Origin of the sequence: Lysinibacillus phoenicis (genome assembly GCF_047238325.1) — a bacterium.
GTDB classification, from domain to species: Bacteria; Bacillota; Bacilli; order Bacillales_A; family Planococcaceae; genus Lysinibacillus; species Lysinibacillus irui.
This window is the reverse complement of record NZ_JBDFMP010000002.1, coordinates 1,092,853-1,150,523: the sequence shown is the minus strand read 5'-3', so window position 1 is coordinate 1,150,523 and position 57,671 is coordinate 1,092,853. Positions and strand designations below refer to the sequence as shown.

58 protein-coding genes and 1 riboswitch (2 of these 59 only partly in view) are annotated in these 57,671 nt (G+C 37.8%); of the genes, 38 read left to right on the top strand and 20 right to left on the bottom strand.

The features are described 5' to 3' along the window. The 5 genes from ABC382_RS07295 to ABC382_RS07275 form a co-directional block, all read left to right on the top strand. On the top strand, positions 1 to 20 hold the final stretch of the coding sequence (locus ABC382_RS07295) for a hypothetical protein (protein ID WP_322610490.1). The gene continues 865 nt to the left of window position 1, outside the view; only the last 20 of its 885 coding nucleotides appear in the window; the start codon falls outside the window, past its left edge; the stop codon is at positions 18 to 20. Next, positions 4 to 564 carry a hypothetical protein gene (locus tag ABC382_RS07290; RefSeq protein WP_322610491.1) on the top strand — a complete coding sequence of 187 codons (561 nt, stop codon included), beginning with the start codon at positions 4 to 6 and terminating at the stop codon, positions 562 to 564. The genes ABC382_RS07295 and ABC382_RS07290 overlap by 17 nt, the downstream gene beginning before the upstream one ends. Positions 565 to 609: 45 nt before the next feature. Next, the gene (locus tag ABC382_RS07285) at positions 610 to 1,440 is read left to right on the top strand and encodes an MBL fold metallo-hydrolase (protein ID WP_322610492.1); all 831 of its coding nucleotides are present in this window, start codon (positions 610 to 612) and stop codon (positions 1,438 to 1,440) included. A gap of 398 nt (positions 1,441 to 1,838) precedes the next feature. Beyond that, positions 1,839 to 3,041 carry an NAD(P)-dependent malic enzyme gene (locus ABC382_RS07280; protein WP_274796520.1) on the top strand — a complete coding sequence of 401 codons (1,203 nt, stop codon included), beginning with the start codon at positions 1,839 to 1,841 and terminating at the stop codon, positions 3,039 to 3,041. Between the two features lie 237 nt (positions 3,042 to 3,278). Then, positions 3,279 to 5,027 carry a methyl-accepting chemotaxis protein gene (locus ABC382_RS07275; RefSeq protein ID WP_312507122.1) on the top strand — a complete coding sequence of 583 codons (1,749 nt, stop codon included), beginning with the start codon at positions 3,279 to 3,281 and terminating at the stop codon, positions 5,025 to 5,027. A 40-nt stretch (positions 5,028 to 5,067) separates the two neighbouring features. On the opposite strand, the gene ABC382_RS07270 is transcribed toward ABC382_RS07275, so the two are convergent. The 3 genes from ABC382_RS07270 to gdhA form a co-directional block, all read right to left on the bottom strand. Beyond that, positions 5,068 to 5,721 carry a Yip1 family protein gene (locus tag ABC382_RS07270; protein WP_274796522.1) on the bottom strand — a complete coding sequence of 218 codons (654 nt, stop codon included), beginning with the start codon at positions 5,719 to 5,721 and terminating at the stop codon, positions 5,068 to 5,070. 143 nt (positions 5,722 to 5,864) lie between these two features. Next, complete coding sequence (locus ABC382_RS07265; protein WP_274796523.1) at positions 5,865 to 6,551, bottom strand: phosphoribosylaminoimidazolesuccinocarboxamide synthase; 687 nt, start codon at positions 6,549 to 6,551, stop codon at positions 5,865 to 5,867. A gap of 216 nt (positions 6,552 to 6,767) precedes the next feature. After that, positions 6,768 to 8,141: an NADP-specific glutamate dehydrogenase gene (gene gdhA / locus ABC382_RS07260; RefSeq protein ID WP_274796524.1), complete on the bottom strand. Its 1,374-nt coding sequence runs from the start codon at positions 8,139 to 8,141 to the stop codon at positions 6,768 to 6,770. 175 nt (positions 8,142 to 8,316) lie between these two features. Between gdhA and ABC382_RS07255 the strand changes: the two genes are divergently transcribed. Further along, positions 8,317 to 8,790: a YaiI/YqxD family protein gene (locus ABC382_RS07255; RefSeq protein ID WP_274796525.1), complete on the top strand. Its 474-nt coding sequence runs from the start codon at positions 8,317 to 8,319 to the stop codon at positions 8,788 to 8,790. Further along, positions 8,780 to 10,102 (top strand): D-serine ammonia-lyase, encoded by a 1,323-nt coding sequence (gene dsdA / locus ABC382_RS07250; protein ID WP_322610493.1) that lies wholly within the window; start codon positions 8,780 to 8,782, stop codon positions 10,100 to 10,102. Before ABC382_RS07255 ends, dsdA begins: the two co-directional genes overlap by 11 nt. A gap of 292 nt (positions 10,103 to 10,394) precedes the next feature. On the opposite strand, the gene ABC382_RS07245 is transcribed toward dsdA, so the two are convergent. Next, positions 10,395 to 11,564, bottom strand: coding sequence for a pyridoxal-phosphate-dependent aminotransferase family protein (locus tag ABC382_RS07245; protein ID WP_322610494.1), 1,170 nt, complete (start codon positions 11,562 to 11,564; stop codon positions 10,395 to 10,397). Between the two features lie 140 nt (positions 11,565 to 11,704). On the opposite strand from ABC382_RS07245, the gene ABC382_RS07240 reads away from it, so the two are divergent. Further along, positions 11,705 to 12,766: a DUF1835 domain-containing protein gene (locus ABC382_RS07240; protein WP_322606290.1), complete on the top strand. Its 1,062-nt coding sequence runs from the start codon at positions 11,705 to 11,707 to the stop codon at positions 12,764 to 12,766. A gap of 27 nt (positions 12,767 to 12,793) precedes the next feature. On the opposite strand, the gene ABC382_RS07235 is transcribed toward ABC382_RS07240, so the two are convergent. Beyond that, the gene (locus tag ABC382_RS07235; RefSeq protein ID WP_322606289.1) at positions 12,794 to 13,285 is read right to left on the bottom strand and encodes a hypothetical protein; all 492 of its coding nucleotides are present in this window, start codon (positions 13,283 to 13,285) and stop codon (positions 12,794 to 12,796) included. 340 nt (positions 13,286 to 13,625) lie between these two features. After that, positions 13,626 to 14,252, bottom strand: coding sequence for a nitroreductase family protein (locus tag ABC382_RS07230; RefSeq protein ID WP_322606288.1), 627 nt, complete (start codon positions 14,250 to 14,252; stop codon positions 13,626 to 13,628). A 245-nt stretch (positions 14,253 to 14,497) separates the two neighbouring features. Between ABC382_RS07230 and ABC382_RS07225 the strand changes: the two genes are divergently transcribed. Then, positions 14,498 to 14,986, top strand: coding sequence for a metal-dependent hydrolase (locus ABC382_RS07225; protein WP_322610495.1), 489 nt, complete (start codon positions 14,498 to 14,500; stop codon positions 14,984 to 14,986). Positions 14,987 to 15,028: 42 nt separating this feature from the next. On the opposite strand, the gene ABC382_RS07220 is transcribed toward ABC382_RS07225, so the two are convergent. Further along, positions 15,029 to 15,850: a squalene/phytoene synthase family protein gene (locus tag ABC382_RS07220; RefSeq protein WP_322606286.1), complete on the bottom strand. Its 822-nt coding sequence runs from the start codon at positions 15,848 to 15,850 to the stop codon at positions 15,029 to 15,031. A gap of 225 nt (positions 15,851 to 16,075) precedes the next feature. Between ABC382_RS07220 and ABC382_RS07215 the strand changes: the two genes are divergently transcribed. The 5 genes from ABC382_RS07215 to ABC382_RS07195 all read left to right on the top strand — a co-directional run bounded on the left by ABC382_RS07215 (position 16,076) and on the right by ABC382_RS07195 (position 18,952). Next, positions 16,076 to 16,810 (top strand): SDR family NAD(P)-dependent oxidoreductase, encoded by a 735-nt coding sequence (locus tag ABC382_RS07215; protein ID WP_274796537.1) that lies wholly within the window; start codon positions 16,076 to 16,078, stop codon positions 16,808 to 16,810. A 405-nt stretch (positions 16,811 to 17,215) separates the two neighbouring features. Continuing rightward, on the top strand, positions 17,216 to 18,052 hold the full coding sequence (coaW, locus tag ABC382_RS07210) for a type II pantothenate kinase (protein WP_274796538.1): 837 nt from the start codon (positions 17,216 to 17,218) through the stop codon (positions 18,050 to 18,052). Between the two features lie 126 nt (positions 18,053 to 18,178). Beyond that, positions 18,179 to 18,403: a hypothetical protein gene (locus ABC382_RS07205; protein WP_274796539.1), complete on the top strand. Its 225-nt coding sequence runs from the start codon at positions 18,179 to 18,181 to the stop codon at positions 18,401 to 18,403. A 14-nt stretch (positions 18,404 to 18,417) separates the two neighbouring features. Continuing rightward, entirely contained in the window at positions 18,418 to 18,549 is a 132-nt protein-coding gene (locus ABC382_RS07200) for a hypothetical protein (RefSeq protein ID WP_274796540.1), read from the top strand. 76 nt (positions 18,550 to 18,625) lie between these two features. After that, on the top strand, positions 18,626 to 18,952 hold the full coding sequence (locus ABC382_RS07195; protein ID WP_312507114.1) for a DUF3889 domain-containing protein: 327 nt from the start codon (positions 18,626 to 18,628) through the stop codon (positions 18,950 to 18,952). Between the two features lie 34 nt (positions 18,953 to 18,986). On the opposite strand, the gene ABC382_RS07190 is transcribed toward ABC382_RS07195, so the two are convergent. Beyond that, complete coding sequence (locus ABC382_RS07190) at positions 18,987 to 19,541, bottom strand: DJ-1/PfpI family protein (protein WP_322605699.1); 555 nt, start codon at positions 19,539 to 19,541, stop codon at positions 18,987 to 18,989. 155 nt (positions 19,542 to 19,696) lie between these two features. Here ABC382_RS07190 and ABC382_RS07185 point away from each other — a divergent pair, with 155 nt between their 5' ends. Both ABC382_RS07185 and ABC382_RS07180 read left to right on the top strand, forming a co-directional pair. Continuing rightward, a complete protein-coding gene (locus tag ABC382_RS07185) occupies positions 19,697 to 20,095 on the top strand; it encodes a MarR family winged helix-turn-helix transcriptional regulator (protein WP_274796544.1) in 399 nt (132 codons plus the stop codon). A gap of 5 nt (positions 20,096 to 20,100) precedes the next feature. Beyond that, positions 20,101 to 21,291, top strand: a complete 1,191-nt coding sequence (locus tag ABC382_RS07180; protein WP_274796545.1) for an MFS transporter — start codon at positions 20,101 to 20,103, stop codon at positions 21,289 to 21,291. Between the two features lie 304 nt (positions 21,292 to 21,595). On the opposite strand, the gene ABC382_RS07175 is transcribed toward ABC382_RS07180, so the two are convergent. The 6 genes from ABC382_RS07175 to ABC382_RS07150 form a co-directional block, all read right to left on the bottom strand. After that, positions 21,596 to 22,213: a C40 family peptidase gene (locus tag ABC382_RS07175; RefSeq protein ID WP_274796546.1), complete on the bottom strand. Its 618-nt coding sequence runs from the start codon at positions 22,211 to 22,213 to the stop codon at positions 21,596 to 21,598. 306 nt (positions 22,214 to 22,519) lie between these two features. Further along, positions 22,520 to 22,708, bottom strand: a complete 189-nt coding sequence (locus ABC382_RS24785; protein ID WP_274796548.1) for a hypothetical protein — start codon at positions 22,706 to 22,708, stop codon at positions 22,520 to 22,522. A gap of 251 nt (positions 22,709 to 22,959) precedes the next feature. Further along, positions 22,960 to 23,706 (bottom strand): amino acid ABC transporter ATP-binding protein, encoded by a 747-nt coding sequence (locus ABC382_RS07165; protein WP_274796550.1) that lies wholly within the window; start codon positions 23,704 to 23,706, stop codon positions 22,960 to 22,962. An 11-nt stretch (positions 23,707 to 23,717) separates the two neighbouring features. Next, positions 23,718 to 24,374 carry an amino acid ABC transporter permease gene (locus ABC382_RS07160; RefSeq protein WP_274796551.1) on the bottom strand — a complete coding sequence of 219 codons (657 nt, stop codon included), beginning with the start codon at positions 24,372 to 24,374 and terminating at the stop codon, positions 23,718 to 23,720. 67 nt (positions 24,375 to 24,441) lie between these two features. Continuing rightward, positions 24,442 to 25,239 carry an amino acid ABC transporter substrate-binding protein gene (locus ABC382_RS07155; RefSeq protein WP_322605700.1) on the bottom strand — a complete coding sequence of 266 codons (798 nt, stop codon included), beginning with the start codon at positions 25,237 to 25,239 and terminating at the stop codon, positions 24,442 to 24,444. A gap of 243 nt (positions 25,240 to 25,482) precedes the next feature. Continuing rightward, the gene (locus ABC382_RS07150; RefSeq protein ID WP_274796553.1) at positions 25,483 to 25,875 is read right to left on the bottom strand and encodes a ribonuclease HI family protein; all 393 of its coding nucleotides are present in this window, start codon (positions 25,873 to 25,875) and stop codon (positions 25,483 to 25,485) included. Between the two features lie 160 nt (positions 25,876 to 26,035). Between ABC382_RS07150 and ABC382_RS07145 the strand changes: the two genes are divergently transcribed. Then, positions 26,036 to 26,227 carry a zinc-finger domain-containing protein gene (locus ABC382_RS07145; RefSeq protein WP_274796554.1) on the top strand — a complete coding sequence of 64 codons (192 nt, stop codon included), beginning with the start codon at positions 26,036 to 26,038 and terminating at the stop codon, positions 26,225 to 26,227. A 72-nt stretch (positions 26,228 to 26,299) separates the two neighbouring features. Here ABC382_RS07145 and ABC382_RS07140 read toward each other — a convergent pair whose 3' ends face one another. Then, positions 26,300 to 27,283: an SEC-C domain-containing protein gene (locus ABC382_RS07140; protein WP_322605701.1), complete on the bottom strand. Its 984-nt coding sequence runs from the start codon at positions 27,281 to 27,283 to the stop codon at positions 26,300 to 26,302. Between the two features lie 226 nt (positions 27,284 to 27,509). Continuing rightward, positions 27,510 to 29,327, bottom strand: a complete 1,818-nt coding sequence (gene pepF / locus ABC382_RS07135) for an oligoendopeptidase F (RefSeq protein WP_313470644.1) — start codon at positions 29,325 to 29,327, stop codon at positions 27,510 to 27,512. A gap of 219 nt (positions 29,328 to 29,546) precedes the next feature. On the opposite strand from pepF, the gene ABC382_RS07130 reads away from it, so the two are divergent. Both ABC382_RS07130 and ABC382_RS07125 read left to right on the top strand, forming a co-directional pair. Continuing rightward, positions 29,547 to 29,987 carry a Dps family protein gene (locus tag ABC382_RS07130; protein ID WP_274796558.1) on the top strand — a complete coding sequence of 147 codons (441 nt, stop codon included), beginning with the start codon at positions 29,547 to 29,549 and terminating at the stop codon, positions 29,985 to 29,987. A gap of 191 nt (positions 29,988 to 30,178) precedes the next feature. Continuing rightward, positions 30,179 to 30,616 carry a general stress protein gene (locus ABC382_RS07125; protein WP_274796559.1) on the top strand — a complete coding sequence of 146 codons (438 nt, stop codon included), beginning with the start codon at positions 30,179 to 30,181 and terminating at the stop codon, positions 30,614 to 30,616. A gap of 205 nt (positions 30,617 to 30,821) precedes the next feature. Here the strand turns inward: ABC382_RS07125 and ABC382_RS07120 are convergent, their stop codons facing one another. Continuing rightward, on the bottom strand, positions 30,822 to 31,721 hold the full coding sequence (locus ABC382_RS07120; protein ID WP_322605703.1) for a DMT family transporter: 900 nt from the start codon (positions 31,719 to 31,721) through the stop codon (positions 30,822 to 30,824). A gap of 134 nt (positions 31,722 to 31,855) precedes the next feature. Here ABC382_RS07120 and ABC382_RS07115 point away from each other — a divergent pair, with 134 nt between their 5' ends. The 5 genes from ABC382_RS07115 to ABC382_RS07095 all read left to right on the top strand — a co-directional run bounded on the left by ABC382_RS07115 (position 31,856) and on the right by ABC382_RS07095 (position 35,760). Next, on the top strand, positions 31,856 to 32,740 hold the full coding sequence (locus ABC382_RS07115; RefSeq protein WP_274796561.1) for a LysR family transcriptional regulator: 885 nt from the start codon (positions 31,856 to 31,858) through the stop codon (positions 32,738 to 32,740). Between the two features lie 68 nt (positions 32,741 to 32,808). Beyond that, positions 32,809 to 33,483: a phosphopantothenoylcysteine decarboxylase domain-containing protein gene (locus ABC382_RS07110; RefSeq protein ID WP_274796562.1), complete on the top strand. Its 675-nt coding sequence runs from the start codon at positions 32,809 to 32,811 to the stop codon at positions 33,481 to 33,483. Positions 33,484 to 33,587: 104 nt separating this feature from the next. Next, positions 33,588 to 34,181, top strand: coding sequence for a TetR/AcrR family transcriptional regulator (locus ABC382_RS07105; RefSeq protein ID WP_274796563.1), 594 nt, complete (start codon positions 33,588 to 33,590; stop codon positions 34,179 to 34,181). Beyond that, entirely contained in the window at positions 34,174 to 35,268 is a 1,095-nt protein-coding gene (locus ABC382_RS07100) for a DUF418 domain-containing protein (RefSeq protein WP_322605704.1), read from the top strand. The genes ABC382_RS07105 and ABC382_RS07100 overlap by 8 nt, the downstream gene beginning before the upstream one ends. 170 nt (positions 35,269 to 35,438) lie before the next feature. Continuing rightward, positions 35,439 to 35,535, top strand: a riboswitch (SAM riboswitch). A gap of 69 nt (positions 35,536 to 35,604) precedes the next feature. Next, entirely contained in the window at positions 35,605 to 35,760 is a 156-nt protein-coding gene (locus ABC382_RS07095) for a YezD family protein (protein ID WP_004269393.1), read from the top strand. Between the two features lie 90 nt (positions 35,761 to 35,850). Here the strand turns inward: ABC382_RS07095 and ABC382_RS07090 are convergent, their stop codons facing one another. Next, on the bottom strand, positions 35,851 to 36,336 hold the full coding sequence (locus ABC382_RS07090; RefSeq protein WP_274796565.1) for a flavin reductase family protein: 486 nt from the start codon (positions 36,334 to 36,336) through the stop codon (positions 35,851 to 35,853). 157 nt (positions 36,337 to 36,493) lie between these two features. Here ABC382_RS07090 and ABC382_RS07085 point away from each other — a divergent pair, with 157 nt between their 5' ends. Then, a complete protein-coding gene (locus tag ABC382_RS07085; protein WP_322605705.1) occupies positions 36,494 to 37,279 on the top strand; it encodes a VOC family protein in 786 nt (261 codons plus the stop codon). Positions 37,280 to 37,690: 411 nt separating this feature from the next. Here the strand turns inward: ABC382_RS07085 and ABC382_RS07080 are convergent, their stop codons facing one another. Beyond that, positions 37,691 to 37,891, bottom strand: coding sequence for a cold-shock protein (locus ABC382_RS07080; protein ID WP_004269397.1), 201 nt, complete (start codon positions 37,889 to 37,891; stop codon positions 37,691 to 37,693). A 213-nt stretch (positions 37,892 to 38,104) separates the two neighbouring features. Here ABC382_RS07080 and ABC382_RS07075 point away from each other — a divergent pair, with 213 nt between their 5' ends. The 9 genes from ABC382_RS07075 (at position 38,105) to ABC382_RS07035 (ending at position 52,017) form a co-directional block, all read left to right on the top strand. After that, positions 38,105 to 39,784, top strand: coding sequence for a formate--tetrahydrofolate ligase (locus tag ABC382_RS07075; RefSeq protein ID WP_322610496.1), 1,680 nt, complete (start codon positions 38,105 to 38,107; stop codon positions 39,782 to 39,784). A gap of 162 nt (positions 39,785 to 39,946) precedes the next feature. Continuing rightward, on the top strand, positions 39,947 to 41,962 hold the full coding sequence (locus ABC382_RS07070) for an McrB family protein (protein WP_312507106.1): 2,016 nt from the start codon (positions 39,947 to 39,949) through the stop codon (positions 41,960 to 41,962). A 2-nt stretch (positions 41,963 to 41,964) separates the two neighbouring features. Continuing rightward, entirely contained in the window at positions 41,965 to 43,236 is a 1,272-nt protein-coding gene (locus ABC382_RS07065; protein ID WP_312507105.1) for an McrC family protein, read from the top strand. Between the two features lie 342 nt (positions 43,237 to 43,578). Beyond that, positions 43,579 to 45,615 (top strand): hydantoinase/oxoprolinase family protein, encoded by a 2,037-nt coding sequence (locus ABC382_RS07060; RefSeq protein ID WP_312507104.1) that lies wholly within the window; start codon positions 43,579 to 43,581, stop codon positions 45,613 to 45,615. Between the two features lie 3 nt (positions 45,616 to 45,618). Beyond that, on the top strand, positions 45,619 to 47,298 hold the full coding sequence (locus tag ABC382_RS07055; protein ID WP_274796569.1) for a hydantoinase B/oxoprolinase family protein: 1,680 nt from the start codon (positions 45,619 to 45,621) through the stop codon (positions 47,296 to 47,298). A gap of 12 nt (positions 47,299 to 47,310) precedes the next feature. Continuing rightward, the gene (locus tag ABC382_RS07050) at positions 47,311 to 48,063 is read left to right on the top strand and encodes an IclR family transcriptional regulator (protein ID WP_274796570.1); all 753 of its coding nucleotides are present in this window, start codon (positions 47,311 to 47,313) and stop codon (positions 48,061 to 48,063) included. A gap of 22 nt (positions 48,064 to 48,085) precedes the next feature. Next, positions 48,086 to 49,660, top strand: a complete 1,575-nt coding sequence (locus tag ABC382_RS07045) for an OPT/YSL family transporter (RefSeq protein ID WP_274796571.1) — start codon at positions 48,086 to 48,088, stop codon at positions 49,658 to 49,660. A gap of 16 nt (positions 49,661 to 49,676) precedes the next feature. After that, positions 49,677 to 50,720 carry an S-methyl thiohydantoin desulfurase domain-containing protein gene (locus tag ABC382_RS07040; RefSeq protein WP_412926689.1) on the top strand — a complete coding sequence of 348 codons (1,044 nt, stop codon included), beginning with the start codon at positions 49,677 to 49,679 and terminating at the stop codon, positions 50,718 to 50,720. 682 nt (positions 50,721 to 51,402) lie between these two features. After that, positions 51,403 to 52,017, top strand: coding sequence for an HD domain-containing protein (locus ABC382_RS07035; protein ID WP_312507126.1), 615 nt, complete (start codon positions 51,403 to 51,405; stop codon positions 52,015 to 52,017). Positions 52,018 to 52,377: 360 nt separating this feature from the next. Here the strand turns inward: ABC382_RS07035 and ABC382_RS07030 are convergent, their stop codons facing one another. Further along, positions 52,378 to 52,593, bottom strand: a complete 216-nt coding sequence (locus tag ABC382_RS07030) for a hypothetical protein (protein WP_412926688.1) — start codon at positions 52,591 to 52,593, stop codon at positions 52,378 to 52,380. A gap of 337 nt (positions 52,594 to 52,930) precedes the next feature. On the opposite strand from ABC382_RS07030, the gene ABC382_RS07025 reads away from it, so the two are divergent. From ABC382_RS07025 to ABC382_RS07010, 4 genes are all read left to right on the top strand, one after another. Next, positions 52,931 to 54,817 (top strand): ABC-F family ATP-binding cassette domain-containing protein, encoded by a 1,887-nt coding sequence (locus ABC382_RS07025; RefSeq protein WP_274796573.1) that lies wholly within the window; start codon positions 52,931 to 52,933, stop codon positions 54,815 to 54,817. A 12-nt stretch (positions 54,818 to 54,829) separates the two neighbouring features. Further along, a complete protein-coding gene (locus ABC382_RS07020; RefSeq protein ID WP_322610499.1) occupies positions 54,830 to 55,957 on the top strand; it encodes a conserved virulence factor C family protein in 1,128 nt (375 codons plus the stop codon). Positions 55,958 to 56,123: 166 nt separating this feature from the next. Beyond that, positions 56,124 to 56,810, top strand: a complete 687-nt coding sequence (locus ABC382_RS07015) for a hypothetical protein (RefSeq protein WP_322610500.1) — start codon at positions 56,124 to 56,126, stop codon at positions 56,808 to 56,810. 241 nt (positions 56,811 to 57,051) lie between these two features. Beyond that, positions 57,052 to 57,671: the 5' portion of a M20 family metallopeptidase gene (locus ABC382_RS07010; protein WP_274796576.1), read on the top strand. 613 nt of this gene lie beyond the right edge of the window; the window shows 620 of its 1,233 coding nt (coding positions 1-620); its start codon is at positions 57,052 to 57,054; its stop codon lies beyond the right edge, outside the window.

Genomic DNA, 57,671 nt, shown 5'->3' with positions numbered 1-57,671 from the left:
GTTATGATTGTGATGGATGAAAAGTACCGACATTTAGAGTTCTTAAAATGGCTTTCGATTGCCCTTTGCTTGAAACTGGTGCTATTGAATATCGTTCCCTTTGCTTTTTACATTCAACAATTTTTGTTTTATAGTGCGTTATTTAAAAGTTTATCTTATTTTAAAGGAAAAACATTGGCGAAAAATTTGATCTTCTTCGATATCGGATTACTCTTTGTTAATCTCTTGCCAATAAATATCGTTATAAGTACCTGGCAGTTAGTGATAACAGTGATCGTTGAATTATTTATTATTTTAGAGTTTGGTAAGATAGTAGCGGAAATTGAACGACAATATAAAGCACTTCAAACTACATCTCGTATTTTGACGATGTATCAGTGGCTTGTTTTAGGGGTAGCTGCAGGATGGACTTTTATCATGAATGTGGATTACTTCTCCATGATTATATTTGTAAGAATTGGTGCGATCTTGTTATTTATTGCCAATGTACGTTTACTGTTTCATATTCAACGAATCAGAAAATCCATTAAATTTACCATGAAATCTAGAATTCCCTTAAAATGACTCGCCATTCATTTTATGCTACACTCTTGAAAAGGGGGAAAATGGATGTTTACACGTGAGACGAGCATTGAGATTCATCACAATGGTCATGTGCAAAGTGCGCAGGGGAAAGTAGCTATACAAGGGTTCGGGATGAGTGTTTACAGTTTTTTTGTGGATGGATTACTCATTGATACAGGCTCTAATTCATTGGCACAGGAGTTTCAATCTTTTTTTAGTCCTCTATCAATCGAGCAAATCGCATTGACACATTCTCATGAAGATCATGCGGGAAATGTTGCTTGGCTTCAGCAGCAAAAAGATGTACCAATCTATCTTCACCGTGATTCTCTTACTCGTTGTGAAACAGTGGGAGATTATCCTATGTATCGTCAAGCATTATGGGGGGAGCGTCCAGCATTTGTTGCTCAGCCGCTTGTTGCTACATTGCAAACAAAGACAACAGTTTGGGATGTCATTGAAACACCTGGTCACACAACGGATCATGTAGCCTTTTATAATCGTGAAACTGGTGCAATGTTTACGGGTGATTTATATGTTCAAAGCAAAACAAAGGTTGTACTTGACGAGGAAAATATTGTACATACCTTAGCGTCCTTAAAAAAATTATTAAACTATGATTTTAAAGAGGTATTTTGTTGTCATGCAGGGTATCTGCCGAATGGTCGAGAAAAAATAATGGAGAAAATTGCGTATATTGAACAACTAGAAGATAAAGTACGACAACTTTATAAGCAAGGATATTCCGTAGAAGACATGACGAGAAGTATCTTCCCACGAGATTATCCAATTACCAAAGTATCTGGTGAGCAATGGTCGTCCAAGCATATAATCACAGCTTTTATCAATCAATTCATGCATGAGTCCTTACTATAGGGGCTCTTTTTTTGTTGCTTTATATAAAAGAATTGAAGTTATAATAAATAAGATTGTGAAAAAATGTGAATAAATTGTGACAAAACCAATTGTAATGATGGATACGCTTACATAAGTTTGTGAAAAACTTCTCTTTTACACAAGAAAAATACTATGTGAAAAGTTGAACAGGCAAAAAGGCTACAGTTGTACATTCTTCAGCGATTACTCTCTAGCTATTATTATTTAAAAATAATTGATTGTGAAATGTGTAATTTGACATAAAAATGTATTCTAAGTAGATAAAACAGCATTTATTAAAGATGAAATTAAATTGACAGAAAATTCGTTGACTATATTTTCACAAAGTATTATGATACTGAAATACAATAAAAACAAAGGGAAAAGGATGGGATGGAATGGACGTAATGAAAAAGGCATTAGAAATGCATGCACATTATAGTGGGAAATTAGAGGTGACTTCAAAGGTTCCAGTACAAGATTCGTATGATCTGAGTTTGGCCTATTCACCTGGGGTGGCAGCGCCTTGTGTGGAAATTGAGAAAAATCCATCACTCGTGTATGACTATACAATGAAAGGGAATATGGTGGCAGTCGTGTCGGACGGTACGGCAGTTTTAGGGTTGGGGGATATCGGACCAAAAGCGGCATTACCAGTTATGGAAGGGAAGGCGATTTTACTAAAGCGTTTTGCCAATGTTGATGCTTTTCCAATATGTTTAGATACGAAGAATACGGATGAAATCGTCAGCATTGTGAAGGCGCTTGCTCCGACATTTGGTGCCGTGAACTTAGAGGATATCTCGGCTCCAAGATGCTTTGAAATTGAAGATCGCCTACGTCAGGAATGCGATATTCCCGTATTTCATGATGATCAGCATGGAACAGCAATCGTGGTAGGCGCAGCGATGATAAATGCGAATCGCATTGTGCAAAAGGATGTAGAAACGATGAAGGTTGTTATTAATGGAGCGGGTGCAGCAGGAATTGCTATTTTACGTATCCTTGTGCAAATGGGCTATAAAAATATTTATATGTGTGACACAAAAGGTATTATTTATGAGGGACGTACGGAAGGCATGAATCCGATAAAAGAAGCGGTTGCACATTTAACGAATCCAGATAAGCTTCATGGTACATTGGATGATGCGCTAATTGGTGCGGATGTCTTTATTGGTGTCTCTGTTGCGAATCTATTAACAGAGGCACATATTGCGTCCATGAATGCAAATCCAGTTGTTTTTGCCTTAGCTAATCCAAATCCTGAAATTACCTATGAAAATGCCAAAGCATGGGGTGTACGTGTTATGGGAACGGGACGTTCGGATTATCCGAATCAAATTAACAATGTGCTTGCATTCCCAGGTATATTCCGTGGTGCCTTAGATGTGCGAGCAACGGATATTAATGAAGCCATGAAGCTTGCGGCTGTGGAAGCAATCGCATCTCTTGTCAGTGACGAGGAGTTAACAGAGGAATACATTGTACCAAAGTCACTAGATGAACGTGTTGTGGCAATCGTCTCGAGGGCTGTGAGCGGTGCAGCTGTAGAATCTGGCGTTTCGGAGCTATTCCAACAAAGTGCAGCATTATCTGTTTAATAAAATAGAATAGGGAAATAGAGCAGATAGGGAAAAGTGAAGTGCTTTTCTCTATCTGTTTTTTATCAAATATGCTCGAAATTTGTTGTTATTTGGTGTTTTATGTAATAAAATGATTAAGTAAAATGGAATGTTTTACATAGTTGATTGAAGAAGAAGAAATACTTATTGATGACAGATTTAGATTGAAAAATAAGTCTTAAGTCCATTTAAAATTGAAAGAAGTGATGAGGGAAAATGAAATCAATCGTACAATTTCGATCTATTAAAACGAAGCTAATCGCTTTTTCATTGCTACTTTTAATGATTCCGTTACTTATCTTAGGTTTTATAAGCTATCAGCAAAGTAAATCAAACCTAGAGACGGTAGGGAAAGAAAATCTAAAAAATAGTGTGGAAATGACGATAGCCATGATTGAGCAATTCAATCAAGAGGTAGAAGAAGGCAATTTATCATTAGAGGAAGCTCAGGAAAAAGTAAAGATTGCTATTTTAGGAGAAAAGGATAGTGAAGGAAAGCGACCGATTAATAAGGACATTAAACTTGGCGACAATGGTTATATTTTTGTCGTTGACCAAAAAGGGATGTCTGTTGCCCATCCAAATATAGAGGGTACGAATGTCTGGGATGAAGAGGATGATAATGGCGTTAAGTACATACAAGGAATCATTGCCAAAGGGAATGAAGGTGGTGGATTTGTTTCTTATTCGTGGCCATTACCTAATTCAGGTCAGTTAGAGGACAAAGGGGTTTATGCGGAAACGGATCCATATTGGGGTTGGGTCATTGGTGCGAGCACTTATTTAATGGACTTCAATAAACCAGCACAAAGTATTCTTAAAATAACACTTATAGTAATTGGCTTGGCCATTATTGTTGGGATATTGATCATTTGGCAATATGCGAGTAGTATGACGAAGCCTATAAACCAAGCGGCTCAAGCGATGGAGCGTTTTGCAGAGGGAGATTTATCTCAAGAAAGTATGGCTATACGTTCAAAAGATGAAATTGGTAAACTGGCAAGCGCAATGAATCAAATGCAAATAAGGTTGAAAGATATGATTCATAATATTGCTCAAGCATCTGACTTAATTAACACTTCTAGTAAAGAGCTAACGCATTCAGCAAATGAAGTTAATATGGGAGCGGAGCAAGTCGCGATTACGATGCATGAATTAGCATCAGGTGCTGAGGGACAAGCCCACCATTCTAGTGAATTAACTTCATTAATGGAGCGCTTTACAGCAGATTTACAGGAAACGAATCAGCATGGTGCACATATTCATCAATCTTCAGTAGAAGTTTTAGCATTAACGAATGAAGGAAGTCAGCTTATGACATCCTCTAATTCTCAAATGGAAAAGATTGATAGCATCGTGCAAAATGCCGTTGAGAAAGTGAAAAAATTAGATGCTCAAGCACAGGAAATTTCTAAATTGGTCGTGGTCATTAAGGATATCGCAGATCAAACGAACCTGTTAGCTTTAAATGCTGCGATTGAAGCGGCAAGAGCAGGAGAGCATGGCAAAGGATTTGCTGTTGTTGCAGATGAAGTACGTAAGCTTGCAGAACAAGTAGCCTTTTCAGTAAACGATATTACATCCATCGTCACGAATATTCAGCAAGATTTTGATGTGGTCACGAACTCTTTAGAGGATGGTTACCAAGAAGTAAAAGAAGGAACGAATCAAATAAAAGCTACTACTGAAACATTTAACACGATTAGCCACTCCATTAATGATGTAGTGGAGAGTGTCCAATTAATTTCAACGAATTTATCGAAAGTTACAGAAGATGGTCATAAAATGAACAACTCTATTCAAGAAATTGCTGCGGTAGCAGAGGAATCTGCTGCAGGTGTCGAGCAAACAACAGCTACGACAGAAGAGACAAGTAGCTCAATGGAGGATATGGCTGGAAAGTCTGCTCAACTATCGGAATTAGCATTACAATTGAAAGCACTCATTGCTCAATTCAAACTATAAAAAAAATCTCCCACTCTCTGAAATGAGAGGGGAGATTTTTTTACATCATGCCAACACCAATAATACCGATGAGGATGATAAAGAAAAGAACAAAGAACACGATGAATAAAATAACAGCTGGAATAAAGATAGTGAAGAAGGCCATCCAGTTAGAAATTTCATGTGCTTCTGCAACGGCGCCAACAGAAATAACAAAAGACCATACACTAACAACAATAGTTGCTAAAACAGTTGGCCAAAAGATCCATGGCACATCTCCGATAAAGTTCGGATCTAATAATGAATCTGGTGATGTAACTAACCAAATAATATAAAGCGGAATGAGGACAATATAAGGTACTGCTGTTAAACTTAATCCTTTAAATAAGTCAGAGTAAGTACCGGTACCTTTAAATAACTTACCAAATAACCAAGTGACCAATGCAGAAATAGCTGTCCCGATAATACCAGCGATTGGAGCGAAAATGATACATAATAATGCTAAAATCCATGGTGATAAATCGGGAAATAACTCCGAATCAATTAGTCCAGACATAAGAGAGCCGATATAGCCAATAGACAAAATCAAAATTGCAAAGCCAATAGATTTTTCATTAATCATATAACGAGTCGTTTGCTTTGGATGTAGCCAAGCTGATAAAAATGGATTTAGTCTTGGCCTTTCTTCTTGCGATGTCTCATTATAGTTTTCCATCAAACTACCTCCAAAATAATAGTATAATTGCTTATTCCATATGTTAATATACGAGTGAAGTGAAGAAAAGTTTCGTAGAAAATTAAAATAACGCCCTAAATAAAAAAGAGTCGTAATGATCGACTCTTTTTTGCAATGGATTTTTATTCAGCTAACATCAATTTTTCTAGCTCAAGCGGTTCGATGTATTGCTCACCTTTGTAAGCACGCATATTACCACCAGAGATTTCATCGATTAATAAAATCTCATTTGTATTTGCATCGCGGCCAAACTCTAGTTTAATGTCATAAAGTGTTAAACCTTTTTTAGCAAGCTCGGCTGCAACAAATTTAGAAATTTCAATTGTACGTTGTTTTAAAATAGCATATTCTTCGTGAGTTAACAGGTTTAACATAGCTAAAGCATCTTCTGAAATAGGAGGATCTAGTCGATCATCATCTTTAATGGTTACTTCTACGAAGGAGTCTAAATCTTGTCCTTCTTTAACATAGGCACCGTAGCGACGTAGGAATGAACCAACAGCTTTGAAGCGGCAAATAACTTCCAAACCGTTCCCGAAAACTGTTGCAGGTTTTACTGTCATCGTTGCATCTTCAAAGTTTGCGTCTACATAATGCGTAGGAACACCTTGTTCATTTAATTTGGAATAGAAATAGGAAGTTAGGCGTAAACCTGCTAAACCAGCGCCATCAATCGTTAATCCAACAGTATTAGCACCTGGGTCAAAAACACCGTTTTCTCCTGTCACATCGTCTTTAAATTTTAATAAATAATGACCATCTTCTAGTTTGAACACATTTTTTGTTTTCCCTGTATACAATAATTCCACAAAAATACCCTCCAATATTTCATAGTACTCTAAAATTATAACACGAATGTTTTAAATATTTAATAATAAAAATGTTCGTTTTAAATGTTTATTTACATGTTTTGTAACAGAATACCTAATAAAAAATAAGGTGATAACGAATATTCGCTATCACCTTATATGAAATTAAGAATATTTTGAATTTGGATTATAGGAAACTATGACAAAGAAATACTATTAATAAACACCTTCCATAAGCATTCCATCAGCTACTTTGATAAAGCCCGCGATGTTTGCGCCCATTACTAAATTACCTGGGAAGCCATATTTTTCAGCTGCTGCTTTGCTGTCCATATAAATATTTTTCATAATTTGATGAAGTTTCGCATCTACTTCTTCAAATGACCAAAATACGCGGCTTGAATCTTGTGCCATTTCAAGAGCAGATACAGCAACACCGCCAGCATTTGCTGCTTTAGCAGGACCGAATAATACACCTGCATTTAGGAATTCATTGATTGCTTCCAGGTCTGATGGCATATTGGCACCTTCACCGATAGCTTTCACACCATTTGAAATTAATGTACGAGCCGATTCACCATTAATTTCGTTTTGAGTAGCACATGGTAGGGCAATATCACAAGGAATTGTCCAGATACCTGTACAACCTTCTGTAAAAGTAGCATTTGGTCGGTAATTAACGTAAGTTGAAATACGGTCACCTTTTACTTCTTTAATTTCTTTAATAGCTGCTAAATCTAAGCCTTCAGGGTCATAAATATAGCCTGAAGAGTCAGAGCAAGCAACCACTTTTGCACCATATTGTTGTGCTTTTTCAATGGCATAAGTAGAAACGTTACCAGAACCAGAAACAACTACTGTTTTTCCTTCGAATGAATCATTTGCATCTTTTAACATTTCGTTGACAAAATAAACTGTACCGTAGCCAGTTGCCTCTTTACGTGCTAAAGAGCCACCATAACCAGGAGTCTTACCAGTTAGTACACCTGATTCATTTGCCTTTGTTAAACGTTTGTATTGGCCCCATAAATAGCCAACTTCACGAGCACCTACACCAATATCACCAGCAGGAACATCGACATCTGGACCAATATGACGGTATAATTCAGTCATGAATGCTTGGCAGAATCGCATGATTTCTGAGTCTGACTTACCTTTCGGATCGAAGTTCGAACCACCTTTACCACCACCGATTGGTTGCCCAGTCAACGCATTTTTAAAGATTTGCTCAAAGCCTAGGAACTTAATGATGGATTCGTTCACGGAAGGGTGGAAGCGAAGGCCGCCTTTATAAGGCCCCATCACATTGCTGTATTGAACACGATAACCGCGATTTACTTGCACTTGATTGTTATCATCTTGCCAAGCTACACGGAAGGAAATAATACGATCAGGCTCAACGATTCGAGATAAAATATTGGCCTGAATATATTCAGGATGTTGTGCGAATACAGGCACTAATGAGATGAAAATTTCTTCAGCCGCTTGTAAAAATTCCGCTTGATGACAGTTCTGTTGTTTTAGCTGCTCAAATACGCCATCAACGTATTCTTTTGCTAATTGTTCATTGCTAACAGTTGTAATTGTCATAATTAAAACCCCCATTTAGTTGATAGGTGTATCGTATATCTATTTTTCAAACTATTCAATAAAATACTTTGTAAGTTTGTGAAGAAATGAGCAAGAGAGGTCTGAAAAATATTATATTAAAATAATTATGTACTAAGTAATTAATCTAATTTCGAGAAAGGAATGATGCTTTATTGTGAAGGTTCTAATAGACGCTGATGCCTGTCCAGTAGTGGATTTGGCGCTATCTATATCATCTGAATATGAGATAGAAACTATCTTATTTTGCGATACATCTCACCGTGTTGAACGTGATAATGTAATAACAATTACTGTTCCGAAAGGTCCGGATTCGGTTGATTTTACGCTTGTGAACGCGCTTTCAAAACATGATATTGTCATTACACAGGATTACGGGTTAGCAGCAATGGTTTTAGCAAGAGGTGGATATCCGATCGATCAAAATGGACGAGAAATGTCTGATGAAAATATCGAACGTTTGCTCGATATGCGTCATGTTGGTCAAAAAATTAGAAGGGCAGGTGGGCGAACAAAGGGACCTAAAAAAAGAACACAAGAAAACAATATTTCGTTCGAAAGGAAATTTCGACAAATTTGTGAACGAGCAATTTTAGCTCATAAAATGGAGGAATCTACAGGTGAAAAATGAACGTAATCACGAACTATTGGAGCAATATCCACAGCTGAAGGAACTAGCAAAGAAGGATACTGTTTTCTGGGAAAATACAAATCGGATGAAAAAACCAAAGACAATGCACTTTACTATGTCTGAAGTAGAGGATGCGGAAGAAACATTGCAGCGTTTTTCATCATATTTAAAAGTAGTCTTTCCTGAGCTTGTAAAAAGTGATGGTCTGATTGAATCCACTATTGAGGAAATGGCAGAGATGAAAAATGCCCTTGAACAACGGTATGATGTCTCAATACCTGGCCAATTACTGTTAAAATGTGATCATAATTTACCGATTTCTGGATCAATCAAAGCACGTGGAGGAATTTATGAAGTATTAAAACACGCAGAAAGGCTTGCTTTGGCAAGTGGAAAGCTTAAAGTAGAGGATGATTATGTAGTCTTAGCTACAGAGGCATTTCAATCATTTTTCCGACACTATACAATTGCAGTAGGCTCTACAGGAAATTTAGGTTTAAGTATCGGCATTATGGGCAAGAAGCTCGGCTTTAATGTCGTAGTACATATGTCGAGCGACGCCAAGAAATGGAAAAAAGACTTGCTACGAGAAAAGGGAGCGACAGTGATTGAATATGAGGCTGATTACAGTGTGGCGGTAGAACAGGGCCGACAAGAAGCTATACAAGATCCAATGTGCCATTTCATTGATGATGAAAACTCAAAGGATTTATTCGCAGGCTATGCAGTAGCCGCAAAGCGTTTAAAAGGTCAATTAGAAAAGGCTAATATAACAGTCAATTCAGCGCATCCTTTGTTTGTTTATTTACCATGTGGTGTAGGTGGAGGGCCAGGTGGGGTTGCCTATGGACTGCGAGAACTATTCGGCGAGCATGTGCATATTTTCTTTGCAGAACCCGTCGCATCTCCTTGTATGACGCTAGGCTTAATGACAGGTTTACATGATGAAATTAGTGTAGAGGATATTGGCTTAGACAATAAGACGGAAGCAGACGGTCTAGCAGTCGGTCGTGCCTCTAAATTCGTTGGAAAAGTAATGGACACGTATATTAGCGGATGTTATACGGTAAAAGATGAGGAATTATTTACTTCACTAGCATTAGCAATGGAGTCTGAGGAGCTATTTTTAGAGCCATCCGCACATGCAGGAATGTTTGGACCGATCCAGTTAATGAAAAACGGGCAAAAATATTTAGAAAAGCATCATTTAACCGACAAAATGGAGCAAGCTACTCATATTGTATGGGCGACAGGTGGAAGTATGGTGCCGAAGGAAATGCGTGAGGACTATTTAAAACAGACAACATTATAACCATTAACTATTTATAGGCATTAAAAAAGCCTAGAAATTTCTTTCTAGGCTTGATTCTCACTTACTTTAAATGCTCCATGACACACTGCCTCGCTTTCGCATTGTATCTTAAAAATAAGACAACCGTGCTTTAGCTACATTCAGTTTTGTTGGACCTTCAGAGTTTGCAATCCATCCCACTCATCGGGTTAACCCTCCTAGTCATTGGATTTGAAGTGAAATCGTTAATAGTATGGGTCAATACTTATTTTTTATACACATTTTTTTAACTTATGTGTAGAAACCTTAATAATTATCGCTGTAGCTGTTTTCGCTGAGCACTTAAAAATACTTCATGAGCTGCTCGCACACCAGCACCTGGCTCAAAATCATAGGAAAAGTCTTGAAGTGCTGCTTCCATTAATGAAACTGCCTGTAATACATCGCTAGGGAAACAATAGCCCATATGACCAAATCTGAAAATTTTCCCTTGTAAATGACCAAGCCCTCCAGCGAAATCTAAATGATAATGCTGTTTTAAATGTGTTAAGAAATCATTGAGATCAATCCCTTTTGGAGCCATGATCGCTGTAATTGTCGGGGATGCATACTCATCGTCAGTTAAAAGGTCAATGTTCAGTGCTTTCATCGCATTACGGACCATGTTTTTCATTAATTCATGTCGGGCAACAGTTGTATCAAAGCCACCTTCCTGCTCGATTAGCTTACAAACCTCATGAAGTCCATAGATAAGTGTGATAGTAGGCGTATTTGGCGTCATCCCTTTTTCTGCCCAGCTACGATAGCTCAATAAATTTAAATAATAGGATGGGGTTTTATTTTTTTCTATGATTTGCCAAGCTCTTTCACTTACGCTAACAAGAGAAAGCCCTGGTGGCAACATCATCGCCTTTTGAGAACCTGTAACAAGAATATCGACTCCCCAAGCATCCATCTCAGCAGTAGCACCACCAATGCAACTTACACCATCGACGATACATAATGCAGCTGTTTCTTCACGAACGACCTGTGCCAATTCAGCGATCGGGTTTAAAATACCAGTGGAAGTTTCATTGTATGTGATAAAAACAGCCTTAATATCCTTTAATGGCTGTAAGAAATCCCGTAACTCATTAGCCGTGCAAGCTTGACCCCATTCTTTTTCAAGCTTATGTACGTTAAAGCCGTATTTTTCACAAATCGAAACAAAATAGTCACCAAAAGCTCCAACTGTAACAACGACCACATGTTCACCAGCTGAAACCGTATTCACCGCAGCTGCCTCTAGAGCAGCTGTGCCACCTGATGGGAGTAGTAAAATATCTTGCTTTGTCCCAAAAATAGGTTTTACTAATTCGACTGTTTCTCGATATAATTCCACAAATTCAGCGCTTCGATGACTAAAAATATCACGATTCATCGCAAGCTGAACCTTTTTTGGAATAGGTGTTGGCCCAGGATGTCTTAAAATATTATCATACACAAATATCAGTCCCCTTTGAAAGAAATTCTAAATTTTCTAACTATAATCATAACATAATTATTATATCTGCTAGCTATATTTTTGAAAAATGATGGAAGAGATTGTCATTATGATACAATTTCCTAAAAGGAGTCAAAGCTATGGAGACAATGAGGCATTATCCATTTATCTACTTTTTGTACGAAGCAAATCAGGTGTTGGTTTATAAAATTCAAACATTAAATTATATCACGATAGATGATGTGGTGGAGAGAGGGAAATGGGAGGCATATGAACTTCAACCATTTGAATCATTTGCTGCTTTTCGACATGAACGAAGCAGTCCAAAGGAGGGATGGACTTTGATGGTAGAGCAAGATCATCTTAATCTTTTTGTAGACATTATTAATGATACCATTCAACAACAGAAAGTTTTGACAACAACGACAGCCCCAATGGTACATATTGTCTGTTCCGAATCCGTAGCAGGCTCACTACGAGTAGCACTTGCACCGCCGAAATATGTAATAGGGTTTCCAGATGATTTGTCTATAGGTCCGTTATGGAAGCTTGATGAAAAAAGAGGACAGGCATTTCGCCATGAATGGTTAATGGAAAATATAAATGATGGTATGGATGATTTTGTGAATTATCATCATTTCATGAATACGATAAGAGAAATACAGGATATTCCGCGTCATTTACCAATTTACATATGGTATGGAGACAATATAGAAGAACAATGTGGACTTAGATTTTTCCTTTATTTATTACGTGAAAAAACGAATGAAATCTATCTTATCAATACTGGGGAAGAGCGTGTTAGCAATCGGCATTGGAATGTAGAACAGTATGACAAAATAAGCTTGTCTGCTAATGCACATCTATTATTTCAGCAGCAATGGGAACGTTTAGCGAGGACAAAAGAGGTGTTACGCCTCTGGTTGCATCAACAAATTCAGGCGGTTCCAGTGAACGCCTATGATTCATTGATAATAACAAGGCTAGAACAACTTCATCAGCAGCAAGGAACCATCGATTATATTCAAACAGGGGCACTCATTTCAGAGCTTTTAACTAAAATGGAGGCTCCTCCAAATATCTTCTTTCTTGAATATAGAATTCGTTATTTAGTGTACAGTGGTGTATTTGAATTAAAAGGCATCCCTAAATCTATGCACCATTATCAAGTAAAAATGCGCCAAAAACCTCTTCAGCATTAAGGCATGAAGAGGTTTTTGAACGGTTTATTAGGCAACAAATGGTCTGTTCATACGCATTAAACCATAAATAGCAAAGAATAAGCCGCCTGTTATAATCATTAGAATTGTATAAAGCACGGCTTTCCCTGATTCTCCACACCAACGATAAAATAATCGGTAGGAGAAGTATAATGTAAAGCCTGCTGCACCTAAAGAAGCAAGTATGCCAATAATAGGTATAAACGAAACGATGATCAAGCCCGCATAAATGAGCGTATTTTTTAAAGCTGTGGCACGTACTGTTTCTCGGCTATCGCCACTAGCTGTCAGCAGGAAAAGACTGTATACATTAATAATAGGAATCCAAGCGATATAGGCTACATCTGCAAAACCATTTGTTTTAGACGTCATAAAATAAATTAGTGCACTAATAATATAGGCGATTAAACCTAAAGCAAGAGCTGCTAAAATAAATATAATAAATAAACCACCCATGGCTGCATCAAAATCATTGTAATAATACGAATCATTATAGTTCATCAGTAAAACCTCCTTTCATAAAAAAATACCTCCTAATAATAACAATCCTAAAGTGGTAAATCTACAACAATTTTTATAAGATACTTAGTGAAAATCGCACAAATGTACTAGGACATTCGCTTTTTCTAAAATGTTGATGATGATTTTTTGAGTAGTAAATGCAAAAATGCAAAAAATATCCTTTATGGAAAGAGTATGCTAGTTTTGGAGAATTATTTTTAGCGAATTGTGTTTTTCAATGTTTCCCCTATAGAAAACATTACTATCCTATGATGGAGGGGGTTCATAAAATGCAAAAAAAATCACCTTACGTTAAAGTGAGGTGATTTTTTCGACTGAATTAAATAAATTTAGCAATATGCTCTAGCTCGATACGAGAAGAATTGTAAGCAGGAGCGGAAGCCTTGCCAATGGCGATTAAAATAATAGGTACAATATGATCGGCTAATTCAAAGCGTTTTGCGAAGGCTTCTTTATTAAATCCACCCATCGGAACGGTATCATAACCCATATCTTTTGCTAATAGCATGATTTGCATGGAAATCAGACCTGCATCGAATGTCACGATATTTTTTAAAACTTCTTGTGGAAGCTGAGAATACAAGTTTATAGAGTTATTGATCATTAAATCCCTTGTTGCTTCATTGATATAGCCTAGATCAAAATTTTTTGTATAGATAGCCTCTGCATTCTCGTACATTTTTGTATCACCTAAAACGGCAATAATAGCGGAGGAAGTTTCAACCTGTTCTTGATTGTTGGCAATAGCACGTAGCTCTTTTTTTGTTGCCTCGTCTTGAATGACTAAAAAGCGCCAAGGCTGCATGTTACTAGAGGATGGAGCAGACGTTGCTTCTGTAAGCAATTGTTCTAATTGTTCTTGAGGAATTTTATAATTTTCATCGTATTTGCGAACAGATTTACGGTCATGCATAATTTTATTTAGATAACTTTTAGTCACTGTCATAATTCCAATCTCCTTCGTTTGTGTAATGCATTTTTTACTATACGATAAAGGGATTGATTTTCCAAGTGAATTGCTTGAATTTGAGAATCTTGAATTCAATAACTCTGTGATTTCTTCCCATTGCTATAATTAGCGCTAAGGTTTAAAGTTCTCGATCGTATGTTCGGAATATATGTTCCCTTTTACGAGATAATGTGTTACATTAATAAGGAAAAATAGAGAGAGAGAAGGAGTGGAAGTAATTTATGCAAGGGAATACCCATATTGTTGGGGGCATCACTGCAAGTCTTGCCTTTGCACAGTTTTCAAATGATAACCCACTTGTCTTAGTAGGTGCAGGTGTTATCGGAGCATTACTTCCAGATATATGTCATAGAGGTAGTAAAATTGGTCGAACTTTTCCTATCATAGCGAAACTTGTCAATACTGTGTTTGGGCATCGTTCCTTTACACATAGCTTACTTTTTCTATTGTTAGTGATGTTGGTATTACATACGTTGATTCCTTATAGAGCCATTTCTATTGGAGTTATTGTTGGGATGGCAAGTCATATTGTGCTTGATATGTGCACTAAGAAGGGAGTTAAACTATTTTTCCCCGCGTCTGTATCCATTCGTTTTCCACTGACGACGAAAACTGGTAGTAAGGTGGAGGGGATCGTGCTTATGTTATTGTCAATGCTGTCCATCTATTTGAGCTATGAATTGATTGCAAGATTTATTTATTCTATATAAATAAGGAGAGCCCCAGTATAAATTTACTGGGGCTTCATCATATTAGTCAGCTTGAACCTCTTCCACTGTTTGCTCTACCTCGGCACGTGTCATTTTTTCACGACCTTCTTGCATAGCCTTTAAAGTTTTATGAGCTAGGGCAAGTGGTAAACGACAGAACAATAGAATTGTACGTTTATTAATATCTTTCATATATAGATCTGCTTTAGCTAAATTTTCTTCAGCATAGGCAAATAAATCCTCACGTGTCCAACCTTCGGGAACAAAGCTAACCCCACGTTCATCTAAATCCTCATGTTGATTTCGTAAGATGTTGACGGCCTGAAGCCCTCGACCATAGCCAATCGCTAACTCACGATCCGTTTTAACGTCTGCACCCCACGCCCAAAGCTCAGACAACATCGTCCCTACAAGCCCTGCCACGTAGTATGTATAGTCATCTAAATCCTCACGTGTACGTACTTGCCAATTGGCCTTAGCCCATTTCGCCATACCAAAAGCCATTTCACTTGTGGAAGCTTGGACAATTTTGCGTGATTCTTCCGGGCAAAACGTTAGCCAATCTGCTAAACGCAGTGTTACTTCAGGAAGCTGATCAGCATATGGAGCTAATAATGCTTGATAAGCCTCTTCATTAAATGAATCTTTTAATAATTCACTCGTTGTTGTTAGTAAATCAAATTTCACATCATTTGAAAGCTCTTCATGATCTTCAATTTCATCAATGGCACGCATAGCTAAATAGGCAGCAGCTACTGATACTTTTAAATCATTTTTTAAAAAAGTAATCGGTATATAAAACGTGCGGCTTGTATCTTTTAAAACCTGCATCGCTTCTTTGTAAAGTCTTTTTTGATCTTTCACTCGTATTCCTCCGTTCAAATGGTTCCACATCTATAGTATATCGTATCGTAAAAATAGGGAAAGATAAAACAGATTGTTCATTTTTAAAGCGATATTCTTTGAAAACGTTTACTAAAAATGATATAGTTTAATAGTAAACTATTTAAATCTATACCTTTTATGTGGTCAGAAAGTATAGATTTATGTTAGTACAACATACATGTCAAAGAGAGGAAGTTGAAAGAAATGGGACGTTTAAATAATAAAATTGCTATGATTACTGGTGGAGCTTCTGGTATGGGCGCAGCGATGGCTAAATTGTTTGCACAAGAGGGCGCTACAGTAATTGCAGCTGATATTAATGAAGAAAACCTAGCAAAAATTTCTGAGGTAGACAATGTAGAGGGAATGAAATTAGATGTTTCTTCTGACGAAAACTGGGCAGAAGTAACAAAAGCGATTGTCGACAAATATGGTCGTATTGATATTTTAATTAACAATGCTGGTATTTCATCTGAAAAGGGACCCGATCAAATTACACAATCCGATTGGTCACTTATGCATAATATCAACGCTTTTGGTCCATTCCTCGGTATTAAACATGCTTCTAATTATATGAAGGAAGCGGGAAAAGGCTCCATTGTAAATACATCGTCTTACACAGCGATTATAGGCGCAGGATTCAATGCTTACACAGCTTCTAAAGGATCTTTACGTGCTATTGCTCGTGCAGCTGCGTCAGAACTAGGTGCGTTCAATGTTCGTGTCAATACTGTTTTCCCAGGCGTTATTGAGACACCAATGACGGCTAAATTATCAGAAGCAAAAGAAGCGATGGACATGCTAGTAAGAGCGACACCAATGGGTCGTTTAGGTCAACCTGAAGAAGTGGCGAATGCTATCTTATTTTTAGCATCAGATGAGGCTTCTTATATCACAGGTGCGGAGCTTGTTATTGATGGTGGTTATTCAGCTCGTTAATAAAACATGTATGATGAAAGTGGAAATGCCTGCTCAAGCAGTGCATTTTCACTTTTTTTGTTTTTCTAGTAGAATGATGATAAAGCTATAGAAATTCGTCAAAAAACAGCTGTCCATTAGAAATATTTTGATATTTTTCGTGATTTTTTCATGAAAGTTTACGAAGTTATTGCACAATCATTTCAACAGCGTTAAAGTTTAGAAAGGGCGAAAATGTCATAACACGATTTTGGGGGATTGTACTAAGCATTTAGCTTTTGAATGAACGAATGTATTGGTCAGGATTTTGGCACAAAAAACTCCTTGCAAAATCCATGACACCAAAGAGGCATTATGGTCGTAATTGCCTGAATCATCGCGTAAACCGTCATAGGAAGTTACGTAATAAACACAAAGGAGAATTGTATGCCAAAGGCTATAGGTATTGATGCAGGTGGCACATTAACGAAGGTTGCCTATTTAGATCAAAACAATGAACTTGTTTTAACAACCTTTCCGTCTAATGATTTGCAATCTGTGAAATCTTGGATTATTGATCATCCAGATATTGAGGATATTGGTGTTACGGGGGGACGTACAGAACAATTACTTGATGTCATTAAAACAATGAAATCGATTCATTATATAGTGGAATTTGAAGCAACATTAAAGGGTGTCCGATTTTTATTAAATAAAGAAGGGTACTTTTTTGAGCGTAGTATGATTACGAATATTGGAACAGGTACCTCCATTCATTACATGGAAGACAATACCCATATTCGCGTTGGAGGGACAGGCGTTGGTGGTGGGACATTAATAGGTTTGTCAGCGCTTACAACAGGCATTACAGATTATAATGAAATACGAGAAATGGCTGCCAATGGCAATCGTGAAAGTATTGATTTATTGGTGAAGGATATATATCAAGGGATGGATACACCAATTGATGGTCATTTAACTGCTAGTAATTTTGGAAAAGTGGGTATAACTCAGTCAATGAAGCATCCCGCTGAAGATATTATTGCGACCGTACAGGGACTTGTTGGTGAAGTCATCACAACACTCAGTATTCAATATGCAGAAGAGAAAAATGTTCAGCATATTGTTTATATTGGTTCAACACTTAGTAATAATGATCATCTTGCCCGAGTAATTGCCAATTATACACGCACAAAGAAACATACACCTGTCTTTATTAACGATCATGGCTTTTCAGGAGCAGTCGGAGCATTGCTTAATATAACGGAATATACAATTGTCTAGAGACAGATGAGAATGAACATGACTAACGTAGATTAGTCATGTTCATTTTTTTTACAATTAGCGAAGAAACTTACCTACATTAAAACGTCTCTAGCTGAACAAATTACATGTAGGAGGTGAAGTTACGTGGGCAAGCGTAATAATCGAAACAACAGTAAAACAATGAATATGAGAACGCATAATCCATTTGGTACCTACAAAAGCAAAGACCTCGATCGCAGTAATAGCAATAATAACAATCCGAATGACAACTTGAACGAAGAGTTTGCAGCAGAATTTGATGCGAAGGCCAAAAATAAAGATAATAAAACGAATCATGATAAAAACCAACAGTCTAATAAAACAAAATAGCGGGGGTATGGAACATGGCAAAAAAGAGTAAAACAAGCTTTAAAAAGAAAAAGAAGGAAGATACACATAAAAAAAATGATCGTGAGGAATATTCAGCAGAATTTAACCAAGTCATTCATAATAATCCTCAACAGCCAAAACAATAAATCAAGTTGCTCCAAATCATTTGGAGCACTTATTTTTTGCATTATTAGCCTCTTCATACACTAAGGAGAGATGGAAGTGAAAAAATTTATTGTCATGCTTGGACTTCTTTTTGTAAGTCATTCTCTACCGCTTCCTATGTCGACTGCACATGCACAACAAGAAGTGCCTGCCTATGCAAAATGGGGACAACTAGCCATCAAAGAGGTAAAGTCGAAATATCCTACTGCCCAAATTGTAGATTATTTGCATGAAGGCAAAGAAGTACATGGATTGTCAACAATTGAGAAATTTAAGCTTTGGCTCAAGCAACCTGACAAGGAATTTGGTGTCCATGTAAAAATTAGCTATTTAACCGCAACGCAAGAAGTGGAGAAAATTGAATTTCAAGAAAGTTCTTCATAAAAAGAGGATGCCTAATTTTAGGCATCCTTGTACTTTATCCTTCTAGCTTATGAATAAACTCACGCATTAATCCTGGTAAATCTGGCCATGCATGCCCACTTACTAAATTGCCATCTGTATGGAGGTTGGCATCAATATAAGTTGCTCCTGCTACTTGCACCTCTGGCTTGCAGGCAATATAGGCAGTAAGCTCTCGTCCTTTTAACACTTCAGGAATGGTCGCGAAAATTTGTGCTGCGTGACAAACTGCTGCAATCGGTTTGTTCGTTTCAAAGAAGTGGCTCACTAATGCTGGCACATGCTCATTTAAGCGAATATATTCTGGCGCACGCCCACCTGGAAGTATGAGTCCATCAAATTGTGTTGGATCAACATCTGCAAAAGAAGTATGTGCCTCTAAACCATAGGCAGGACGCTCGATGTATGTATCGACGCCTTCGACGAAATCGTGTAATACAGTTTGTAATTTTTTTGCTGAAGGTGCTGCAATTGTGACATCATAGCCTGCTTCTCGACAACGATAATAAGGATAAAAAACCTCTAAAGCCTCTACTGCATCTCCTGCTAATATTAAAACTTTTTTCCCCATCATTCCATCTCCTTTACATAGTGAATCTACTAGCTTTATTCGACACATGCAAAAAATTTCCTGCTAACCTTTCGAAATGACAGACTTTACAAAGAAAAAAAGGAAGCGTATAGTATTTATTTAGCTAGGTAAATAATTTTTTAGGAGGTAGAATCATGAATCCCATATTCCATGCTTTATTCCAAAAAAGCCGGTATTTAACCAACTGCTTAAATGAAGTGTTGAAGCAGCATCAATTATATAGCTCACAATGGACTATTTTATATTGCCTACATAAAAACGGCCCTATGACGTTAACGCAAATTTGGAAATATTTAAATGTAGAAGCGCCAAGTATCACAAGAGCTATTACACGACTTGAGGCGTTAGGCTGGGTCCAACGATTAGATGGAGTGGATAAGCGAGAAAAAATTGTGACCTTAACTGCACAAGCTGTGGAACGTTTACCAGCAATCACAGCAACCATTTTAGCATTTGAGGAAGAAATGGTGGGCTCACTAACTGCCGAGGAACAGCAACAATTTATTAAGTTACTGGAAAAAATGAAAGGTTGATTAACATGCAGCAAGAAGAAAATACACAAATATGGACGAAGCGTTTCATCAGTCTCTTTTTAACAAATATCTCGGTATTTTTTGTTTTTTATGGACTGGTAACGACTTTGCCACTTTATGCCATAGGTGAGCTCCACCAGACAGATAAGGAAGCGGGACTATTATTGTCAGGCTTTTTATTATCAGCCATTATTGTACGTCCGTTTTCAGGGAAACTACTAGATGTATTTGGTAAGAAGAAATTGCTAGTCCTATCGATCGTGGGCTATTTTATTTGTACTGTCTTATATTTATTCGTACATCCATTTGGACTTTTACTAGGTCTTCGCTTTATTCAAGGGATTTTCTTTAGTATTATTACTACAGCTGCAGGGTCATTAGCAGCAGATATTGTTCCCGCTAAACGAAAAGGTGCAGGCTTAGGCTATTTTACAATGTCTACAAATCTAGCTGTCGTAATAGGGCCATTTATTGGCTTACTATTAATACAATACAGCACGTTTAATGTATTATTCATTGTCATGAGTATTTGTATTTTAGCAGGAGGTATTTTAGCATTAACGGTCAATACCGATGATTTACCGAAACCTGCCCATGAAGGGAAATTAACCTTTAAATTTAATGATCTATTTGAACGGAAGGCACTCCCGGTAGCAGCAATTGCTAGCTTAGTGGCATTTTCTTATGCAAGTGTCTTATCTTTTTTATCGGTCTATGCACAGCAAAAGGATTTAATGGCTGTAGCTAGTCTCTTTTATGCTGTGTTTGCGGCAGCCATGCTTATTACACGACCATTTACAGGAAAACTCTATGATACAAAGGGACCGCAATTTGTGATTATTCCAGGTATCATTTCTTTTGCTATCGGACTGGTCATGCTCGCATTTGTAGAAGGTCCCGTGTTATTTTTATGTGCAGCCATTTTTGTAGGCTTTGGCTACGGCTCTGTGACGACAAGCTTGCAGGCATTAGCCGTGCAATCAACAGCTATTCAGCGTAGTGGATACGCAACCGCTACTTACTTTACAATGTTTGACCTTGGTATTGCCCTAGGCTCGTATATTTTAGGAATGGTAGCCGTACAAGCAGGCTATGCATCTGTCTATTTATCAGGCGCATGCTTACTTGGCGTTGTCTTTATTATTTATTTAATCCGTTTAGCTAAAATAAAACCAAAAAAAGTGATCAATCTATAAAAAAACAGTTGGGGGAGTCCCAACTGTTTTTTCATGTTGTTGCAATAAGAAATGTTACTAGCAGTAAAAGAACGTTTAGCGAGGCGAGGGGTTGATTTCCGTTCCGCCAGCGTCCTTTCCAGGGGGCGTCCGATGAGCCGCTTCACTCACTTGCGTTCGCTCCAGGGTCTCATCTGTGACGCTAATCCCCTAGGAGTGGCGCTGGCTCCACTCCAATCAACATGCAGCACAAATGTCAATTATTCTAGAAGAGTGGGCACATTTATTTTAACTGTACAACCTTTGCTAAAATTTTGACTTTTTATTATTTCAAACGTCCATATCCTACGAAATGCTTCTTCCAATACGTGCTATTAATGTTGGCTACACTCACACCACTATTACTCGCATTAATCATTTGATTATTACCAATATAAATGCCTGCGTGTGAGATGCCTGCCTTATATGTATTTGCAAAAAACACGATATCTCCGATTTGAGGGGTACTTACTTTTTTAGCTGTCTGATAAAAACCGGCAGCGGTTTTGCGTGGAGTTGAAATACCAGCCTGATTAAAGACATAGGTAATATAACCAGAACAGTCAAAGCCTGTACTTGGCTTTGCTCCACCGAAAGTATATTTAACACCGAGTTGCTGTTTAGCTACCTGTAGTACCTTGGATGTCGTGTTCGATACTGAGGATAGTTGTTTATTGATTGTCAACTTTTGTCCAACATAAATCGTGGAAGACGATAAATGGTTGGCGTTCATTAATGTTTGATAGGAAATACCGTGTTGCGTGGCAATCTTCCATAAAGAATCGCCGGACTGAACGGTATAGGTTGCAGCTGATGCTGATTCTACTGTTGAAAAAAGTACGGATGAGCTTAATGCCAATGCCGCTAACTTCATGCCCCATCTATACTTTTTATTGCTCTTCATGCTTTAATTCCTCCTATAAAGTTACAATTTGATACGAATTTGATTATAACATTGTAGTATTACAGGTGGATGTCAATTAAATAACAATGTGGAGTCGTTTTTAGAGTGAGGTACTGTTTTTTTCTAATTCTCTAGGGCATTCGTAGGGTAGAATTACCAATTGCATGTATGTTCTATCTTGGCAATTTGAAAAATATGCTATCATCAGATGGAACATTTTTGTTGGTATGAAAAGGGAATTGGTGGTCAAATATGGTATAATAGAGAGGTAACTAGATAGAGGTTTCATGGGCGGTTGGCACAATTTTAACCTATCTCATTCAACTTATTGAAGAGAAAGGAGTTGATGCCAATGACTATTTTTGAAGCAATAATGGTTTCTATAAGTTTCTCAACACTTATAGTTTCGGTCATTGCATTGTCATTTACTTTTACACAAAAAAAGTAAACCGCCCCGGCCTCGCAAGCTGTGAGTAGGTTTACTTCTTTTCTCATTGCAAATCGCCTTTGAAGCGATTCATCTTGTTACAAAGGCCATTTGGTGCTGACACACCGAATGGTCTTATTAAATTTATATACTTCTTCACTAAGAATTATAACATGGGTATATGGTGTTTTTCAAATAGTGTAAAATTTAATTCGTTTGGACTTACATAACAAAATGTATTCTTAGACCAATAACCTAGATAGCGGAATGTTAATAGTGAGAGAAAAGGAGAGCTGCATATACAAGCTCTCCATTCAATTTAATGAAGATTCTTCTGTAAAAACGCTTTTGTGCGGTCGTTTTGTGGGTTGGTAAAGAAGTTGTCTGGGTGACCGGTTTCGATAATGTCTCCACCATCCATAAAGACAACCTTGTTGGCTACTTCTTTGGCAAAGCCCATTTCATGAGTGACGACAATCATTGTCATTTGGTCTTCTGCCAAGCTTTTCATGACTTTTAAGACTTCGCCCGTTAGTTCAGGATCTAAGGCTGAAGTTGGTTCATCAAATAATAGTAATTGAGGATTCAACATCAAGGCACGGGCAATTGCAACACGTTGTTTTTGACCACCGGAAAGATTGGCAGGGTAGGCGTTTGCTTTGTCGGAAAGCCCAATTTTTTTCAGCAAATCTAGACAACGGCTCGTAATGGCTTCAGACGACTCAGTTTTTAATAAGCGCGGGGCCATTTCGAGATTTTGCTGAACTGTTAGATGGGGGAATAGGTTAAAGTGTTGAAAGACCATGCCCATTTTAGCTGTTATCGTTTTAATGTCCTGTGGTTTAGCATATTTTCCATTTCGCACAAGATAATCACCATCAACTAAAATACTCCCTCCCTCAATTTCTTCCAAATAAATTAAGCTCCGAAGCATTGTGCTTTTCCCAGATCCCGATGGACCAATGACAGCAATGACATCGTTTTTCTCAACTGTAAATGTAATTTGTTTTAAAACCTCCACCTGATCGAAGGATTTTTTCAAGTTTGTTACTTCCATCAATGCCATTTGTGTCACCTCTATTCAAATTTAAAGCGTTTTTCTAGCCCTTTAAAGAACATTGTTAAGACAAGAGTCATAACTAAGTAAATAGCGCCAGCGATAAAGAAAGGCATAATTGTGAAATCACGATTCACGGCGGTTTGGGCAAAATGCAGTAATTCTGGAACTGCTACTGCATAGAGCAGGGCTGTATCCTTTATGAGTGTAACTGATTCGTTGGATAAAGCTGGTAAAGCAACGCGGAACATTTGTGGCAAAATGACACGTGTTGTTGTGTGCCATTTAGATAAGCCGAGTACCTGTGCTGCCTCATATTGTCCTTTATCAATAGCTAGAAGACCACCACGGAATATTTCTGCGAAGTAGGCAGCATAATTTAAAATAAAGCCGAGACAAGCGGCTACAAATCGATCGAGCACTAAATATTCACCGATTACTGGTAGCATAGGTAAACCGAAACAAATTAATAATAATTGTAGTAAAAGTGGTGTACCACGCATGATATATATATACGTATGTGCAAGCCATGCGAGTGGTTTAATGCGACTTTTTACCGCAAGAGTTAGTAAAAAGCCTAATGGAATCGATACCACAATAGCGATAATAAACAGTAAAACCGTCATTTTCGCACCTTCTAGCATCGGCCATATCATAGTTTGCCAGTAATCCGCCATAACGATGTCCCTCCAAAAAGAGTAAGAGTTTCACTAAGGAAACTCTTACAGATGTTGTATCATGTCCTTACTTTAATACTTTATCTTCACCAAACCATTTTGTTGAAATGTCAGCTGACGTACCGTCCTCATTCATTTTGTCTAATGCGGCCTGTAGTTTTTCCAACAATGCTTCATTGCCTGGCTTCACACCAATTCCGTATTGTTCAGGTGCCAGTGATTCCTCTAATAATTTGAATGTATCAGGCTCCTGTGTCATGTAATATTCTGCAACGACAGCATCAATGACAACGGCATCAATACGGCCTGTTTTTAAATCGGATAAAGCTAAAACGTTATCTGCAAACTCTGTAATTTGTTTTACTTCTTTGTGAATTGGGTGACCGTTTAATGCATCGGATGCAGAAGAAAGGGATTGAATTCCGACTTCTTGTCCAGCTAGATCACTTAGTTTAGAAATCTTTGAATCTGCTTTTGTCATAACAACTTGAGCGTTTTCGAGATAAGGCTTTGTAAATAATACTTTTTCTTTGCGCTCATCTGTAATGGTATAACCGTTCCAAATTAAATCAATACGTCCACTGAGTAATTCAGCCTCTTTTGTTTTCCAATCGATTGGTTGGAATTCTGCTTCGACACCCATATGATCAGCCGCTGCTCGTGCTAAATCAATATCGAACCCAATGATGTCATTTTTATCATCTCGGAAGCCCATAGGTGCAAATTTATCGTCAATACCAATAATAATCTTTTCTTGATCAGCAGTTGTTTCGTCTTTTCCTGCTTTGTTATCTTTCGATGAACCACATGCTGCTAAAACAATGACTGCTGTTAGCATCATGAATAAAGTTATTATACGTTTCATTCGTGTTTCCCCCTATAATCTATCACTTTCACTTGCTAAACTACTAATGTGTTAAAGGATATCACCGTGTTTAATCAATGTCAATATCGTTTTGGATTAATCAGAAAATTAGCTGCATGTTCTAGCATTTTTTATAAAAAAGTTGACATTCATAAAAAACGTGAATTGGGGGATAGTAATTATTTGAGTAAACAGGAAAAAGAAAAGGGGACTGTTCATGAAGGACAGTCCCCTGAAATGGTGTTAGCTATTTTTGCTTTGGATCGCTTTTCGTGCTAATGCATCAGCTGCTTTGTTTTGTGAATCAGGCACCCATTTGATAAAGAATAAATCAAAGTTTGTGGAGAGTGCTAAAGCTTTTTCTAAATAAGGTTTAAATTCCTCATTTTTGACATATTCTTTTTCCATAGAAGCAACTACAATTTTGGAATCGGAGCGTACGGATACAAGGGAAGAGCCTAGTTTTTGCGCTTCTTCAAGTCCGCGTACTAATGCTGTAAATTCGGCGATATGGTTGTTCGTTTCACCGATATATTCACTAATTTGGATATGATGGCCTTCCCCTTTAATAAAAAGTCCAATACCACTTGGACCAGGATTTCCTGCACTGGCAGCATCGATATAAACTTCTAACATAACATCCCTACTTTGCAATGTGTCTTCCCTCTAATTGTACAACAAGGAGGGGAATCATTGCCCGTAAAAAATGGAACAAACAAAATAGTTGCTTGTTCAAATCGAACGCTTCATAATAGTAGGAAGTGAATTTTGGACGTGGAAGGAGCGAGAGTTCAACATGGATAAAGTGACGGTTATGAAGGATATTGACGAACTGCATGATACGTATTGTGCGGATTGCTTAGTCATCAAGCAATTGCGTAAAGAACGTGGTAAACCAGGGGCTCATCGTTTCTGTATTGAGGCCTGTTCAGTTGGAGAAAAGCTACAGTTTTTAGGAGAAGAGCTTCTGAAAGTTTATAGTAAATAAGATTACATGCACATTAGAAAAAGCTACATGTTTTAGCAATACGCTAAACATGTAGCTTCTTTAATTGTACGTTTATTTCGTTTCAGCATAGCTGCTTAAATCTTGGTAATACTTTGTCAGAGAAGAAGCAGAAATATCAAATGTCGCGGCGATTTCTTTAACTGTCATCGAAAGGGACTCGAACAGCTCCTTTTCCTGACCATAGCGAATGGCACCAGCTGCAATAGCTGCTTCTTTGCGTGCAGTTGGTTGACCTTCAATTAGATAGTCCTCTAATAGCTCAAGTATCGGTGCTGTTTCACGATCATTTTGCTCTAAGAAGTCCTTCACTTGTGTTAGGACATTGCTCTCAAAGTTTGTGAATTCCTCACCTTTATAGCCATTGGATACAAGTAACTCCCAGAAGGCAAGATGCTCTTCTTTTAAGAATGTGCCAACCTTCTTGTCTGATGCTTCAAATTTTTTCTTGAATTCTTCAAATACTTTCGCATGATCTTCAGGGAAGAAAATCAATGTAGACACAGCTAAATAATGTGTCGATTTATTTGTTCCGTCTGGTAAGATAAAGGCAAATACATGCATACCTTCAGGAATTGGTTTGTCATTTTCACGACGAATATATAGCTCTTCATTTGTAAGGGAATGATTAGCTTTGAAATATTTTTCTTCAACAACAGATACTGTACCGATAAATAAAGTCGGCTGAGACCAGTTTTCAAGTACTTTAACTGTAGAAGGTCTTACAGCCTTTTTCTTTGTTTTCTTTAAGTAGCTTTTCCAAATAGATGGCTCTTGATGGAAGAAAAAGTCGTCTAACGCGATAGCTTCAATCAGCTCACGCTGTAAAACGCTCTCTAATTTAGGCTGCCATGTGCCCACATGCTCGATATAAGCACGAACATCTTTACGATCAGGATATTCTAAGTAAAATGTTTGTAGCACACGCTCTAGTTCTTCGATTTGTACTGTTTCCACTGTTACTTGCTGTTTGCCTTCACAACATTTTTTATATTTTTTGCCGCTACCGCATGGGCATGGATCATTACGTTTTACCATAATTAGAACACTTCCTTTAATCATTGTTAATCGTATATTGCTAAATAATTTGCGTACTATTAATAATAACGGTACTTTTGTATGAAGAAAAATGATTGTCTATTTTGAAATATCTAAAAAATGTAGAGGGACGCCCTGATTCTAGTATATGTATGGATTTTTCTACTTAGAACTAAAAAAGAAAACGATCTGCACTTTTAAAGCGCAGTATCGTTTTCTATTGAATCTATTGCTGTTGTACCGCTTCTATTTCTAGTGTGAGGCGTTCAAGCTCATCAATTAAATGACCAATATAGGCAATGGTATCACGAAGCGGTTGGTCCGTTGTGATATCAACACCTGCCATTTGTGCCAACTCTACGGGAGATTTTGTTCCACCGGCCTGTAACACAGCTAGCCATTCTTGGACTGCTGTATCTCCCTCTTTTAAAATACGTTGAGATACTTGTGTAGATATCGTTAAACCAGCACTATATGTGTATGGGTAAAGGCCCATATAATAGTGAGGCTGACGCATCCATGTAAGTTCAGCACCTTCAGTAATATCGACTGTGTCACCCCAGAAGTCTTCTAAAACTGAGCGTTTTAAGTTATTTAAAATGGTTGCATTGACAGCTTCACCAGCATCCACTAATTCATACACTTTACGTTGATATGCGGCTTCTAGTAAATGTGTAACAAAGTTATGATAATACGTTTTTGAAACAATGTTTGAAATCACCCAGCGCTTAAAGCGTAGATCATCATTATGTGTGAGTAAATAATTGGCTAACAGCATTTCATTCATAGTCGACGGTGCTTCAATAAAATAAAGGGAAGGTCGGCTGTTAAGATAAGATTGGTGTTCATACGTATTTGCGAAATGGCCAGCATGCCCTAGCTCATGAACAAGCGTAAAGACTTCGTTCATGCGTTCATTCCATGACATTAAAATATAGGGGTGGCTACCATACGGACTTGAACAGAATGCTCCTGTTGATTTTCCTTTGTTGGGCGCATAGTCAATCCAGCGCTCATTAAAGGCTCTATCCATTAATTGATTATAATCATCACCCATCACTGCTAATGCTTTATCAACATATTCTTTGGCCTCAGCCATTGATAATTTTGGGTCATAATCTGGATCAAGCGCAATTTTTAAATCCGCAAAGGTCATATGGTCGATGCCACTGGCTTTTTGAATTAATGTGGCATAACGACGCATATGCGGAGCAAGCTCTTTCGTAATCAAATCGATTTGACGATTATAAAGTGAACGGTCCACATCTTGGTCAAATAGTAAATAATCAATGACAGAGTCAAAGCCTCGCAGGTCAGCCATTGTTTTTTCTTGTTGAATATGCGTGTTATACACTTGTGCTGTTGTATGCTGGTAATCACGGAGCTTACTTGAAAAGGCCTTAAAGGCAGCACGGCGTAAATCTGTATTGGCTTCAAATTCCCAGTCATTTTCGTATAAGACAAAACTTAGTGGATGTTTTTCGCCATTTGCTTCAAATTCGCCAAAGTTCATATCCACTAATTTTGTCGTATTGTATGTTTCGTATGGAGCATCAAATGTGGCACTAAATGCTGCAAGTGCTTTTTCGACCTCTGGATGAAGCTGGTGAGGTTTATGCTTTAACAGTTCCTCTAGATAACGTTTGTAAAGAGGGCTTGATGCAGCTGCTTCCTGTAAAATTGCTTCATCCAACGCCAGTAATTCTGAGCGTACGAACGATAGGGCACTGCTGACTTTCCCGATAGCAGTACTAAATTTCGCAGCACGCATTTGTGCTACATCATTTGTACGATCTGTTTCGAGGCTTAAGCTTGCATATGTGCCAATCGGAACAAACCTCTTTTGTAGCTCTTCAAAAGCAGATAACACGTCAATTACTTTTTGTGCATCTGTAATGGTACCTTTATACTGCTGCTCAAAGTGAAGTGCATCGTCAACCAGTTGCGCTAAAGTAGGTTCAAAATCAGCATCATTTTTTAGTAAATGTGTTAAATCCCATGTTTCTTCTACTGCAACATCTTTTCTTAATGGTAAAACTTCCATTTATGAACACCCCTTTACATGTAAGTGATTTCATTATAACGAAACTATTTCGGAAAGTGAAATAATTTAATAGAATAGTTGAAATATTCTTGCGGAAGGTCAATTCTTATGAAGAATGTTTGAAATATTGTCGGGCGGGAACAATGTGTGTATAGCCAACATAAGTTGTAACGCATACTAAGGGCTAGAACAATTGACACATTGGAGGAGAAATACATTATGACACAAAACTTAAACAAACAATTAAATAAGCTAGTGGCTACATGGTCTGTCCTTTATACGAAGCTGCACAATTATCATTGGTATGTTAAAGGGCACGCGTTCTTTACACTGCATGCAAAATTTGAAGAATTGTATAATGAAACAACGCTGAATTTAGATGAAATAGCAGAACGTATTCTTTCAAAGGATGGCAAGCCTGTGGCAACATTAAAAGAACATCTAGAGCTATCCTATGTGGAGGAAGCGACAGGAAATGAGACAACAGAGGAAATGGTAGCAACGACAATTTCGGATTTCCAAAAGCTAATGAAAGCATTAAATTCCGCTATGGAGCTAGCAGCTGAAGAAGGGGACGATCGTACAGAGGATTTACTTAATGCGATGTATCAATCCCTTGAAAAGCATACTTGGATGTTAAAAGCCTTCTTAGACAAATAAATAACGTAGTAAGAAAGAGCATGTTGGAGAATTACTCTCCAGCATGCTTTTTTTGTTTTGAGCCACCACATGACAAATAAATAACAGGGTTTAAAGCATCATAACAATTATTACAGTTTGGTAAAACGTGTTTGTTTGTGTTCTGTACGGGTATTTACCTAGTAAGCCATATAAATTAGGAGGAATTGAACATGATGAATGAACAAAACCCAAAAATTGAGGTGGCCCATACGAGAAATGAAATGCTTCACATTTTAGAAAGTATGCGGTTAGAAGGTTACCAACAAGAGGATATCCATATTATTGCGAAAGATCCGCAACAGTTTGAGGACGTAAAATGGGACGCTGATGTCCAAACGCATGAAGCGGGTAATTGGGTAGACCAATTCAAATCTTGGTTTACAGGTGACTCAGCTGTTACAGAGGGCTTAAAACGATTTAATCTATCCGAGGGACAAATCGCTTATTATTCGCATCTTGTTGAGCAAGGGAGTATTGTCTTGTATGCGGAACATGATGATGATCTGGATACACTACAAACACATCCAGAGACAGCTGCTGAACAAGAGGAGCGCTTAAGAAATCAAGAGCGTATGATCGAGGCCGAGCAATATAGAAGATTTTTATAAAGTGAAAAACAGAGTGATTTCAATTGATCACTCTGTTTTTTTGTTGTAGAAAAAAGAACGAAAAGAGGCGTTGATTTCTATTCGCCTGCTTTCTTTCAAGGGAGCTGATGAGCTACTATCCACTTTCCTTACATACTATCGGTTGTGAGCAAAAATAGCTGAATGTTCTCCAAAGAAAAAAGAGTGATCACGGGGACCACTCTTTCTATTGTATAACTTTTTCTTGTGAATCCTTTTTGATATAACGCAATACGTGAAAATGCTCTAATTGGGCAACTAAATTACCGATTAGAATAAAGCTACCACCAATGACTAATTTCATCGTTAGGCCCTCACCAATAAACATCATGGCGAACATGGCTGCAAAAATAGGCTCTAAAGAAAAAATGAGACCTGTATGTGTAGCAGATGTGTACTGTTGTGCAACAGTTTGGCCGACAAAACAGAACGCACTACAAATGATTCCAAGACCTAAAATCGCAATCCAAGATGTCGTTGAATCTGGCAACGTTGGTGTTTCTAATATGAATGTTAAAATTAGTGCATAAAGTCCAGCGAAACCTAGTTGATAAATACCATATGAAATCGATTCGACATTTCGTGTAAAGGAGCTATTTAAAAGTAAATAAATTGAATAACATAATGCTGCAATTGCTACTAATAGGTCACCCTTTTGAAAGGTGAACGAGCCATGTGCTGTTAATACTGTAATACCAATCATCGTGCAAATAACGGCAAAGCTAACCGCTCTCGATGGTAATTTTTTTTCAATGAAACTACTGAAAATCGGCACTAATACAACAGTTAGGCTTAAAATAAAGCCAGCATTTGAAGCGGAGGTGGACTGTAGACCAAATAAACTTAACGCGAACACAATGAATAATAAAAATCCTTGAATAGCCGCATATTTTAATGTTTTACCATTTACTTTGATCATCCGTTTATAAAAAATAAGTCCTGCTACGAAGAATGCGATGATACAACGTAATGCCACCACATTATAAACTGCCAATGTTTCAAGCCCCATGACCATAAAGGTATAAGATAGTCCCCAAAACATTGTGACAATAACCATCAATACATTTGCTTTTCCTTGGATACTCATTATGTTCACCTACCATCTGTGTACTAAAACAGTTTTTATACTAAAAATTACTATATATCTTGTATTGTGATTAGTAAAACGAATGTTTATAATGAATAGGATTAAAAAATTTCATGTACATAGAGGGATGGCGAATGAGCTTAGTAAAATATGAGATTTTAACAAAGGTAGCAGAAGTAGCAAGTTTTACAAAAGCAGCGGATGCACTAGGGTTAACACAGTCTGCAGTGAGTCATGCCGTATCGAGTTTAGAAAAAGAATTTGGCTTTGCCCTTATTCACCGTAGTCGTGTAGGTGTCACACTAACAAGTGAAGGACAGACAATGCTTAGGGCGATGCGACAGGTCTTGGACGCACAGGAGTTATTGCAGCAGGAAGCAGCGCATATTCTCGGCGTTACACGAGGTAAGGTACGTATTGGTGTTATTTCAAGTATTTCTTCGAATTGGATGCCTGAAATTATTCAGATTATGGATCATCAATTTCCTGGGATACAAGTGGAGTTACGTGAAGGGGATTATTACGAAATTGAACAATGGCTTCTAAGTGGTGAAGTCGAGGCAGGATTCCTGAATGGGCAAAAGTCGGAACAGTATCAATTTATGGAATTACAGCAAGACCCTTTATTATGTATTGTTTCTCATAAAAGTCCATTATTTCATAAGACAGAAATTGATATTGTGGACCTAGAGGATATGCCTTTTATCATGACTTCTTACAAAGGGACAAATGATGTAAAAGTGCTGTTAGAACAATATCATGTAAAGCCCAATATACGCTTTGAGCTTTCTGAGGAAGTAGGAATTCTATCTATGATTTCACACCATTTAGGGATTAGTATTTTACCCCAATTGGTCATTCAAAATTTACCGCCAACATTGAAAGCGATTCCATTAAAGCAAGGTGGCTACCGAACGATTGGTATTGCCATGAAACACCATGCTTCACCCGTGACAAAGAAATTTGCTGAAATATTAAGTGCATGGTTAAAAGAGCAAAACAGCTCCCTTCCATCGTAGCTATTGAAGCAAATCGTACCATTACGTTAAAATAGTATTTGTATATATTTTAGAAACTAGGTGAGTGTATGGGGACATTACTAGGCAAAACCGTACTCATTACAAGTGGGGGAACACTTGAAAAATGGGATCGTGTACGAGGGCACACGAATTTATCGAAGGGGACAATGGGCTGTTATTTAGCAGAGGCAGCACTGGCTGCTGGTGCGACTGTCATATACATGCATGGTTACTTTGCCCAGCTCCCAGAAAACGAAGATAAAATGACATTGGTTAAATTTGAAGGCATTGAGGATTTAGGAGAAAAAGTTCGTCATGCTGTCCAACAACAACAAGTCGATATCGTCATTATGGCTGCTGCTGGCTCCGATTGGGTCATAGACAAAGTGTATGATCAATCAGGGAATTTAATGGAGGAAGCGGGCAAAATGCCTTCTGACGAACCACCGATTATTCATTTTAAAAAGGCACCAAAAGTTTTAGGTCAAATCAAAGGCTGGCAACCAAATGTAACGTTAGTAGGCTTTAAGCTGGAAGCGACGAATGATGAGGAATTTTTGCTTGCTCGTGCAAAACTACGCATGGAAACAGCCAATGCACAATTTATGGTAGCTAACAGCTCACAATCTTTATATGGTGGGGACGAGCCTCATTGGATTGTGCCTGCTGAAGGGCAGCCGATCAAGGTGATGGGTAAGCAACAGACAGCTCAAGCTCTAATGGACTGTTTACAGGGGGATTAAAAGGAGAACTGTGGAGAGGGTTTACTTCTGCACAGTTTTTTTGTTGTGAAAAATTGGATCTTCGTATATTATTTACTTAACGGTCGGTAAAAAAGGAGGCCCTTATGGGAAATAGAGAACAAACCTTTCAAAAAATTTTAGAAGTTGCCTATGTGATGTTTGCAGAAAAAGGATTTGAGAAAACGAGCTTAGCTATGATTGCAGCAGAGGTCGGCATATCAAAACCAGCTATTTATTACTATTTTCAATCAAAGGATCAATTAATTTCTTTTTTGTTTGAGGAACTTTATAAAGAAATTCAATATGATATCGTTGTTGATTACAAGGAGCTATCTCCAAGCAATTTCATTGAGAAATTACTGAAGATTGGCTATAAGTCAATTGATGAACAGGACAAAGATCCTTATTTTAATAAAATATTTAGTCAGTATTTGTTATTAGCCGCTCGCGACGACCACTACATGCAACAGTTATTAGAGCTTCAATCAGATTATTTAGCAAGATTTTATGATATTTTTCAATACGCAGTGCAACTAGAGGTGTTAGATGAAAATGCCAACATAGAAGCGAAAGCCCACATGTTAGCCATGCTCTATGATAATATTGGCAATTTTATGTTAACTGGTAGTCAATTGAACTATAAGGCTATTTGGAGGGAGGCAGTACATAGCGTCATTCAAGGGGGAAAAGATGAATAAGCAACTTGGTCATCGTCGTATTGAGGGCTTAGATTTTGCAAGAGCATTAGCAATGTTAGGTATGTTTATTGTAAACTTTGGCGTTATTTCAGGTTCAACTGCCAATGGTTCACAATGGCTCATTCAATTGCAAAGTCTTTTTGAGGGGCGCGCCTCTGCACTATTTGTCATTCTAGCAGGAATAGGGACTGCGCTGATGACGCGGAAAGCAAGGGAAGCAAAGGACCCAATTCTTATTCGCCAAAGTAAGTTAACTTTATGGAAGCGAGCTCTTTTTTTGTTTGTTGTTGGGATGGTTTTATATGTGGTGGGATGGACGGGAGATATTTTACATTATTACGGTGTTTATATGTTTCTTGCAGCTTTGTTGATAGCAACTTCAAAGAAAACCATGCTTTTTACAATTAGTGCGGTGATAATCGTTTCCCAATGGCTACAAATCCAATTCAATTATCTAGTTGGGTGGCATCCAAAATATATTTTATTAGAGTATATAGATTTTTGGACGGTAGAAGGTTTTATGAGAAATTTACTGTTTAATGGCTACCACCCCGTTTTTCCATGGATATCTTTTTTTCTCATTGGGATGATTGTAGGTACCTTAGATTTAACCAATAGGGCATTAAGAAAGAAATTAGTTACGGTAGGTATCTTGTTAGGAGTGATTATAGAAATTTTTTCAAAGGTGATTATTCACTTCTCGACAAAATATTTCTTAGATCATGATAGTGCGTTGTATTTATTTGATACAGGACCAATTCCACCAAATATAATGTATGTTCTATCAAATTCGGCTTCGGCTATTGTGATAATAGTAGGTTGTATGTATTTTGTAGAAACTTTCAAAAATAAAGTAATAGAAGCAATCATTAAAACGGGTCAATTGTCCTTAACACACTATGTTGGCCATGTCTTTATTGGCATCACTGTGTTAGAAGTTTTCGATTTATCGAATAATCTAACAGTCGTTTTTTCAATGCTCTATGCATGTTGTTATTTTTTAGGCTGTGTGTTTTTTTCGATATGGTGGAGGACTATCCATCAACGTGGTCCAATTGAACTCATTTTGAGAAAATGGTCCAATTAAAAAGTTTGAGAGTAGTCATCTATTTACTACTGATTTGGCATAAAATACATTCATATCGACTCATACAAACGTAGAAGATTGATATTACAAAGTATTCAGCTAGGTTTTCTAATATTTTATATTGACATTCGTATAGTAGAATTATAGAATTATTGTCAAGAAACGCAGTACTCTTATCAAGAGAGGTGGAGGGACTTGGCCCAACGAAGCCTCGGCAACCGAAAAGTTAGGTGCCAAATCCAACAGATGGTATCTGAGAGATAGGAGGGGCTATCAATCAGTTTGATGCGTTGGCCTCTTTTGTACAACAAGAATGAAAAAGAAGGGGTGTATCGTATGGCTCAATCAGTAAAGGTAGATGATAAAAAATTAGAGGCAATTGCCAAGGCAATTCAAAATCTTGAATTTGGTGAAGTGCATATTACGATCCAAGATGGTGTTATTGTGCAAATTAATAGGCTTGAAAAACAGAGATTTCCGCAGAAAAAATAACATTGATTTCAGTTGAACGATGTCAAAAGGCCACCAATAAGCATGAAGGATTTCCTTTGCTTACAAGTGGCCCTTTTTTTGTCTAAAAAATTAACTATAAAAGCTTTTTGGTATTTGCCCAATATGACGGCGATGGTATAGTAACGGTTCTTTTTGCCCGTTTGTAATGTCTTGCACATGCCCAATAAAAATGGTATGGTCGCCAGCATCTATTTGCTGAAACGTTTTACATTGTAAAATAGCTGCTGTATCATGTAAAATCGGTAGACCTAAAGATGAAGTGGACCACTGTGCCTGTGCAAAACGATCAGGGATTTTACTGGCAAATAGTGTACATAAATGTTCTTGGTCGCTTGCTAAAATATTGACCGCGAAATGAGAAGCATTCGTAAAATAAGAATGAAGCTGAGAATTTTTATCGAGTGACCACAAAATAAGGAGCGGGTCGATTGAAACAGATGCAAAGGAATTGACGGTTAAGCCTATAGGTTTTGTTTCATGACTTGTTGTGACAACTGTAACGCCTGTAGGGTAATTACCTAATGCCAATTTAAAAGCAGCTACTTGATCTGTCATTCAAATATCACCTCTTTATTAATATAAATTAGTTCACGGAGTAAGTAGGTAAAATGAACTTTTTTTTCATATCCTACTAGTAACTCCTTTTCTTGAGTAAATTTTAAACCAATTAAACATACAGGTAAAGGTAATGGGGAAAGAAAGGGGAATTGCCATGACTTTATATTTTGATCACCTGGTTCACCAAGTGGAATCACCAGAAAATATAAAGGTTTTCTTCAATAAACGAAATGTCCACACAGTGAATGGTGGGCAGCACACGATGTGGGGGACTTATAATACGTTAAGCTACTTTGGCTTAAGCTATATTGAACAAATTGCTATCTATGATCGTGATTTATTTGAGCAGGCGGCACAATACCCATATTCCTTACATTATACGTTTAAACGTGATCAAGAGCGCCAAGGATTTTCACGAATAGCCTTGCGTACCAAAAAAATTGAGGAAGAGGGTCAACGCTTACGAGCATTAGGTTATGATGTATATGGGCCGGATGCTTGCAGTCGAACAAGACCGGATGGCACTGTTGTGAAGTGGAAGCTTCTCCATTTTGGCAAACCAGATCTTCTCATTGATTTTCCATTTTTAATTGAATGGGCAGAGGAAGATGAGGAACGTCTGTCACAATTAGTGACAAGCGGTGCTATTGATACAAAACAAGCGATTACAATGGAATCAATCCAATTGTATGTCAAGGATATACGAAGAACAGTTCGTTTATGGCAGGAGGTATTGCAGCTACCAGAGCCTGTGCAACATGAGCAGTTCATCTCGTTACAGCTCCCGAATATCCGATTGGATTTTTATGAGGAAGAGGTTGCAGTAGCTATGACACTTGGTCATATAAAAGAAGGGCCATTTGGTGTGACATTAAAAGATCCTCATCGAACAAAGGAAACATTAGTATGTCCTGGCGCTTTTTATTGGATTAATCGATAATTACAATATCCACTTCATATGCTGAAATGGATTCAGACTGTAGACAAACTCGATGAATTTTGAGTTTGCCTACAGTCTTTTTTCTTTTACAATGAAATAAAGCTAAGCTATTGATTTCCACAATGGACGGACGCTTTCCGCGGGTGAGGTCGAGCTGCTTCCCTCGCTTCGCTCAGTCCAGGATCTCGACTTTTCCGCTTTTCCCGCAGGAGTGCCGCCCTTCGTTCCGCAGTTTTCTTATAGCTTTTTTGAAATTATTTCAAGTGTAATTCCCTTTTGTCATGCTATATGCTTCACATACTTAGTATCAAATTTGCAAAGGGCCACCATTGGTAATAAAAAAAGCGGATGAAGGAATATTTCATTCCTGCTCCGCTGTCCATTTGGAACTAAGCTAATAGTCCATTACCGTTATAATTTCACAACATTTGATGCTTGAGGTCCACGATTACCCTCTACCACATCAAATGATACCTTTTGACCTTCTTCAAGTGTACGGAAGCCTTCCTCCTGGATGCCCGTAAAATGTACAAATACATCTTCTCCATCATCACATTCAATAAAGCCATAACCCTTTTCATTATTGAACCACTTTACGATCCCCTGTTGCATAAGCATTCGCCTCCAATGCGCTTGAATGTAAAATAAAGTTAAATAAGTTGTGCTCTCATTGAGAAAATGTGAAAAAATTGCATTTTCTCTTAGAACATACATGAATTGAACAAAGATGTCAATTGATTGTCGAAATGCTTGCATATCTGGCTTTCTTTTTTTTCACAATTAAGACTATAATGGAAATGAACAACAAAGAAAGTAGGATGCCAAATGACAACGAAAAATCAACCATTATCAGATTTAGAAATCGCTAGTCAAGCAGTGATCAAACCTATTACGGAAATTGCCAAAGCTGCGGGTATTCCAGAGGATGCTCTTGAGCAGTATGGACGCTACAAAGCAAAGATTGACCCATTAAAAATTACAGCTCAGGGCGAGGATGCAAAAGTAGTATTAGTGTCTGCTATTAGTCCGACCCCAGCAGGTGAAGGAAAGTCGACAGTGACTGTAGGACTAGCAGATGCCCTTCATCAATTAGATAAGAAGGTGATGGTCGCTTTACGAGAACCATCATTAGGTCCAGTAATGGGCGTAAAAGGTGGCGCAACTGGCGGAGGTTACGCACAAGTAATACCAATGGAGGATATTAATTTACATTTCACTGGTGACCTTCATGCGATTACAACAGCCAACAATGCTTTATCCGCATTTATTGATAATCATATCCATCAAGGAAATGCATTAAACATTGATCCACGACGCATTATTTGGAAACGTGTAATGGACTTAAATGATCGTGCTCTACGTAAAGTAGTCGTTGGTTTAGGGGGACCAGTTCAAGGCATGCCTCGTGAGGACGGCTTTGATATTACGGTAGCCTCTGAAATCATGGCAGTGTTCTGTTTAGCAACAAGTATTGAGGATCTACGTGAACGCATCGCTAGTATCGTGATTGGCTACACATTCGAGCGTGAGCCAGTCTTTGTACGAGATTTACAGGTAGAAGGTGCTCTTACTTTATTATTAAAGGATGCCTTCAAGCCAAACTTAGTACAAACATTAGAAGGAACACCTGCCATTATTCATGGTGGTCCATTTGCCAATATCGCTCACGGCTGTAATTCCATTATGGCGACACAAACAGCTCGTAAGCTAGCGGATATCGTGGTGACAGAGGCAGGCTTCGGCTCTGATTTAGGTGCTGAAAAATTCATGAATATTAAAGCACGGAAAGCTGGCTTTAAGCCAAGTGCCGTTGTTATCGTAGCTACGATTCGTGCCTTAAAAATGCATGGTGGGGTTCCGAAAACAGCGCTTGTTGGCGAAAATGTCGAAGCCCTTTTACAAGGTATTGAAAACTTAGCTAAACATGTGGAGACAGTTCGCACATTTGGCGTTGAACCAATTATTGCATTAAATCGTTTTATTACGGACACAGAGGCTGAATTAGAAGCCGTTCTTAACTGGTGTCAAGAAAATGATGTTCGTATCGCACGTACAAATGTCTGGGAAGAAGGCGGTAAAGGTGGTCTAGCTCTAGCTGAACAAGTACTAGCTGTGCTAGAAGAAGATAACAACTTCTCTCCTTTATATGATGTAACAGAGTCTATTGAAGAAAAAGTTCGTACAATCGTGCAAAAAGTTTATGGTGGGAAAGATGTGCAATTTACTGATCAAGCCAAAAAACAAATTGCCCAAATCGAAAAATTTGGCTGGGACTCTCTTCCGATTTGTATGGCAAAAACACAGTATTCCCTAACTGACCAACCAAGTTTACTCGGTCGTCCAGAAGGCTTTACCATTACGATTCGTGAAGTTATTCCAAAGCTTGGTGCTGGCTTCTTAGTTTGTCTAACAGGCGATATTATGACAATGCCAGGTTTACCAAAAACACCGGCTGCGCTACGTATGAATGTTGATAGCGAAGGACATGCGGTGGGATTGTTCTAACATCAATAAAATAATGATAGACCTTAAAGCTACCCTTTAAAAAAAGGGTAGCTTTCCATTTCGAAATTATAAATTCCAAAAATTTAAAAGCAAAAGGAACTGAGATTTTGCCCATACAATAAATCGCGAAAATTGTTATTTATTTAATGAGGAGGTACATATATGGATAAGATAATCACACAAATTCATGAATTTGCTACTGAAGAAAGAAAAGAATATGTTCGAAAGGCAAAAGAGTTACACCGAGAATTTTTGCTCAAGTTCCCACTAGAGCGTTTGCATGAGATGGAGCTTGAAGAATATGCACTAGGATTGCAGCCTCAAGGTTCCTTTAGCTGGTGGTTAGAATATAATACGGTTTCCTTAGGGAGTATCAAGGGAGGATCAGCTAATAAACATATAATTTATTATAAAAAGAAGGAAGGTACTTGGTTTTACCCAGAACAATTTAAAAATGAGCAAGAGGCATGGCAACAACTTAGAGAAGATATTATTAAAACGATAGAAGTAATGGGGAAAGAACCCTATGTATCAATAGATAATGATAATTTACTAAATCGGGGTTCAATGCTAAGAGGAAAAATATCATATATGTACCATGCAGATAAATTAATGCCGATTTATCAAGAATCTCATCTGAAAAAATTTTTAAAGGAATTTGGAGTGGATGAGAATCTGTTGAAAACAAGAGATACGCTTTATTTAAATCAACTCTTACGGAATGAACTATACAAACATAAGTCTTTACAACAATATGATGTGCTGTTGCTCTCAAATTTTCTATATACACATTTTATGCAAGCTGAATTTGTTTATAAAATTGCTCCAGGTGATAATGCTAGTAACTTTCAAAACTGTGTAGATAATAGTTTTATTTCCTTAGGTTGGGGTGATCTTGGTAACCTCGAACAATACAATGATTTTAACGAGTTAAAAAATGCTTTTGTTAAAAAAGGCTATTATAATCAACATAAATCAGTTATTACGAGAAAAGCAAATGAGGTATGGGACTTTTATAATTTACAGCCAGGTGACCTAGTGATTGCCAATAATGGAACGTCGAAAATAGTTGGCATTGGAGTAGTAAATGAAGAGGGTTACAAATATAACGAAGATTTTGGACGATATCCCCATACTGTAGGAGTGAATTGGTCGCAAATTTTTGAAAAAGGGTTAGTTATTCCACCTCAAAATGCTTGGAAAACTGTAACGGTAGCGAAAGTACCTAAGAAACAGATGGAAGAATGGCTACAAAGTAATGGAACACAGTCTATTACTAAGCCCACTTTAGAAGAATCACCTCTTTTTGGAAAAATAAATAGGGCTCTTAACCGAAAAGGCCAAATTATTTTATACGGTCCGCCAGGTACAGGTAAAACATACTCTGTAATGCAGTTTTTAAAGTGGAAAAAACATTCAAATGTGAAAATCCATATAGAAATGTGTACATTTCATCCTTCTTTTCAGTATGAAGATTTTATTGAGGGATATAAACCTACTGCTGAAAAAGATGGTACTGTATCATTTACTTTACAAGATGGCGTTTTTAAAAGATTTATTAATCAGGCAAAAAAAGAACCAGGAAAAAAGTTTTATTTCATTATAGATGAGTTAAATCGAGGGAACGTACCCAAAATTTTTGGGGAGTTAATCACATTGTTAGAAAAAGACAAGCGTGGGGTGGAAGTAATTTTACCCCAAAGTAAAGAGCTCTTTACGATTCCAGAAAACGTGGCGATTATTGCAACGATGAATACTTCAGATCGAAGTATTAAAATGCTAGATGCTGCTATTAAACGTCGTTTTGCTTTTGTAGAATGTATGCCAAATTACGAGATTTTAGAATGTTCAGTCGATAAATTAAGTATTTCTCCTTCTACAATTTTAAAGTCATTGAATAAAAAACTTATCCAAATGCAAGGTCGTGATATGCAAATTGGCCATGCTTATATGATAGAAGATGGTGACGTAATTTCTTCTGTTGGCCAATTAAAAGATATTTTCCAATATGATATTATCCCTCTTTTACAAGAATATTGCTTTGATAATTTCAGTGTACTTGCAGATATTTTAGGAGATAGTTTTGTAGATATTGATTTACAAGAAGTGAATCATACTTTATTTAACGATGATGATGAAGCTTTTATAGCGGCGCTTGAAAGTCATTTAGGTGATTGATAATGAAGAATGAAATAATTTTACAGGAATTCACGGAGCAAGTTATTCCAGCATATTACTTAACGAATCAAGAACGCTGTTATTTAAAAGAAATTGCTTCAATTCATAATAATAAACCTTGGGAGCAGCGGTTTTATTTCGATGAATTAAGAGAAGGTTTACGTATCAGGACTACTAGTTTTGTTGGTATCATTGAGTTAGAACATTTACGCATTATTATTCAACCAAAGTTTGATCCTACATTTACAGAAGTAGTAGATATGATGTTGTTTGCCAAAGGAAATGCAAAATGGTCAGAGCGACAGTCTATAGGACAAGCAGGGCATAATGATTTATTTACTCTCTTAGTAGACCTTTTTATTGAAGAAACAGAATTGTTGTTACTTAAGGGGCTAAAAAAGGATTATATCGAAGAGTATGGTAATTTACTACAGGCTCGAGGGCGTATTTCCATACGAGAAAACATGGTGAAAAACTTTAATTTACCAACAAAAATTTATTGTGTTTATGATGAACTTATCTACGATATTATAGAAAACCAAGTAATACTAAGAGTTCTTGAAATGTTAACAATAGTTAAATTGCCAAAGCATTTAAAGCTTCATGTTCATAAGCTACGAACACAGTTTGAAATGTTGACAAACACTTTTTATGGAAATAAGTGGCCTCATATTGTAATAAATCGTTTAAACGAAAATTATAAGATGAGCCATTTCTTTGGCAGAATGCTCTTTGAAAAGCTATTTTTACAAGATTATATGAAAAAGGAAACAAATTATTTTGCATTCCTTGTAAATATGAATGAAGTGTTTGAACGGTTTGTAGGAGAAATTCTGAAGAAATATTTAGCTCATAAAGCATTTAAAGTTGTATCTAATAAACGTATTACGAATGCTATGTTGCTAGAAGGTGAAAGATACCGTGATATTATCCCGGATATAGTTGTGTATGATTTAAATAAGAATACAGTTACAGTAATTGATACTAAATATAAAGGATATGATTTCAAACGAGTATCAACCGAAGACATATTTCAGTTATCATTTTATGCTCAGCACTTCCAAACTGGTGAAAGTTACACTGCAACTATTGTTTATCCTGTATTTAAAGGTATAGATTATCAGACAAGGCGTGTAATTGAAACGAATAAATTTTCTAAGAACTGTGGAAAAATATATTTACAGAGTATTAACATTCATCAAACTCTTGAATGGATTAAAAAGAATGAAGAAGTTTTATTGAAATCATTAGCAAAAAATTTAATAGGCTATTAACAAAGGAAAAATAAAAATGTTGGTTGGAAAAGTTGATCAATTAAACTACAGATTCCGAAATATAATAATTTCTTTAATTGAAAAAAGATTCTAGTAAAAAACTAGGATCTTTTTTTTTGCATAAAAAAACAAGAGAAGTTTCCTTATATAAATGTGTTTGGTAGTTTTTATCAATAGTTCTCTGTTATTGGAAAGAAAGAGCGGATTTTTACAATAGAAGATAATTGTCAAATGAATTTTTATTTAAAAAATACATTGAATTTTCTTTTTCTTTTAAATATAATTTACTTAATTCTAATTCGGAACACTGTTCCGATTATAGGAACACGGAGGGATGAAGTCTTGAAAATCGCAACAGATATTGGCGGTACTTTTACCGACCTAGTTTTCACAGATGAAAAAGGTAATCTTCATTTTGATAAGGGACATACAACACCTGGTCACTTTGAGGATGGCATATTAAATGTATTAGGACGTCATGTTACGGAGGATTCTCTAATTGAATCTTTTATTCATGGTTCAACTGTTATTATTAATACACTGACGGAAAGAAAAGGGGGCGTAGTCGGGTTAATTACAACAAAAGGCTTCCGTGACGTAATAGAAATAGCCCGTGGTAATCGACCAGACTTATATAACTTTAAATATAAAAAGCCAGAACCATTTGTAGAGCGTTACTTACGACAAGAAATAGATGAGCGAATTGATTTTAAAGGAAATGTTATGAAAGCGCTTAATACCGAGGAAGTCGGTGAAATCGTTCGTAAATTTAAGGAATTGGGTGTAGAGGCGATAGCCATTTCATTGATTCATGGCTATAAAAATCCGATTCATGAGCAACAGCTAAAAGAAGAAATCTTAAAAATTTGGCCAGATGTGTATATCACTCTTTCAAGTGAAACGATTAAAGAATACCGTGAGTATGAAAGAACAAATACAACTGTATTAAATTCTTATGTTAAGCCAATTGCACATGCGTATTTAAAAAGCTTAAAGGAGAAATTAAGCACGATTGGTATTACAGATCATTTAAAAATTATGCAATCGAATGGTGGTACAACAAGCTTTGATAAAGCGATGGAGCTACCAATTAACCTAGTTGAATCAGGTCCTGTAGCAGGTATGTTTGGGGCAGCGAAATTAGGCCAACTTTTAAATGAATCGAATATCATCGCTTTTGATGTTGGTGGGACGACAGCTAAATGCTCCCTTATTACAGATGGCAAAGTGAATGTCACAACAGATTACTATATTGAAAGAAATGAAAAATTTGCTGGCTATCCAATTAAAACGCCAGTTGTGGATATTGTAGAAATCGGCAACGGGGGCGGCTCAATTGCCCGTGTAGACCAATTCGGTTCATTAAAAGTTGGTCCAGATTCTGCAGGTGCCAATCCAGGACCAGTGGCATACGGCTTAGGAAATACACAGCCGACCATTACAGATGCGAATGTGTACTTAGGAAGATTGTCATTAGAAAACTTTGATAATCCTGTTTCCATTGACAAAGTGGAGGAAGCTCTTGTTGAAGCAATTGCGAAACCATTTAATGTATCAGCGGAGGAAGCAGCGCAAGGCATTTTAGATATTGCAAATTCTAATATGCTTAATGCACTAAAGTTGATTTCGATTCGTAAAGGCTATGACCCTGAAGATTTTACAATGGTAGCCTTTGGTGGTGGTGGACCACTTCATGCGATTAACTTAGCTGAAGAGCTGGGCATGAAAAAAGTCATTATCCCATATGGTTCGTCTGTCTTTTCTGCATTAGGAATGATGATGACCGAGTACCGACAAGATTATATTCAAACAAGTTTAATGAACTTTGACAAAAACCATCTTGCGGCTATTCAAGAAAACATTGATCAAGCGATTGCCAATGCGTATGCAGATGCACCTTTAGCTAAGGATCATTATTATTTCGAGATTAATTATGATTTACGCTACAAAGGTCAAGAGCATACGGTTAAATTAAACGCATCGACTATTACAATTAATGAAGAAGGGCTTGAAAAATTAGCAGAGGCTTTCCACATTAAACATAAGCAAGAATTTTCATTTGATTTACCAGCTACACCAATTGAGCTAGTGAACTTACATCTTACAATTTATGGAAAAGATGAGGCGGTTCAGTTTAAAGAATTAGACTTCTCTCATATTGATGCTTCGACATGTATTAAAACAAAGCGCAATTTATACGTGAAAGGAACAGGTTGGGTAGAGGTCAATGTTTATGATCAACAAAAATTAGTACCTGGCTATGTTATTGCTGGACCTGCCATTGTGGAAAATCCAACATCTACAGTCGTGATTAATGACAAGCAATCCATTGAAATTGATCAATACGGCAATCTGATTGTAGAGATGGAGGGAAAATAAAACATGAAAAAAGACGTTTTTGCAGTAGAAATTATTCAAGATTCATTGCTAGCAATAGGAGATGAGATGTTTATTGCGCTAGCACGCTCTTCTATGAGTCCCGTGATTTATGAAGTATTAGACTATGCTTGTGGTTTAACAGATGCCAAGGGTAATTTAATTAGCCAAGGAAATGGTGTAACGAGCTTTATTGGGATGCTAAGTCCAATGGTGCAGCGTGTTATTGAAAAATTTGATAATGGGAAACAGTTACACGAAGGGGATGTCATTATTATTAATGACCCATATGTTGGTGGTGGATCTCATTTATCGGATGTAGGCTTAGTCCTACCAATTTTCTATAATGGTGAAATTATCGCGTATTCAGCCAATAAAGCGCACTGGACAGAAGTAGGGGGCATGGACCCTGGTTCATTCACAAGTAATTCTAATGAAATCTATCAAGAAGGTTTACAGCTTCCAGGTGTTAAACTTTATCATCAAGGTGAGCTGAACGAAGCAGTCTATGAAATCATTTCGACGAATGTCCGTTTACCAGAGCTTTCGATCGGAGATATGTTTGCACAAGTAGCAGCTCTAAAAACAGGAGAAAAACGAATTGCAGAGCTTTGCCAGAAGTTTGGTGCTGAGTCTGTGAAATTGTCCATTCAAAAACTATTGGACAAGGGAGAGAAAATTGTTGAGCTGGAGCTTCAACATTTACCAAAAGGTGAGTTTTATGCGGAAGACTTTATTGAAGGTGACCCATTAAAAGGTGGCCCATACCCAATTAAAGTGAAAGTAACAATTAGTGATGAAGCGTTTATTTGTGACTTTAGAGGCTCCCATCCTGCAGTCAATGTGCCAATGAACTGCTCACAATTTGGTTTAATGGCTAGTGTGCGGGTTATGTTCTTAGCATTACTTGGTGATATTGATGTAATCAACGAAGGTGTCTTTAAACGCTTAACGATTATTACAGATGAAAACTCCATTGTCTCAGCTAAACGTCCTCATCCTGTGTCCATGAACTTCGAGGCACGTATAGGGGCAGCGGATTTAATTTGGAAGGCTCTTGCACCTCATTTACCAGAACGATTATCTGCAGGGCATTTGCAGTCCGTTTGTACGTTTATCTTAACAGGTAAAAACCCTGAAAACGATGAGTCATTCTTAATCGTTGAACCATCCGTTGGTGGTTGGGGAGCGTCCAATGATGAGGATGGTCAAAGCGGACAATACTGTATGGGAGATGGTGAAACATATAATCTCCCGGTTGAAATTGCCGAAACAAAATATGGTATTCACATTGATGAATATAGCTTAAATTGTGACGGGGCAGGTGCTGGTCAATTTAGAGGCGGCTTAGGTGTACGTCGCGTTTATACAGTGAATCATGATGGTCAAAAGGTTTCTGTTAACTTAGGAAGACATCAATTTGCGCCTTTCGGTTTAAATGGCGGAGGAGAGGGCTCTCACAACTATCTGATCATTCATAAAAACGATGGAACGAAGGTTGGACCCGTTGGAGTGCTGGCCAATTATGAATTGCAAAAGGGTGACCGCATTGAGCTTGTGACAGCAACAGGTGGTGGTTATGGTAATCCACTTGAAAGAAGTGCCGAGGCCATTGAACGTGATTTATTAAATGAATATATTTCTATAGAAGTAGCGCAGAAGAAATACGGTTATCAAAACGCTTAAAGGGAGAAATAAATGACTGTCAAGACATTAAAAAACTCATTGGATATACTAGAGTGTTTTGCCACGACAGAAAACGCATTAGGTGTTCGTGAAATTTCACGCATGATGAACTTGCCGACAAGTGTCGTGCAAAGAACCATTAATACATTTACAGAAGCGGGTTATTTAATACAGGATGACAACACAAGAAAATATAAATTAGGTTACAAGATGTTCCTTTTTTATGATGTGCTCTCCAATTCTAAAGACCCACACTCGACCATTTATGAATTGATGCAAAATCTTGCGAATGAAATTAATGAATCAGTATTTCTTACTTATATGGATAATGAATACGGTGTTACCACGAAAATTGCCGAAAGTAATAAAAATGTAAAGTATGCGGTGTCTTTAGGGACGAAGACACCCCTTTACATCGGTGCTTCCTGCAAAGTGATGTTTGCCTATTTAGAAGAGGACAGGCAGCTTGAATTAATCGCTTTTTTTCATAATAAACAATCGAAAGAAGAGCATCTTAAACTGCTTAAGTCATTGAAGGAAGAGCTACAGCAAATTAGACAAAACAACTGGTGTGTTACAGTTGGGGAGTATAATGAACATGCTTTTGGCATTAGCGTACCGTTATTTAACTATAAGAGGGAAATTATCGCATCTCTTACCATTTCTGGACTAGTATATGATTTAGATGATCAAAGGGAGAAATATATGCTTGAACAGTTAGTGAAAGTAGCTCATCAAATACAATCACATATTTCAAAACTATAACAGCAATAGGGGAGCTGACACTATGAATAATAAAGTATTACATCCAAGGGCTTTAGAGCCTGTAACTCTACTAATGATCGTCTTAACATCTGTCGTAGGGGCAATTATCGGGATACAGTTGATTACGACTTTAGGGATTTCTGCTAATACATCAATCGTCGGGGCAATATTTGCGATGATTCTAGGAAGAATTCCAATCGGCAAGCTCATTGAATTTAAATCTGTGCATAGACAAAATATTATCCAAACGGCCATTTCAGCAGCAACGTTCAGTGCTGCAAGTAGTTTAATGTTGCCAATTGGTATTCCATATGTATTAGGCTATGAAAACTTAGTATTACCATTGTTTATCGGTGTTATTTTAGCGATGTTTGTTGATGCTTTATTATTATATAAATTTTTTGATACAAAGATTTTCCCAGCAGCAGGTACTTGGCCACCAGGGATTGCGACTGCTGAAGCCATTAAAGCGGGCGATAAAGGCGGTAAAAATGCCAAGGTATTAATCGGTGGTGTGTTAATAGGTATTGTGGGGTCTGTTCTTAAAATTCCAATGTCAGCTTTTGGGGTAGCGTTCATAGGAAATATTTGGGCACTAACGATGTTTGGGATTGGGCTTCTTCTAAGAGGATATTCTGTTCAATTGTTTAATGTCGATTTAAATGCATATTATATTCCGCATGGCGTGATGATTGGTGCCGGTATTGTGGCACTTTTCCAGGTCGCTTTTGCCTTATTAAATAAAAAGTCGGCTAAAAAGTCAGAAGAGTTGAGCTACTCAAAAGATGCCAAAGAAATTCGCCAAGCCTTTGGTGTAGGGTTTATTGCTTATTTAGCCATTGCCTTATTAATTGCCATTTTAGGTGGTATTATCACGCATATGTCTTTCGGTATGTTAATAGGATTCATCGTCTTTGCAACAATTGCTGCATTTGTTCATGAGCTGATTGTTGGTATTGCGGCGATGCACGCAGGTTGGTTCCCAGCATTTGCTGTCGCATTTATTACGCTGATTGTTGGTATTTTAATCGGTTTCCCAGCACCAGCACTTGCCTTATTAGCAGGTTATAGTGCAGCTACAGGGGTAGCGTTTGCAGATATGGGCTATGACTTAAAAACTGGATTTATTTTACGTGGTAATGGTAGTGATGCTGCGTTAGAAAAAGAAGGCCGGAAGCAACAATTAATAGCAGGAATGTTAGCCTTTGCGATTTCGGCTGTTGTCGTTTTACTATCTTATAAATCTTATTTTGCACAAGATTTAGTAGCACCTGTAAACCATGTGTATGCAGCCACAATCCAATCAGGTGTAACAGGAGATGTAGCAAAACAATTAATGATTTGGGCTATTCCAGGTGCATTGATTCAGCTAATTGGTGGTTCAAAACGTCAAATGGGTATTTTATTTGCAACAGGTTTATTACTTGTTAATCCGATCGCTGGTTGGGCTGTTTTAGTCGGTATCTTACTTCGTGTTATTTTCACATATGTAACGAAAGGTAAGAGAGAATCTGAAATGACGGTCTTTGCAGCAGGTGTTATTGCTGGAGATGCGTTATATAGCTTCTTCTCTTCTATTCTAAAAATAGGAAAATAGAAAGGGGTATGAATGAATGGTAAAAGTATTATCGTATGAGGATGGGATTGCAGCCGTTTATGGAGGGGCAATTCTTGGCGGCGGCGGAGGTGGTCTTCAAGAGGAAGGACTCAAGCTAGTGGAGGAAATCTTTGCTGCGGGAGAACCTCAATTAGTCGATATCACAGAATTGGATCAAGAAGACTTAGTGGCATGCGTTGCCTTGGTAGGTGCACCATCAGCAGTTGATCAATATATTTCTGGTGAGCAGCTTTGTTGGAGCTATCGTCAGATGAATAAGCATTACGAGCAGCGTCTAAAAGGCATCATTACGAATGAAAATGGTGCCAGTACGACGATCAATGGCTGGCTACAGTCAGTACTATTAAATGTACCAGTCGTTGACGCTCCTTGTAATGGACGAGCACATCCAACGGGGATCATGGGCTCTTTAAATCTCCATGAGCAACAAGATTATCAATCCGTGCAATTTTATGCAGGGGGAAAAGATGATTTTGCCGTGCAAGGGTTTGTCGAAGGGAATTTACAAAACACAGCCAAAACAGCTCGACAAGCATCCATTTTAGCAGGTGGGCTAGTGGGGGTTACTCGAAATCCTGTGACGATTGACTATTTACAGAAGCATGGTGCCCCTAATGCAATCACGATGGCTATTGAGCTTGGCTATCGATTCTTAAAGGGACAAACATTTGAAGAGAAATTAGCCAATGTTGTACAGCATTTGAATGGTACACACATTGTATCGGGGAAAGTTACAAATTATTCTTTAACGAAGGAAAATGGCTTTGATGTTGGAAAATTATCCGTTGGCGAATATCATCTTACTTTCTGGAATGAATATATGACATTATCGAAAGAAGGACAATTACAATCGAAATTCCCAGATTTAATCATGACATTTGATATAGAGAAAATGACTCCTGTACCAAGTGCAAGCATTCAGGAAGGGATGCATGTAGCCGTGATCCATGTAGACCAATCACTTTTGACATTAAGTTCGACAATGCAAAATGAAGCACTTTTGCAGGAAATTGATGAAGTTATTAAAAACGTGTTATAAGTAAATAAAACAGTAAAAGCTGCCATCATCTACTTGAATGTAAGATGGGCAGCTTTTATTTGTCCTTCAGCGGGAGGGTAATACATTTTATCACAATCGTACCTACTTCCTTTATCACACTTAATACATTGGCTTACATGATTTTTCTTCTGATTGCACGACTCATCGAACGTGGTATTCACAAGCTGGAGACAATAATAGTGTATGATTTTCATTAAAGGGAGGAGCTACGTTCATACATAGTAGAAGAAGGTAACAACCAGTAATGAAAAACAATGACACAAATGCAACATCAAGTGAAAGCCTTTAGGTCATGCAACAAACTAACTTGTTGTTCACATTTTCGGCATGTACATAGGGCTATGCGGGTTAAACAAAGAATTTCTAAGGGAAAGTGTTCACTTTTATTTGTTTAGATGATTGGTTTTCAATACGTACGTCATCTTCTAAACAGGTTATTCAATTGTAAGCCCGCTGAAGTTAATGCTAAATCTGTCCTACACATAGCTGGTGTACATTACTGAAAAAATATGAGGTACAGAACAAATGGATTGTTCTGTATGTTTATCATACAATATTCAGAAAAGTTAGTCAATTGAAACGTTATCAATTTTTAATTTCTAGATTACCTTTTGCAGGAATAAATACAGTATAATCTTGTAGGAAAGGAATGAGATTAACGATGAATAATTTATTGGATAAGGTTCGAGACGTATATGCACAATTTGATGCTAGTCATGATTTTCAGCATATTGAACGCGTCTATCAAAATGCGCTAGCTATCCTACAAAGTGAGCCAACAGCAGATGCTGAGGTGGTTAAAATAGCGGTGCTTTTACATGATGTCAGCGACAAAAAATATACTGATAGCAAGGAACAGGAAGAACAACTGATTGCAGAACTACCACTGAGTGAAGATAAAAAGCAACATATCCGAGACTGTATTGCTCAAGTATCGTTTAATGGAGGAAATGAGCTAGAAGCAACATCATTGGAAGCGAAAATCGTACGTGATGCAGATCGTTTAGATGCGATTGGTGCCATTGGCATTGCCCGAACATTTGCTTATGGTGGAGCTAAAGGTCGAAAGCTTTATGATAAAGACGAGGAAGCACGGGCAAACATGTCAGAATCAGAATACCGTCAAAAAAATACCTCATCGGTTACTCATTTTTATGAGAAATTATTACTGCTAAAAGATTTAATGGTGACAGAGAAGGGCAAAAAAATGGCACTGGAACGTCATCAATTTATGGAGAGCTTTTTACAGCAATTACAGCACGAAATCGGTCAATAGGACAACACAAAAAGAACCGCCTTTCATTGGAATGGCGGTTTTTGTGCTTCATTGGGTATTTCTTTCGTAGCACCAAGATTGTGAGAAGTACGTTCAGTATAATAAAATAAAGGACGCCTATCGCAAGTAGAATATTCCTTTTCATATGGATTGCCTCAACAATGTCTTTAGCAAATTGCATTAAGAATTTCCACAAGCCAATGATAGAAGATTGAGCAAAGTAAATATAATATTACCTGTTAGTATTCGATAATGAACGATATTTTTATCTAAAATGAACATAAGGTTGGCTATATATAATATGAAATTAATGACGTCTGCTAACTCCATAAAAAAATCACCCTTTATATCGTTACTATTTTATTCGAAATTTTTTGATGAAATCGGCTGTGCATATTGGGCGATTACTTGCTCTGTAAATCGTATCGAATCATCTGAACTCTCTTCTATAAAACTATATTCAATAGTAGCTTTTAGTAGTAGCATTTTTCTGAATAATGTAAAAATGTTGTTGAACTCTTCTTCTACATGGCTATTTGTTTGTGTTAAGCTATGGTCCTTAAAATATTCGTGCATTCGCTCTTATGGTTCGTTTCTCTACAATTGAACCATTTATCACTATGAGGAAGAATCAAAAATAAAACGGTTATTTTCCACTTTTCTTTTTCAGATTCCCATTTTTTATTTTAATCCACGGGGCCCCATAAAATCGGAAGCGCGGCATATAGAATAACAGATTATCTAGCTCTGATAGCATTTGCGAATGTATTATTGAACAACAAGCTGTGATAGTTTGTTGTTCTTTGTTTACATGTCAATTGGTGTTATGATGAATAATGGATATCAATAATCGTCTACATACAAATCGTGTGGGCATGAACAATACCTAACATGAAAGAGATGGAATAGTGGAATGAGTCATTTAATCGTACAAAATTTAACAAAAACAGTGGGCGATAAAACGCTTTTTCAAGATATTGAATTTACCATTTATGAAGGAGAGCGAGCAGGTTTAATCGGTATTAATGGAACAGGGAAGTCGACGCTGCTATCTATTTTAGCTGGAGACGTTGAAGCAGACTCGATGACTGTGGACCGTCCGAATAAGTACCGTATCGCCTATTTACCACAGGAACCGACATTTGAAGCTGGTGAAACAGTTTTACAGGCTGTCTTTGCTGGCGATTCACCTATTTTACAGCTGAATCGTCAGTATGAGGAAACCGTTGCTGCTTTAGCAGTTAATCCAACATCTGATAGTTTACAAAAAACGTTGTTTAGCTTACAACAGCGTATGGATGAAGAGCAGGCATGGGATGTCAATGCGTTAGCAAAGACATCATTAACAAAGCTAGGTATTGAAACATTTGAGAAAGAAGTGCTAACACTTTCAGGAGGTCAGCAGAAACGTGTCGCTTTAGCCAAAGTGTTAATTGAACCAGCAGATCTTTACCTACTAGACGAGCCTACCAACCATTTAGATGTGCAATCAACAGAGTGGCTTCAGGAAATGGTGCTACGACTAAAGGGTGCCGTAATTTTCATCACCCATGATCGTTACTTCTTAGATGAATTATCGACACATATTTACGAGCTAGCAGATCAAACGCTATATCGACATACAGGGAATTATGGCGATTATTTAGAGGCGCGTGCCATTCGTGAGGAAATGAAAGCAGCCTCTGCTCAAAAGGACCGCAACCGTTATCGTTCAGAGTTAAAATGGATTCGTCGCGGTGCGAAGGCGCGCTCAACTAAGCAGAAGGCTCGTATTCAACGCTTTGAAAAGCTAGAGGAAAACTTAGAGCGAAAATCAGAGGACGTTTCTTTAGAAATGGGACTGGCTACAACACGTCTTGGTCGTAAAGTTCTGGAGGCCGAAAATATTTCGAAAGCCTTTGGACAGCAAAAAATTCTAGAAAACTTCTCATTTTTACTACAGCAGGGTGATCGCATAGGTATTATCGGTGCAAATGGTGTAGGAAAATCAACTTTATTGAACATGCTAGCAGGGGAGCTGACACCCGATCAAGGTGAAATTCTTGTTGGCTCAACAGTAAAGCTAGCGCATTTCAAGCAAACATTGCCGAAAATGAATGAAAATGAGCGTATGATTGAATATATACGTGAGGCTTCTAATGATATTACAGATGCAGAAGGCGTACGCTACTCGGCGGCTCAAATGCTTGAACGCTTTTTATTCCCATTGCATGCGCATGGTACACCGATTGGGAAATTATCAGGCGGTGAGCGCAAGCGTCTCCATTTATTACGTTTATTAATGGAGCAGCCAAACGTCTTATTATTGGACGAACCAACGAATGATTTAGATATTGAAACATTAGGTGTGCTAGAGGATTTCATTGAGCATTTCCCTGGTGTTGTAATTACGATTTCCCATGATCGTTTCTTCTTAGACCGAATTGCTAAAAAGCTTTGGATTTTGGATGGACAGGGGCAAGTAGAGGAATCACTTGATCTTTACAGTGAGTACTTGGAGAAGCGCGAGCAAGCAGCGACTGCTAAAGTAGAGACACCAAAAGTTGAAAAGGCAAAGACTGAAAAGCCCAAATCAGATAAGAAGAAGCTATCGTTTAAAGAGCAAAAAGAATGGGAAACGATTGCAGATGATATTGAAAAAACAGAAACAGCCATTATGGAGACGGAAGAAGGAATTGCTCAAGCTGGTTCAGACTTCACGAAACTACAGGAATTAACGGCTAAGCTTGATGAGCTAAATGCACACTACGAGCACCTGATTGAAAGATGGTCTTATTTAGATGAAATTGTTAACGGATAAGGAGCGATAGACATGAAGATTATTACAATTGAACCGACACCAAGTCCCAATTCTATGAAGATTGTTGTTGATACAGAGCTACCGTTCGGGAAAAGCTATAATTTTACAAAAGATAATAAGGATGAGGCAACTGGCGAAGCTGCAGCCATTTTAGCTATTGAAGGAGTAAAGGGCGTTTACCATGTAGCGGATTTCTTTGCGGTGGAGCGCAATGCTAAGTATGCATGGGAAGGCATTCTAGCAAGCATTCGTCAAGTGCTAGGAGAAGATGTACAAACACAGGATGAAACGGTTGTGGCCAATGAGTTTTACGGTGAGGTTTACGTGCATGTACAGTTTTACAAGCAGGTACCACTGCAAGTAAAAGTGTTTGATAATCAACGTGAACATCGTGTAAGCTGTGGTGACCGTTTTGTAGAGGCCTTTAATCAAATCATTGAATCAGCAGTAGACGAGAACTATATCTTCCAACGCAAGTGGATTGATTATGGGGTGCGGTACGGCGAGCTTGAGGAAATTGCTGAAGCAGTCAAACAGGAGATCGATGTCACGTATTCTCCAGAACGCTTAGCAGAAATTGTAGCTGCCATCAATAATGATGACGAAAAAGCTATTGTAAAAACAGACAAGCTAAAAATAACAGTGGAGCAGTTCAATCAACCAGAATGGGAGAAACGCTTCCAATTGCTTGACCAAATGGTCGATCCAGAGCTAGATGATCTACCATTACTGGATTTAGCCTTACGAGATGAACAAATGTCCATTCGCCGACTTGCTACTGTGTACTTAGGCATGATTGAGGATGTGGCTGTTGTTCCTTATTTAGAAAGAGCCCTTCAAGATAAAAGTGCAGCCGTGCGCCGAACTGCAGGTGACTGCATGAGTGACCTTGGCTTTGTTGAATTTGAAGGAGCCATGCAACAAGCCTTACAAGATAAAAACAAACTGGTTCGCTGGCGTGCAGCAATGTACTTATATGAGGTCGGCACGGAGCAATCTTTACCAGCATTACAAGCTGCCGAAAACGATAAAGAATTCGAAGTAAAATTACAAGTCAAAATGGCCATCGCCCGTATCGAACAAGGCGAGGAAGCAAAAGGCTCGGTCTGGAAGCAAATGACCGAATCCCGTCAACAATAAAAAGGAAAAACCAGCTGATGCTGGTTTTTTTCATTGTATGGGGTGGGCTTCGCTCTGGGGATGATAGTTGTTGCTCATAAGTGTTGATAAACGGCTTAATATGGGAGACTTCGCTCGTAAATGGTATGACTCCGCTCATCTGTGTGAGGAACCGCTCGAAGGAGGAGTGAAAACGCTCGAAAATGTGAGGAAACCGCTCGTAAAATTGAAGAAACCGCTCAAAGGATGTGTGAACCCGCTCCTAAAGTTGAGGAAACCGCTCAAAGGAGGGGAGAACCCGCTCCTAAAGTTGAGGAAACCGCTCAAAGGAGAGGAGAACCCGCTCATAAAGTTGAGAAAACCGCTCAAAGGAAGGGAGAACCCGCTCATAAAGTTGAGAAAACCGCTCAAAGGAGGGGAGAACCCGCTCCTAAAGTTGAGGAAACCGCTCAAAGGAGGTGTGAATCCGCTCCTAAAGTTGAAGAAATCGCTCAAAGGAGGGGAGAACCCTTTCCTAAAGTTGAGGAAACCGCTCAAAGGAGGGGAGAACCCGCTCCTAAGTGTGAGAAAACCGCTCAAAGGAGGGGAGAACCCGCTCGAAAATGAGAGAGATCCGCTCAAAGAAGGTGCCACCCCGCTCATAAGTGTGAGAAAACCGCTCAAAGGAAGGATGAACCCGCTCATAAGTGTGAGAAAACCGCTCAAAGGAGGTGTGAATCCGCTCATAAAGTTGATGAACCCGCTCAAAGGAGGGGAGAACCCGCTCGAAAATGTGAGAAAACCGCTCAAAGAAGGTGCCACCCCACTCATAAAGTTGAGGAAACCGCTCAAAGGAAGAAACCCGCTCAAAGTCAACCTCCAATCGGTGGGATAATCCACTTATTGGTAATATCAATCCCCTAATATCAATTCATGTTCAGGGTAGCTGATAATATGCGAGAAAACTGTAAAATGCGTTTAAAACAGCGGAAAATGTAGTTTTTTAGCGTTTTTTTACTAAACAAAAAGTTAAGGTCATTCTATGATTCGTTAACATATTGTCTAGTTTCATAGAGAAGGGACAATGTTAAAATAACATAAATTCAGAATATTCCCTAAAATAGGAGGTCCTTTGCATGACAGTAACTAGTTTAAAGACAACGACATCGTATGTGCGCGATCGTGAGGCAGTTATAGCTTTAACACAGAAGCTCGTACGAATTGAAAGCGTTTACCGTGAGAATGATCCGAACGGTAATGAACAAGAGGTTGCGAATTTTGTTGCGGCATATTTACGAGATATTGGTATTGAAACGCATATCGAGGAGGTTGTGCCTGGGCGACCAAATGTTATTGGGATTATTGATTCGGGGAAGCCGGGGAAAACATTGCTTTTTGAGGGGCATACAGATGTAGTTACGGAAGGTAATCGAGAAGCATGGGCCTATGATCCATTCGGGGCAGAGATTGTGGATGGGCGCATGTATGGTAGAGGGACGAATGATACAAAGGGAAATCTTGCTTGTATGATTACAGCTTGTCAGTCATTGTTACTGGATCAGGAGGAGTTTACGGGCAAGATTATTTTATGTATTCCTTGTGATGAAGAAGGGTTGATGCTGGGCATTAAACATTTTATTAAAAATGGCTGGGCTGATGGTGTGGATGGAGCGATTATCTGTGAGCCCCAGGAAAATAATGTCTGTATTGCACAGCGTGGGGCTATTCGTTTACAGGTAGATATTTTCGGTAAAAT

Coding starts and splice junctions, on each gene's coding strand:
- ABC382_RS07290 (WP_322610491.1), top strand. CDS start 4: ATGATTGTGATGGATGAAAAGTACCGACATTTAGAGTTCTTAAAATGG.
- ABC382_RS07285 (WP_322610492.1), top strand. CDS start 610: ATGTTTACACGTGAGACGAGCATTGAGATTCATCACAATGGTCATGTG.
- ABC382_RS07280 (WP_274796520.1), top strand. CDS start 1,839: ATGGACGTAATGAAAAAGGCATTAGAAATGCATGCACATTATAGTGGG.
- ABC382_RS07275 (WP_312507122.1), top strand. CDS start 3,279: ATGAAATCAATCGTACAATTTCGATCTATTAAAACGAAGCTAATCGCT.
- ABC382_RS07270 (WP_274796522.1), bottom strand. CDS start 5,721: ATGGAAAACTATAATGAGACATCGCAAGAAGAAAGGCCAAGACTAAAT.
- gdhA (WP_274796524.1), bottom strand. CDS start 8,141: ATGACAATTACAACTGTTAGCAATGAACAATTAGCAAAAGAATACGTT.
- ABC382_RS07240 (WP_322606290.1), top strand. CDS start 11,705: ATGGAGACAATGAGGCATTATCCATTTATCTACTTTTTGTACGAAGCA.
- ABC382_RS07235 (WP_322606289.1), bottom strand. CDS start 13,285: ATGAACTATAATGATTCGTATTATTACAATGATTTTGATGCAGCCATG.
- ABC382_RS07230 (WP_322606288.1), bottom strand. CDS start 14,252: ATGACAGTGACTAAAAGTTATCTAAATAAAATTATGCATGACCGTAAA.
- ABC382_RS07225 (WP_322610495.1), top strand. CDS start 14,498: ATGCAAGGGAATACCCATATTGTTGGGGGCATCACTGCAAGTCTTGCC.
- ABC382_RS07215 (WP_274796537.1), top strand. CDS start 16,076: ATGGGACGTTTAAATAATAAAATTGCTATGATTACTGGTGGAGCTTCT.
- coaW (WP_274796538.1), top strand. CDS start 17,216: ATGCCAAAGGCTATAGGTATTGATGCAGGTGGCACATTAACGAAGGTT.
- ABC382_RS07200 (WP_274796540.1), top strand. CDS start 18,418: ATGGCAAAAAAGAGTAAAACAAGCTTTAAAAAGAAAAAGAAGGAAGAT.
- ABC382_RS07190 (WP_322605699.1), bottom strand. CDS start 19,541: ATGGGGAAAAAAGTTTTAATATTAGCAGGAGATGCAGTAGAGGCTTTA.
- ABC382_RS07185 (WP_274796544.1), top strand. CDS start 19,697: ATGAATCCCATATTCCATGCTTTATTCCAAAAAAGCCGGTATTTAACC.
- ABC382_RS07180 (WP_274796545.1), top strand. CDS start 20,101: ATGCAGCAAGAAGAAAATACACAAATATGGACGAAGCGTTTCATCAGT.
- ABC382_RS07175 (WP_274796546.1), bottom strand. CDS start 22,213: ATGAAGAGCAATAAAAAGTATAGATGGGGCATGAAGTTAGCGGCATTG.
- ABC382_RS24785 (WP_274796548.1), bottom strand. CDS start 22,708: ATGAGAAAAGAAGTAAACCTACTCACAGCTTGCGAGGCCGGGGCGGTT.
- ABC382_RS07165 (WP_274796550.1), bottom strand. CDS start 23,706: ATGGCATTGATGGAAGTAACAAACTTGAAAAAATCCTTCGATCAGGTG.
- ABC382_RS07160 (WP_274796551.1), bottom strand. CDS start 24,374: ATGGCGGATTACTGGCAAACTATGATATGGCCGATGCTAGAAGGTGCG.
- ABC382_RS07155 (WP_322605700.1), bottom strand. CDS start 25,239: ATGAAACGTATAATAACTTTATTCATGATGCTAACAGCAGTCATTGTT.
- ABC382_RS07150 (WP_274796553.1), bottom strand. CDS start 25,875: ATGTTAGAAGTTTATATCGATGCTGCCAGTGCAGGAAATCCTGGTCCA.
- ABC382_RS07145 (WP_274796554.1), top strand. CDS start 26,036: ATGGATAAAGTGACGGTTATGAAGGATATTGACGAACTGCATGATACG.
- ABC382_RS07140 (WP_322605701.1), bottom strand. CDS start 27,283: ATGGTAAAACGTAATGATCCATGCCCATGCGGTAGCGGCAAAAAATAT.
- pepF (WP_313470644.1), bottom strand. CDS start 29,327: ATGGAAGTTTTACCATTAAGAAAAGATGTTGCAGTAGAAGAAACATGG.
- ABC382_RS07130 (WP_274796558.1), top strand. CDS start 29,547: ATGACACAAAACTTAAACAAACAATTAAATAAGCTAGTGGCTACATGG.
- ABC382_RS07125 (WP_274796559.1), top strand. CDS start 30,179: ATGATGAATGAACAAAACCCAAAAATTGAGGTGGCCCATACGAGAAAT.
- ABC382_RS07120 (WP_322605703.1), bottom strand. CDS start 31,721: ATGAGTATCCAAGGAAAAGCAAATGTATTGATGGTTATTGTCACAATG.
- ABC382_RS07115 (WP_274796561.1), top strand. CDS start 31,856: ATGAGCTTAGTAAAATATGAGATTTTAACAAAGGTAGCAGAAGTAGCA.
- ABC382_RS07110 (WP_274796562.1), top strand. CDS start 32,809: ATGGGGACATTACTAGGCAAAACCGTACTCATTACAAGTGGGGGAACA.
- ABC382_RS07105 (WP_274796563.1), top strand. CDS start 33,588: ATGGGAAATAGAGAACAAACCTTTCAAAAAATTTTAGAAGTTGCCTAT.
- ABC382_RS07100 (WP_322605704.1), top strand. CDS start 34,174: ATGAATAAGCAACTTGGTCATCGTCGTATTGAGGGCTTAGATTTTGCA.
- ABC382_RS07095 (WP_004269393.1), top strand. CDS start 35,605: ATGGCTCAATCAGTAAAGGTAGATGATAAAAAATTAGAGGCAATTGCC.
- ABC382_RS07090 (WP_274796565.1), bottom strand. CDS start 36,336: ATGACAGATCAAGTAGCTGCTTTTAAATTGGCATTAGGTAATTACCCT.
- ABC382_RS07085 (WP_322605705.1), top strand. CDS start 36,494: ATGACTTTATATTTTGATCACCTGGTTCACCAAGTGGAATCACCAGAA.
- ABC382_RS07080 (WP_004269397.1), bottom strand. CDS start 37,891: ATGCAACAGGGGATCGTAAAGTGGTTCAATAATGAAAAGGGTTATGGC.
- ABC382_RS07075 (WP_322610496.1), top strand. CDS start 38,105: ATGACAACGAAAAATCAACCATTATCAGATTTAGAAATCGCTAGTCAA.
- ABC382_RS07070 (WP_312507106.1), top strand. CDS start 39,947: ATGGATAAGATAATCACACAAATTCATGAATTTGCTACTGAAGAAAGA.
- ABC382_RS07065 (WP_312507105.1), top strand. CDS start 41,965: ATGAAGAATGAAATAATTTTACAGGAATTCACGGAGCAAGTTATTCCA.
- ABC382_RS07055 (WP_274796569.1), top strand. CDS start 45,619: ATGAAAAAAGACGTTTTTGCAGTAGAAATTATTCAAGATTCATTGCTA.
- ABC382_RS07050 (WP_274796570.1), top strand. CDS start 47,311: ATGACTGTCAAGACATTAAAAAACTCATTGGATATACTAGAGTGTTTT.
- ABC382_RS07045 (WP_274796571.1), top strand. CDS start 48,086: ATGAATAATAAAGTATTACATCCAAGGGCTTTAGAGCCTGTAACTCTA.
- ABC382_RS07040 (WP_412926689.1), top strand. CDS start 49,677: ATGGTAAAAGTATTATCGTATGAGGATGGGATTGCAGCCGTTTATGGA.
- ABC382_RS07035 (WP_312507126.1), top strand. CDS start 51,403: ATGAATAATTTATTGGATAAGGTTCGAGACGTATATGCACAATTTGAT.
- ABC382_RS07030 (WP_412926688.1), bottom strand. CDS start 52,593: ATGCACGAATATTTTAAGGACCATAGCTTAACACAAACAAATAGCCAT.
- ABC382_RS07025 (WP_274796573.1), top strand. CDS start 52,931: ATGAGTCATTTAATCGTACAAAATTTAACAAAAACAGTGGGCGATAAA.
- ABC382_RS07020 (WP_322610499.1), top strand. CDS start 54,830: ATGAAGATTATTACAATTGAACCGACACCAAGTCCCAATTCTATGAAG.